This window comes from Pseudomonas sp. FSL R10-2964, assembly GCF_009600035.1.
GTDB classification, from domain to species: Bacteria; Pseudomonadota; Gammaproteobacteria; order Pseudomonadales; family Pseudomonadaceae; genus Aquipseudomonas; species Aquipseudomonas bubulae.
On sequence record NZ_WIWH01000036.1, the window covers coordinates 1 to 57,400 of the forward strand.

Sequence of the window (57,400 nt, forward strand, 5' to 3'; positions counted from 1 at the left end):
TGCTCCAGCTGCAGCCCCGGCGCCTGCGGCACCGGCAGCCGCCGGGGCTGCAGCTGGAGCAGCTTGACGCGTTTGGTGGCTAGGCGCTGCACCCGCGCTTTTGCCGCCACCGAAGCGCTTGGCGTTCGCGTCGATGCTCATCGTCAAGCCGATGCACAACGCCATGGCGATGCTAAGAAAACGTTTCATAAGGGGTTCCCATTTGTGGATATCACGCGCGCCATGTTGCACAGATGAGTTGTGACTGGCTAGCGGTGAAGTGTTTCGGGCTTTTGCTTATTTGTTTGTAGGGCTAGGATTTATTTTGCGTAGGAGGACATGTGGGAGCGAGCCTGCTCGCGAAAGCGGTGTATCAGCCAACAATAATATTGACTGATGCGCTCTCTTCGCGAGCAGGCTCGCTCCCACAGCGGTTTGCCTTACCTTATTCCCGCCAAGCTGTCGGGTTGCTGTCAGACCGCCTCAAGTTTGGCGTAGCCCATCATCAGCCATTTGCTGCCTTCGCTGAAGTTGACCTGTACCCGTGCCTGGGCACCTGCACCCTCGAAATTGAGGATGACGCCTTCGCCGAAGACCGCATGCTTGACCATCTGGCCGAGCTTGAATTCGGTTTCCGGGATTTCCGAACCACCAAACAGGGTGCTGGCGCTCTGCTTTTGACCGCCGCCGAAAGGGCGACTGACACTGTTGGATAGTCGGACTTCCTGGATCAGACCCTTTGGTACTTCGCGTACGAAGCGTGAAACCTTATTGTAGGTTTCGCTGCCGTACAGGCGTCGGGTTTCTGCGTAGGTCATCACCAGGTTTTGCATGGCGCGGGTAATGCCTACGTAGGCCAGGCGTCGTTCCTCTTCGAGGCGACCGGGCTCTTCCAGGCTCATTTTGTGCGGGAACAGGCCTTCTTCCATGCCTACCAGGAACACGTACGGGAACTCCAGGCCTTTGGCGCTGTGCAGCGTCATCAGCTGAATACCGTCTTCATGCTCTTCGGCCTGGGTATCGCCAGCCTCCAGTGAGGCATGCCCGAGGAAGGCGGCCAATGGCGACAGCTCTTCGTCTTCGTCATTGTTCTCAAAGTTGCGTGCTGCGCTGACCAGCTCCTCAAGGTTTTCTACCCGGGCCTGGCCTTTTTCGCCTTTTTCCGCCTGATGGTAGGCAATCAGCCCGCTTTGCTCGATCACGGTTTGCGTCATCAGATGCAGAGGCATGTCCATGACTTTTGCCGCGAGGTTTTCGATCAGTTCCATAAAGCCGGCAATGGCACCCGAAGCACGGCCCGGCAGGGCTTTATTGGCGATCAGCTGGCGCATTGCTTCCCACATCGACACGTCGCTGTGACGTGCGTGTTCGCGAATGGCTTCGACGGTTTTTTCGCCAATGCCGCGGGCAGGTACGTTAATCACCCGCTCCAGCGCCGCATCATTGCCGCGACCTTCGAGCAGGCGCATATAGGCCATGGCATTTTTGATTTCCGCGCGTTCGAAGAAGCGCTGGCCGCCATAGATGCGGTAAGGGATGCGCTCGCGCAGCAAGGCTTCTTCAAGCACTCGCGACTGGGCGTTGGAACGGTACAAGATGGCGATATCGCTATGGGCGATGCCGGTTTTCAGAGCGCTTTCGATGGTTTCGACCACGTAGCGCGCTTCGTCATGTTCGTTGAACGCGGCGTACAGATTGATGGCTTCGCCTTCGCCGCCGTCAGTCCACAGCTCTTTGCCCATGCGCCCGGTGTTGTTGGCAATCAGGGCATTGGCCGCTTTGAGGATGCCCGCCGTGGAGCGGTAATTTTGCTCCAGACGAATGGTCTCGGCATCCGGGAAGTCGGTTGAGTACTGATAGATGTTTTCGATTTTTGCGCCGCGCCAGCCGTAGATCGACTGGTCGTCATCACCGACCACCATCAGGCTGTCGCCGCCCTGGGCCAGCAACCGTAGCCAGGCATATTGCACGGCGTTGGTATCCTGGAATTCGTCTACCAGGATGTGCCGGAAGCGTTTCTGGTAATGCGCCAGCAAGCCCGGGTTGTCGCGCCACAAATCAAGGGCACGCAGCAGCAGCTCGGAAAAATCGATCACACCGGCGCGTTGGCACGCGACCTCATAGGCCTCGTAAATATTGCGCATGGTGGCCAGGAACAAGTCGCCGCTGGCCTGGATATGTTTGGGGCGAAGGCCTTCGTCTTTTTGACCGTTGATAAACCACTGGGCCTGACGTACGGGCCAGCGCTGTTCATCCAGCCCCAGCTCACGGATCACACGCTTGACCAGGCGTTGCTGGTCGTCGCTGTCGAGGATCTGGAATGTCTGGCTAAGGCCGGCTTCTTGCCAGTGAGCCCGCAGCAGACGGTGAGCCAGGCCGTGGAAGGTGCCGACCCACATGCCTGCCGGGTTGATACCCATCAACTGCTCGATGCGGTGGCGCATCTCGGCAGCGGCCTTGTTGGTGAACGTCACCGACAGCACAGAGTGCGGGGACGCGTTTTCGACCTGGATCAGCCAGGCGATACGGTGCACCAGCACACGGGTTTTGCCGGAACCAGCGCCGGCCAGGACCAACTGACGCCCGACACTGGCCGTGACGGCCTGACGTTGGGCATCGTTGAGAGAATTTAACAAGAGAGAGAGATCATCGCGCATCGGGGCATTTTAGGGGCTGTTGGTGTTTCATTGCTAGCTGCGTGGCCGCCTTGGGCCGAGCGGTCAAAAAGCCGGACAATAAATGTGCCTGGCTGATTTCATCCATTTAATAGCGCCTGTGCGTTTGGTCACGGGCATTGCTTGTGTATGCTCGGGCGACTTTTTGGCTCATCTACTGATAAGAATTTCGCCGATGGTTCAGAGTTTAAATTCGCCGGGTATTTTTTTCGGCATAGGCATCGGTTTTTTCCTGCTGGCGGGCGGTCTGGGATGGCAGGTCAAGCGGATCAGGCAACGGCGCATGGTGCGCCGCTTGCGGCATCAAGGTTTGCGCGAAGATTTGCAGCAAGCCAATGTCCGTAGTGAGCAACTCAATACCGAGCTTGCCTATGAGGTCGAGCAACGCCGTTTGAGCGAAGCGCGGGTGCGCCACCTGACCCGTTTTGATGAGCTGACCGGGCTGGCCAACCGCCTTCTGTTCAAGGAACGCCTGGAGGAGGCTAGCCAGCGTGTACGCCAGGGCTCGTGTAACCTGACGTTGCTGCACATCAATCTCGATCGTTTCAAATTGCTCAATGACAATTTCGGGCATGAGCTGGCGGACCATGTGCTGCAAAAAATGGCCGAACGCATCACCAAGGCCTTGCCTGAGGCCGACACCATTGCGCGCCTGTCGGGTGATGAATTTGCAGTGCTGTTTGATGCCTATAACAGCCTGACCAGCCTGGCGCGGGTCGCGACCCGGCTGCTGGACAAGCTCGGTCGGCCGCTGGTGGTGGATGGCCATGAGCTGGTCATCAGTGTGTCAATGGGCATCAGCATGTTGCCCGACAGCGCGCGCGATATTGCCAGCCTGGTCCATCAGGCCAACAAGGCCATGCAGCAGGCCAAGCACCTGGGCGGCGGCAGGTTTCAGTTCTACAGTGACAGCCTGCATGGCAGCTCCCTTGAACGGCTGCAGCTGGAAAACCAACTGCGCAAAGCCATTAGCGAACGCCAGCTCAACGTGTTCTATCAACCCAAGCTGTGCCTGGCCACAGGGCGTCTGCACGCCGCCGAAGCGTTGGTGCGCTGGGATCACCCGCAACTGGGTAATGTGCCGCCAGGCAACTTTATTGTCCTTGCCGAAGAGACCGGCCTGATCAGCGCCATCGGTGAATTTGTACTGCGCGAAGCCTGCCGGCAAGCGTGTGAATGGCAACGAGCAGGGCTGGCGCCAATACGGGTATCGGTGAACTTGTCGGGGCATCAGTTGCGCCAGGGCAAGCTGGTCAGCCTGGTGCGCCAGGTACTTGAAGAAACCGGGCTGGCGCCGCACTGCCTGGAACTGGAACTGACAGAAAGCCAGTTGCTCGACAATGTTGAATACGTCATCGCTACCTTCCAGCAATTGCATGAACTGGGGGTGAAGCTGGCAATCGATGATTTTGGCACCGGCTATTCATCGCTCAGTTACCTCAAGCGATTTGCGGTGGATTACGTAAAAATCGATAAAACGTTTATTCACGGCGTGGGCCGTTGCAGCGAAGACGAGGCCATCACCCTCGCAATTATCGCCATGGCCCACAGTCTGGGCCTTAAAGTGGTGGCAGAAGGCGTTGAAAACGAGGCGCAGCTGGCATTTCTCAAGACTCGCCAGTGCGACGAAGTGCAGGGCTATTTGATCAGTCGTCCGATAAACGCAGTGCAATTCAGCGATTTACTGCGTAACGGTGTAGTGGTCTTGTAGTGCCAAAAAGGCTACATGGCCCTCAAGCGGCTTGAATCAAGGGAGATAACTGGATAGTTGATGGCGTATTGGCTGGGCAGAAAACGAATTCTTGTAGTATAACTACAAGATTGCTACATCCCCGGCGCCCGCCGCTTACAGACCGAGTCCTGCCCTTTGAACCTGCTGCAACATATTGCCCAGTCACGCCACCTGTTACGTAAATCGGAACTCAAGGTCGCCGATCACGTGCTGCTTGATCCTGCGGCTGTAATGCACAGTTCCATGGCCGACCTTGCCCACAGTGTCGGAATCAGCGAGCCGACCATCGTGCGTTTTTGCCGGGCGATAGGCTGTTCCGGGTTTCAGGACCTGAAGCTCAAGCTGGCGCAAAGCCTGGCGGCCGGTGCCAGTTTTGGTCAGTTCGCGATCCATGAAGACGATTCGGTAGCGGACTACAGCCTGAAAATTTTCGACACCACGCTGCATACCTTGATGGACGTGCGCGAGAAGCTCGATCCGATAGCGCTGCAGCGTGCCGTGACAGCCATGTCGCAAGCGCAGCGTGTCGAGTTTTATGGGTTTGGTGCCTCGGGCGCGGTTGCGGCGGATGCCCAGCACAAGTTTTTCCGTCTGTTGCTGACCGCGGCGGCCTATTCCGACCCGCATATGCAAGCGATGTCGGCCGTGACCTTGAAGCCTACCGACGTGGCGATCTGCATTTCCCAGTCGGGCCGTTCCAAAGACTTGCTGATCACCGCCAACCTGGTGCGTGAAAGCGGCGCGACCCTGATTACCTTGTGCCCGAGCCAGACGCCGCTGGCGGAGCTGGCAACCGTCAATCTGGCGATCGATGTGCATGAAGACACCGAAATCTATACCCCGCTGACCTCGCGTATTGCCCACCTGGTAGTGATTGACGTGTTGGCAATGGGTGTTGCCATGGCCCGAGGCCCGAGCCTGGTCAACCACCTCAAGAGCGTCAAGCGCAGCCTGCGCAGCTTGCGCCTGTCGCCTAAATCACTGAAAAGCCACGAAGATTAAAAGCGCACAACATCTTCTGTGGGAGCGGGCTTGCTCGCGATAGGGAATGCCGCCGTGTGACAGACACACCGCAGCGCCTGAATCGCGAGCAAGCCCGCTCCCACGCAGAGCTCACATTCAGCGTTCATCCCCCTGTCATCCCACCTTCGCCAAGTCGTCATAAACAACGTGCATCGTAAAGCTCCCGTACACGCCTTGGGAGACTCGAAATGGCTCAGCCTTACGAAGAACGCAATAGCGCCGTCAAAACCCGCCGTCAGCAAGAAGACCAGCGCCGCATGGCCTTCCGTCGCGCGATTGAAGACCATACGAGCCAGCGCCAACTGCGTCTGGAAACCTCTGACTACCCTGACCTGGGGTCGATCAACTACTGGCAGTCTGCGTCGGCAAGTGACCGTCGAAGCGCTCAACCAACGCGCTGATTTGCAGGCGCTCACTGCGAATAAACCCCAGAAATGCATGCGCCACCGGTGACAGGCGCTTGGCCTTGGCCTGCACCACGCACCAGCTGCGATACAGCGGCAACTCCTCGACCGGCAGTTCGCACAGCAGGCCGGTCGCCAGCTCCAGGCTGACGGCGTGGCGGGTCAATAACGCCACGCCCAACCCGGCTACCGCGCACTCGCGCTGCGACTCGTTGGACGACACTTCCAGCGTCTGATTGAAGTGCACGCGCTTTTCCTTGAAATACTCCTCACACGCCATGCGCGTGCCCGAACCCTGCTCGCGCATCAGCAAGGTATAAGGCTCCAGATCCTGCAAATGCAGCGGACCCCGGTTACACAACGGATGATCAGCGGGAGCCACGGCCACAATCGGGTTGTTCAGAAACGGCAAGAATTCCAGGCCCATGTCCTGCGGCACCATCGACATGATCACCAGATCATCGCGGTTATCTGACAGCCGACGAACGGCCTGCGCCCGGTTGACCACCGTCAGTTGCAAATTGACTTCCGGATGCTGGCGCTTGAAGGCCGCAAACAGATGCGGCACAAAATATTTCGCGCTCGACTCTACGGCCAGTTTCAACTGGCCTTGCAATGACCCGAGCATGTCGGAAAGTTGCATGTCGAGGTTTTCCAGCCGGCCGAAAATATCCCGACTGGCCAACTGAAGCGCTTCAGCGGCTTCGGTCATGTACAGCTTTTTGCCGACGTACTCGAACAATGGTTGGCCAACCAGCTCTTCAAGCTGACGAATTTGTAGACTTACGGCGGGTTGCGTCAGCGACATTTCTTCTGCTGCGCGGCTGTAAGAACGCAAATCACAGACTTCGTTAAACACCTGTAATTGGCGAAAAGTGATACGCATCAATGACTTACGCATTTTTGTAAAATTATCCGAAGCGACAAGTGATCTGACTATAAGTTGTTACTTATGCACGACCCAAGAATTATTGATTTTTGTTTATCACTGCGTGGGTCTAGTGTGACGACACAACGGTTCAGACACATTTGGACACGTGCCGACCTGGTCTAGCAGGTCGTTTGTTCCATGGGCTTTAGGGAAAATCCAAGTGATAAAAAAGATCCTGATCGCCAACCGCGGAGAAATCGCCGTCCGCATCGTGCGTGCCTGCGCCGAGATGGGGATTCGCTCTGTAGCGGTCTATTCCGAAGCTGATCGGCATGCCTTGCACGTCAAGCGCGCCGACGAAGCACACAATATCGGCGAAGACCCGCTGGCCGGTTATTTGAATCCGCGCAAGCTGGTGAACCTGGCGGTTGAAACCGGTTGTGATGCTCTGCATCCCGGTTACGGTTTTTTGTCAGAAAACGCTGAGTTGGCTGATATCTGCGCCGAGCGCGGGATCAAGTTCATCGGTCCGGCCGCTGAAGTCATTCGCCGTATGGGCGACAAGACTGAAGCGCGTCGCAGCATGATCAAGGCCGGTGTGCCGGTCACGCCGGGCACTGAAGGCAACGTTGCCGACATCCACGAAGCCTTGATTGAAGGCGAACGCATTGGCTACCCGGTGATGCTCAAGGCCACCTCGGGTGGTGGCGGTCGCGGCATTCGTCGCTGCAACAGCCGTGAAGAACTCGAGCAAGCCTTCCCGCGGGTGATCTCGGAAGCGACCAAGGCCTTTGGTTCGGCCGAAGTGTTCCTCGAAAAATGCATCGTCAACCCCAAGCATATCGAAGCGCAAATTCTCGGCGACAGCTTTGGCAACGTGGTGCATCTGTTTGAGCGCGACTGCTCGATCCAGCGTCGCAACCAAAAGCTGATCGAAATCGCCCCGAGCCCCCAGCTGACCCCTGAACAGCGCGCCTATATCGGCGACCTGTCTGTGCGCGCAGCCAAGGCCGTGGGTTACGAGAACGCCGGTACCGTGGAGTTCCTGCTCGCCGAGGGCGAGGTGTACTTCATGGAGATGAACACTCGGGTGCAGGTGGAGCACACCATCACCGAAGAAATTACCGGCATCGACATTGTTCGTGAACAGATTCGTATCGCCTCTGGCCTGCCGCTCTCGATCAAGCAGGAAGATGTGCAGCATCGCGGCTTTGCCCTGCAGTTCCGGATCAACGCCGAAGACCCGAAAAACAACTTCCTGCCCAGTTTCGGCAAGATCACCCGTTACTACGCGCCCGGCGGCCCCGGTGTACGTACCGACACGGCGATCTACACCGGCTATACCATCCCGCCGTATTACGACTCTATGTGTCTGAAACTGGTGGTGTGGGCCCTGACCTGGGAAGAAGCGATGGACCGTGGTTTGCGCGCCCTCGACGACATGCGTCTGCAAGGGGTCAAAACCACCGCCGCGTATTACCAGGAAATCCTGCGTAACCCGGAATTCCGTAGTGGTCAGTTCAACACCAGCTTCGTAGAAAGCCACCCTGAGCTGACCAACTATTCGATCAAGCGCAAACCCGAAGAGTTGGCCCTGGCCATCGCTGCCGCCATCGCCGCCCACGCAGGCCTGTGAGGAAAAGAATAATGAGCAAGAAGATTTTCGTAACTGACACCATCCTGCGTGACGCCCACCAGTCGCTGCTGGCCACCCGCATGCGCACTGAAGACATGCTGCCGATCTGCGACAAGCTCGACAAAGTCGGCTACTGGTCGCTTGAAGTCTGGGGCGGCGCGACCTTTGATGCCTGCGTGCGTTTCCTCAAGGAAGATCCGTGGGAGCGTCTGCGCCAACTGCGTGCCGCCTTGCCCAACACGCGTCTGCAAATGTTGCTGCGCGGCCAGAACCTGCTGGGCTATCGCCATTACAGCGACGACGTGGTCAAAGCCTTCGTCGCCAAAGCAGCAGTCAACGGTATCGACGTGTTCCGCATCTTCGACGCCATGAACGACGTGCGTAACCTGCGTGTGGCCATCGAGGCGGTCAAAGCTGCCGGCAAGCATGCCCAGGGCACCATCGCCTATACCACCAGTCCGGTACATACCACCGAGGCGTTTGTGGCGCAGGCCAAGCAGATGGAAGCCATGGGCTGCGACTCGGTCGCCATCAAAGACATGGCTGGCCTGCTGACGCCGTACGCCACGGGCGAACTGGTCAAGGCGCTGAAAGCCGAAATCACTCTGCCGATCTTTATTCACTCCCATGACACCGCCGGTCTGGCTGCCATGTGCCAGCTCAAGGCTATCGAGAATGGCGCAGACCACATTGATACCGCGATCTCCAGCTTTGCGTGGGGCACCAGCCACCCGGGCACCGAGTCGATGGTTGCCGCGCTCAAAGGCAGTGAATACGACACCGGTCTCGATCTGTCGCTGCTGCAGGAAATTGGTATGTACTTCTACGCAGTGCGTAAGAAGTATCACCAGTTTGAAAGCGAATTCACCGCTGTTGATACCCGTGTTCAGGTTAACCAGGTGCCGGGCGGGATGATTTCCAACCTTGCCAACCAGCTCAAAGAGCAGGGTGCGCTGAACCGCATGAGCGAAGTGCTGGCCGAAATCCCGCGTGTGCGTGAAGACCTCGGTTACCCGCCGCTGGTAACGCCGACGTCGCAAATTGTGGGTACTCAGGCATTCTTCAACGTATTGGCGGGTGAGCGTTACAAAACCATCACCAACGAAGTGAAGCTGTACTTGCAAGGCGGCTACGGCAAGGCGCCGGGCGTGGTCAACGAGCAACTGCGTCGTCAGGCCATTGGCAACGAAGAGCTGATCGACGTACGCCCTGCGGACCTGCTAAAGCCCGAAATGGTCAAGCTGCGTGCTGAAATTGGTGCCCTGGCCCAGTCGGAAGAAGACGTACTGACCTTCGCCATGTTCCCGGATATCGGTCGCAAGTTCCTTGAGGAGCGCGCTGCAGGCACTCTGACCCCAGAAGTGCTGCTGCCTATCCCTGAGGCTGGCGGTGTCACCAAGGCGAGCGGTGAGGGCGTGCCGACCGAGTTCGTGATCGACGTTCACGGTGAGAGCTATCGCGTTGACATCACCGGTGTCGGCGTCAAGGCAGAGGGCAAGCGTCACTTCTACCTGTCCATCGACGGCATGCCGGAAGAGGTGGTGTTCGAACCCCTCAACGAATTTGTTGGTGGCACCTCAAGCAAGCGCAAGCAGGCCAGCGAGCCAGGCCATGTGAGCACGGCAATGCCAGGCAACATCGTTGATGTACTGGTCGCTGTAGGCGATGTGGTCAAGGCGGGTCAGTCGGTACTGATCACCGAAGCGATGAAAATGGAAACTGAAGTCCAGGCCGGCATCGCAGGCAAAATCGTCACCATCCATGTAATCAAGGGCGATCGCGTTAATCCGGGCGAAATTCTGATCGAAATCGAAGCCTGATACTGTCTTTGATGTAAACGCTTTAAACCTCGGGGGGGCATGTGCTCCCCTTTTTTTATGTCTGCATTTTAATGAAGATAATCAAAGGGGTTTACTCGTTTGTATGCATTTAAATGCAGTCAGAAAAAGAGGACTCCAGAAAAACTGCACTATAATGCATGCATATGATTATTTTTTGACGCCTATATGCATTAAAATGCAGGTGAAAGCATGTTTCAACTGACCCTTCAGCTCTACAGCGACGGCCAATGGCAGGACGCTATGATTTTGAAATTTCCAGAGCCTGAACAAAGCTTGAATGGGCCTTGTCGCTTTGCCTACACGCAGGGCTATCTGGTTGATCATCTTGAGGCTATCGACAACCCTTTTGCGTTGTCGGTTAGTGCCTGTGTGCCCCTTGAGTGGGATGCCCGACATCTGAAAAAAGCCCCGGCTTTCCTGCATGACATCGCGCCAGCGGGTGCTGCGAGGAAAATCCTGATCAAACAAATTGGCCGCGAAAAGCCCGAGCACTTGAGTGACGATTTGTTTTTACTTGGGCGAAGCACGCCCGGGCCCATCGGGCATTTGCGCATAAAAGAGTCGTATGAGCGGCTGGATAAGCGCCAGGCGTTGGGGTTTTCCCGCCAAGATGTGATCGTTCGCGACAACAGTTTTCTGGAGTACGCCCACGAACAGGGGGCGGCTATTGGTGGTGCAACAGGGGCCGGGGGAGAAGCTCCCAAGTTGTTGATGACAGAGGGGGTTGATGGCCTGCTTTACCCGGATGCAACTCTGGAAGATGCCCTCGTAAAACAACACTGGTTTATCAAGTTTGCACGCAACAAAGCGCTTGAGCGGGATCAGATAATCCTGCGCAGCGAGTTCCACTACTACAAAGCCCTGCAGGCGCTCGGGATTGAAACCGTACCGGTGCAGGGACTGGCGTTGGAGGAGGGCCGTAAACCAAGCCTCTGGATGCAGCGTTTTGATCGTAATGTCACCGCTCGCGGTGTTGAGCGCTACGCCGTAGAGTCGATTTACTCGCTTGCTCAAGTCACTGAACCGGGTAGCGCGATGACCCATCTTGAAGTGGTTCAATTGCTTGCAGGCCTTTGGGTGCGCGCGGGGCAGCAGGAGCAAATTGAGGATTTGGTCGCCGAATACCTGCGTCGCGATTTGATTAACAAGATTCTGGGCAATAGCGATAACCACGGTCGGAATACGGCGATTATTCGTGGGGCTGACTCGTTTCGGCTGGCGCCGATTTATGACCTTGCTCCGATGGTCATGGATGACGAAGGTATTACTCGAACCACTAAATGGCCGCTGGATATAGAGCGGGCAGGTGAGGTGAACTGGCGGGCGGCGTGTGAATCGTTAAGTGCAATTGCCAACCCTGACACTGTCTTTGAGCGCTTGCGCAGTAATGCTGAGCAGTTGAGGGCCCTGCCTGATTTACTTCGCGCTGCAGGTTTGCCGGAAATGACAATGAATCACCCACACATTGCGCTTAAAAATCTCGACCAGCGTTTGCGCGAGTGGGGTTTGAAATGACTCTGACTATTGATGCCCGCCAGCTCATCATCGAAAACATTGAGGCAGATTTGGCTCAGGGAAAAATCACCTTGGGCGAGGCGGTAAAGCGCTTTCGGGTTGATGTGACCGGATTGCAGCAAACCCAGTTTGCCCGCATGTGCAAAATCTCGGTGCGCACCTTGATTCAAATCGAGCACGACGAAGGCAACCCCACCCTTAAATCCTTGAATGCAGTTTTCAAACCCTTTGGTCTGCAAATGGGTGTAGTTCGCTTGCCGCGAAAATTTTGATCCCTTCTTGATACTAAAACGCCCGACAGTCCTTGTCGGGCGCATTGATTATTTTTTATACAGTTGATGCTCTGCATTCTTCCAGGGTCTTTATTTGGCCGCTTTCTGGTTGGTTATCCAGTGCCAGCCATTTTTCGAACCCTGCCGCTAGTGCAGGCCATTCCGTACTAATAATACTGTACCACGTGGTATCACGGTTTTTGCCTTTAACCACCATATGCTGGCGGAAAACGCCTTCGTATGTGTACCCCAATCGTACTGCAGTACGCTTTGATCTTGCGTTATCGTTGTTGCACTTCCATTCCAGACGCCGGTTGCCCAGGGCGAAGGCTTCCTTGGCGAGCAGGTAGACCGCCTCCGTGCTTTTCGGTGAGCGTTGCATGGGTGCGCCAAAGGCGACGTGGCCGATCTCGATACGCCCGTGCTCCGGGACGATGCACATCAGGCTAAGTAAGCCTTGTGCCTCACCGCTGGGCTTGTCGATAACGGCATAGAAATGTGGATCACGGCTATCGGCATGCTTTTGCAGCCAAGCGTCAAAGGTCGGACGCTCGTTAAATGGACCGTAGGGCAGGTAGTCCCACAGCTTGGGATCGGCCTGCGGCCCTTGTAAGGCTAGCCATAGTTCATCGCCATGACGTTCGGGGTCGAGCTTTTCCAGACGAATGAATCGCCCTTCGAGGGTGCGGGTATCCGGGGTTTTAGCCGCCAGCCAACGTTCTAGAGAGTCGGGCATTGCGCGTTCCTTATTTATGACAAGGTTTTGCGAAACTGAATAAAGCCGGGGCGCTCGCCAATGCGCTCATACAACTGAATAGCCGTGGCGTTGGTTTCCTGGGTGAGCCAATGCACTTTGCAGCAGTCCTTGGCGCGGGCGGCTGCGTATACATGCTCGATTAACTGACGACCCACCCCCTTGCCGCGCACATCGGGACTGACAAACAGGTCTTGAAGATAGCAGGCGTCTTTGATGCTCCAGTTGGTGCGGTGATAAACGCACTGCACCATGCCCACCGCTTTGTCGTCTTGCCAGGCCAGGGCCAGGGTGGTCGGTTCTGCCGGGTCGAGAAAACGCGCCCAGGTGGATTGGCTGATTTCGTCGGATAGCTCGGTTTTGTAGAAGCGCAAGTAAGCTTGCCAAAGTGGTAGCCACTGTTCGCGATCGGTGGCGGTGGCAGTTTTGATCTGGATTTGAGCCATTTTCAGTTATTCCTTAACCATTAAATGAGCGAGTGCGTGGTCTTGCGGGTTGGGGTTGGCCAGCAGGCCCTGGCGCACACCAGCCTGGTCGCGGGCGTCGCGGTTCTGGCTGAGTTTGCGTTTGCCTTGCAGGCGGGTGATAGGCAGGCGAAAGCCCACAATGGCCTTGAGCATGCTGTCGACATAGTCGGCGGGGGCGTCGCTGACAGCCCAGGGCGCGGGGCGATTGGCTTCATGCCTGTCGCTCAGGCGGCTGACCAGTGCCAGCAAACGTTCGGCATCATCGAACACCTCGGCCATGCCATAAGCGTGTACGGCCAGGTAATTCCAGGTGGGTACGGCTTTTCCGTGGTCGGCCTTGCCTGGGTAAAAGGTAGGGCTGATATAGGCCTGTTCGCCGGCAAAGATCACCAGTGCTTCCGTGCCTTGGGCCAGGTCCTGCCAGTGTGGATTGGCCCGGGCCAGGTGCCCGTACAATGTGCCGCACGGGCCTTCGTCGGGGTTCAACAGCATAGGCACATGACTGGCGAGCAGGCCCTGGCTGGCATGTGTGACCAGCACGGGCAGGGGGGAGGCCTGCATCTGCTGGTGCAGGATTTTAATGTCGTCTACGGCGAAGGCGCGGGGTACGTACATGGAAATTATCCTTGGCGATTGGCTTTATCCTAGGCAGGCTATTGGTTGGTTGTAAGAGCCATTAATGGTCAATTTCATAGGTCCAATCCATGAAGGATTCAGTTCTTTCCATCGCCTTCAACCCCGCCGGGATCGAGCTTGATCCCAAAAAGGGTCTGAGCCGCCAGCTGTATCTGGCATTGCGCCAACGTGTGCTGGATGGTCGTTTGAATGGCGGCTCGCGCTTGCCCGCCAGCCGTGACATGGCCGGTGCCTTGGGGATTTCCCGCAATAGTGTGATGCGGGCCTATGACCAGTTGTATGCCGAAGGATTTATTGAGGGGAGAGTTGGGGACGGTACTTATGTCGCCAAATTGCCAGAAAAAGCCCTGCCGCTAAAAAAGTTGTCCACCAACTTATCCACAGGCTTTTCAACAAGCTTATCCCCAGGGTTATCCACAAAACAGCCTGAAACACCTGTAATTACATCCAGTAAAGTTATCCACAGCACGGCTCTGAGCAGGGTTGCAACCCATGCATTGGACCTGCCACCCAGTGGTGTTCCCCGCGCATTTCGGGTGGGTGTTCCGGCGTTCGACTTATTCCCTTTCGAGGTATGGAGCAAGCTGCAGGCGGCTTTTTGGCGTAAGCCGGAGTTGCAGCACCTGTGCTACGGCGATCCTGCAGGTGATGAGCGTCTGCGTGCATTGATTGCGGCTTATTTGCGTACTTCACGAGGTTTATCGTGTACGGCTGAGCAAATTTTGATCACCAGTGGCGCGCAGCAAGGAATTAGCCTTTGTGCACAGCTGCTGGTGGAGCCGGGCGAAGGGGTGGCTGTGGAAAACCCCGGCTATCGCGCAGCTGCCTATGCCTTTGCGATTGCCGGGGCGAATGTGCAGGGCGTGGCGGTGGATCAGGACGGTATGGACTGTTCGGCGCTGGCGCATTTGAACAACTGTCGGCTGGCCTATGTGACCCCCTCCCATCAATACCCCAGCGGGGTCACCATGAGCCTGGCCCGGCGCCTGGAACTGCTGGCCTGGGCCGAGCGTACAGAGGGCTGGATTATCGAAGACGACTACGATGGCGAGTACCGCTATAGCGGTGCGCCGCTGGCCCCGCTGGCAGCACTGGACCGCAGCGGGCGGGTGATTTATGTCGGTACCTTCGGCAAGGTGGCGTTTCCGGCGTTGCGCCTGGGGTATCTGGTGCTGCCCAAGGGGCTGATCGAGCCGTTTGCCCGCCGGCGCTCGCTGGATATGCGCCATTCGGAGGTCGGCACTCAGGCGGTGATGGCCGAGTTTATGGCGGCGGGGCATTTTCAGCGGCATATACGGCGGATGCGTCGCGCGGCTTTGAGTCGCCGTGATGTATTGCTGGCCAACTGGCCACAGGGGTTGGCGGAGGTTGGGGCCATGCCGGGTATCGCGGCGGGCTTGCATGTGGCGGTGCCGGTGGCGAGTTTGGCTCGTGAGCAGCAACTGCTGGCGCAGGCCCGGGCAGTGGACGTGGAGATCAACGGGCTGAGCAGTTATTGGTTGCAGGATTCGAGTGAGCCTGTGGATAACCGCGCGGGATTGGTGTTGGGGTTTGCAGCGGTACCCGAAGTGGAGATCAAGGCGGCGCTGGAGCGGCTGGGCAAGGTGTGGAATGGCAGCCGTTGAACCTGTGGGAGCGGGCTTGCTCGCGAGGGGGCACCGCATTAATTCAGACAGACCGCACCGGCTGAATTGCGAGCAAGCCCGCTCCCACAGGAAGGGCTTGATCATTGCGCGCTTTCAAACCCCTCCAGCACATTCACCGCATTCACGCCGATTTCCTCTACGGCGTAACCACCTTCCATCACAAATAGTGTCGGTTTGCCCAGCCGCGCAATACGCTCACCCATGCGCAGGTAGTCCGGGCTGTCGAGTTTGAATTGGGAAATCGGGTCGTTCTTGAATGTATCCACACCCAGCGAAACCACGATTACGCCAGCGTCATAGCGCTCGATTTCAGCGCAGGCCAATTCCAGCGCCGCGCTCCAGCGATCCCATGCCGAACCCGCAGCCAGCGGGTAGTTGAAGTTGAAGCCTTCCCCGGGCCCTTCCCCCAGTTCGTCTTCGTAGCCCAGAAAGAACGGAAACTCGGCCTCAGGATGGCCGTGAATCGAGGTAAACAGCACGTCGTTACGTTCATAGAAAATCGACTGCGTACCATTACCGTGATGGTAATCAACGTCGAGGATAGCCACCTTGCTGTGGCCTTGATCGAGAAAGGCCTGGGCTGCTATGGCGGCGTTATTCAGGTAGCAGTAACCGCCCATCAAGTCGCTGGCGGCGTGATGCCCCGGTGGCCGGCAAAGTGCGAAAGCACTGTGGGCGCCGTTTTGAATTTCGGCTTGGGCAGTCAGGGCTACTTGCGCTGCACTGTAGGCCGCTTGCCATGTGCCCGCAGTAATCGGCGCTCCGCCGTCGAAGCTGTAATAGCCAAGTTGGCCATGCAGACTGGTGGGCAGAACGGCACGTAAAGTACGGGCAGGCCAGGTATAAGGCAGCAAGTCACCGTCGCGGCCATGTTGGGCCCAGCGGTCCCAGGCACCCTGGAAAAAGTCCAGGTAGGCCGCACTGTGAATCCGCTCGATAGGCCCGCGGCCGAAGTCTTGCGGGGCGCTCACTGGGCCGAGTTCACGGGTTTGTACACGTTGCAAAATATGGTCGGCCCGTGATGGCATTTCAAAGCAGGGCAACAGTTGCCCGTCCATCAACTCACAACGGCCATGATGCAGGTGGTGATCGTCCGAATAGATCGTCAGCATTGTCTTGTTCTCCCAGGGCATGAGCGGTTGGCTACAGTCTTGCGGCGCCGGGGGTTTGAGAGAACGGCAGGAGCGGCCAAAAGGAGATGTATGTGGCCAAAATGGTTGACCGTAATTGGCCCCTGCCTATCCCCTCTGAATCAGGCCCGGAACTGGCTGGGTGCAACCCCGCTCCAGCGCACGAAGGCATGGCGGAAGCTCGCGGTTTCACTGAAACCCAGGGTCTCGGCAATCTTGTAAATGGGCCATTCGGTTTCGTTGAGCAGCAGCTTGGCGCGCTCAAAACGCAGGTCATCGAGCAGCGTCTGGTAGCTGCAACCCATATCGTGCAAGTGGCGGCGCAGGGTGCGCGGCGAGCAGTTCATGTGCTCGGCCAGCCCTTCGAGGCCGGGGGCTGCATGCAGTTGTGCGGCCAGCAACTGGCGGATGCGTTCCAGCCAGGTTTGTCTCCCGGTGAACTCCAGATTCTGTTTGCGGCAACGCTCGGCCATCGCTTGATGGGTCACCGCATCGGCCAGTGGCAAAGGCTGGTCGAGCCATCGCTTGGCGAAGGCGAAAGCATTGCTGTCGGCATCGAACTGACGCGGGCAATCGAAGCTTTGCCCGTAGCTGGCGTGGTAGTCGGGTGCGCTGTGGATAAAGCGTGCACCCAATAGCGGCAGCGATTGGCCTAGCAAGTCTTCGCATATAACCTTGAGCGAAACCAGGCATAGCTCGGTATTGAACACCGCCATTTGCGGGCTCTCGGCATAGCCATTGGCACAGAACCGGACCTGTTCGCCATCGACCTCCAGGCTCAGCTCAAAAAGTGTTCCCAGCAGCGCCGGGTAGCGTAAAGCTAGACGCAATGCGTCACCTAAGGTGGCACTGGTGAGTAGGGCGTAACCGAGTATGCCGTAGGACGACACATGCATGCGTCGCCCTAGTTCAAGGCCGATTTCGCGGCGCAGAGCCACGGCATTGGCGCACACGCGCATTTCCTGATTAGTGGTGATGCGAGTGTCTGCACGGCTCAGGTCCGCCGCCCGAATGCCGCTGCCGGCCAGCAGCATCTCGCTGGGCAAGCCTTCTGCGTTGAAGGTGCTGAGCACCAGGGATACGGCGTTGAGCGTTGTGAGATGGGAGTGGAGCATGCTCGTTTCCTGCCTGGGAAGTGCAGGAAACGAGCAAGTTGCGTGCCGGGGGATGTACACCGAACCTGTAGCCGCTGCCGCAGGCTGCGATAAGAGCCGCAGGACCTTCAATCAAGGCGGGTCTGGTGCACAGTCCATCACAGCCTGCTACAGCGGCTACATAGGCCGGGTTATGGGCTTTTAGGCCAGCTCCCCGCACACATCCAGTTCGATCAGGCGGCGCACCTCGGCCAGCGGCAGGTCAGCGCCAAGCAAGGCATGCAGTTTGCCGAACACGGCCTCGCGGGTCATTCCGCCACCTGACAGCACACCCGCCTCACGCAAGCGGCTGCCAGCTTCGTACACGTCCAGTTCTACACCGCCTTCATGGCATTGGGTAATGGCCACGATCACAATGCCATTTTCCTGTGCCCGTTGCAGACTGGCGAGAAAGTCCGGGTTGTCGCCAGGGCCGGTGCCACTGCCGAAGCACTCCAGTACCAGGGCTTCGATCCCGCTGTTGAGCAAGGCATCGAGCTGGGCGGCGCCAATCCCTGGCACCAGTGGCAGCACGCCTACGCTGGCCTGGTGTTTGGGGTAGCTGTAGGCCAGTTCTGCCGGGAGGGTGCTGGCCCTGGTCCCGCCGCCGTTGCGTGTCAGCGTCACAAACGGGTTACGGCCAAAGCTGCGCACTTTGGCGCAGCGAGTTGGAGCCATCAGCTTGCCGTGGAAGTACAACTGCACGCCGTTAGGCTGGCCCTGGCCCAGCGCCTGCAAGGCACCGCTGATGTTTTCCCAGGCATCGCTGTCAGGTACGCCCGCTGGCAGCATGGAGCCGGTGAAGAGTACCGGTGCAGGCAAGCCCAGCAGTTGAAAGCACATCGCCGCAGCGCTGTAGGCCAGCGTGTCAGTGCCATGCAGGACCAGTACAGCATCGCAGCCATCCTGCTCGACGGCTTCGATGATCGCACTGCGCAGGCGTAGCCAGTAGGCAGGCGTCATGTTGGCGCTGTCGATCAGCGGGCTCATTTCGCGAAAGGCCCATTGCGGTACTTGCAGCTGCGGTTGGCTGGCCAGGTGCTCGCGCATGCGTGCCTCAAAACCCGAGGCTGGTGCCAGACCGCTGGCGCTGGCCTGCATGCCGATGGTGCCGCCGGTGTAGAGCACCATGACGTGTTGGCAGGTGTGATGAGTGGCTGCGGTCATTATTGAGTCTCCATAAGCAAAAACGCGGCGGTTCTGGAGAACCGCCGCGTCAAGTATCAGCGTTTTGTTTCGTCGACCTGGGCGGCCGGCTTTGGCGGCCAGGCCTTTAGATCGAGATCCAGATCCGGGAATTTACTGGAATCGAAGACAGGTGTCTTGATCCCCGCGCGGCGCTGGTCATCGTAGTCCTTGAGCACGCGCATGCAGATCTTGAACAGCATCGCCAGCGCAACCAGGTTAACGAAGGCGAGCATGGTCATGGCAATGTCGGCGAAAGCGAAAACCGTTTGCAGGTTTTCGATCGAACCCCAAAAGATCAGCACCAGTACCAGTGCGCGATAACCCATCAGTGCTTTGCGGCTCTCTCCAACCAAAAAGCGCAGGTTGTTCTCGCCCAGGTAGTAGTTGTAGAGCATCGAGGTGAATACGAACAGCGCCAGGGCCACGCTGATAAAGACACGACCCCATTCGCCGACCACGGCTGCCAGGGAGTTCTGGGTCAGGGCAATGCCGTCGCCTTCAAAACCTGGGGTGTAGAAGCCCGACAACAGAATCAGCAAAGCCGTACAGGTGCAGATCACAAAGGTGTCGAGGAATACGCTGAATGCCTGCACCACGCCTTGGGCGATCGGGTGCTCAACATCGGCCACGGCAGCCACGTTCGGGGCGCTGCCCAGACCGGCTTCGTTGGCGAAGACGCCACGTTTGACGCCCATCACGATTGCACTGCCGATCAGGCCACCGAACACAGGGTCCAGGCCGAAGGCGCTCTTGACGATATGGCCCAGCATGGCGGGTACGTGGTCGAACTGCAGTACGATCACATACAGGGTGACCGCAATATAGGCCAGGGTCTTGACCGGTACCAGCAGGTCGGCTACCGAAGCGATACGCTTGATCCCGCCGATAAACACCAAGCCCAGCAGGATGGCGATGGCCAGCCCCGAGTAGTTGACCTTGAAGCCGAAGGCGTCTTGCAGCGAGTGGGTCACGGCATGGGCTTGCAGGCCCATGAAGGCAAAACCGAAGGTGATCAGCAACAGCACGGCCATCAGTTTGCCCATCCACACTTTGCCCAGGCCGTACTTCATATAGAAGGACGGGCCGCCGCGCAGTTGGCCTTCCGAATCACGACGCTTGTACAGCTGGCCCAGGGAGCATTCGATCAGGCTGCTGGACATGCCGACCAGGGCGGTCACCCACATCCAGAACACGGCACCGGGGCCACCCAGGGTAACGGCAATACCGACGCCGGCAATGTTGCCCGCGCCGACACGGCCGGCCAGGCTCAGCATCAATGCCTGAAATGAGCTCAGCTCACCGGCGCTGCTGCGCAGGCTGTCTTTGAAAACCGAAAACATGTGCAGAAAGTAACGAAACTGAACGAAACGCGAGCGGATCGTGAAGTAGCCACCGAGCCCGACCATGAGCACGATTAGCACTTTCCCTGAGAGGAAGTCATTGATGACTTCAAGCATGGATTATTCCTCGCTGTTTTTATCTGATGGCAACACGGCCGGATCGAAATATCGCGTTACACCTGCTTGAGCAAGGTATAAACGTAGGCGATCAGTGTGACCCTGGCCATGTTGCTGCTTGGTTTACGATGCTGTTTCCGTGCTGACGATGGCCGCTGGTGCTGGGGCCGGGCACAGGAAGAGGGGCGGCACTATACCTAGGAGCGCAGGAAGCGTCTGCATAAGTGACTGAATTTTCATGTGTGAGTTGTCCGATATGGCTTTGTTTATTGTCAAATTGCCCTCACCCCAGCCCTCTCCCTGAGGGTCAAAGGGCTCGATTTGTGGCGTTAATCTGATCTGCTTTTGCCTTTAGTCTTCTCTCCCTCTGGGAGAGGGGGGAGGGGTTTCAAAATCCCAGGGCCAAAAAAAAGGGCCTGCAGACGTATCTGCAAGCCCTCAAAAGGTGAGAGGTGTCTAGTCCCTCGACCTGGTGAGCGTTGAGCGTGTTACAGCATCAGGCCTTGAGTGGCACCAGACGCGGAGCAATCATGTTTTCCGGGCGCAGGATGTCGTCGAGCATGGCGTCGTCGAGCAAGCCTTCTTCGCGCACCAGTTCCAGTACGCCGCGGCCGCTTTCAAGAGCGATACGGGCGATACGGGTGGCGTTTTCATAACCGATGTACGGGTTAAGTGCAGTCACCAGACCAATCGAGTGCTCGACCAGTTCACGGCAGCGCGCTTCGTTGGCCGTGATGCCGGTGATGCAGTGTTCGCGCAGCATGTCCATGGCGCGTTGCAGCAGACGAATCGAGTCGAAGATCTTGAACGCGATCAGCGGCTCCATAACGTTCAGTTGCAGCTGGCCACCTTCGGCAGCGATGGTCAGGGCCAGGTCGTTACCGATGATCTGGAATGCCACCTGGTTCACGGCTTCCGGGATAACCGGGTTGACCTTGCCTGGCATGATCGAACTGCCTGGCTGACGTGCTGGCAGGTTGATTTCGTTGATGCCGGTACGTGGGCCGCTGGACAGCAGGCGCAAGTCGTTGCAGATCTTCGACAGCTTGACCGCGGTACGCTTGAGCATGCCGGAGAACAGTACGAAGGCGCCCATGTCGGAGGTGGCTTCGATCAGGTCGGCCGCCGGTACCAGCGGGTGACCGCTGATGGTGGCCAGGCGGTTCACGGCCAGCATCTGGTAACGCGGGTCGGCGTTGATGCCGGTACCGATGGCGGTGCCACCCAGGTTCACTTCAGTCAGCAGCTCTGGTGCCAGGGTTTTCAGGCGAGCCAGGTCTTCACTCAATGTAGTGGCGAAAGCGCGGAACTCTTGACCCAGGGTCATTGGCACGGCGTCTTGCAGCTGGGTACGGCCCATTTTCAGGACGTGGCTGAACTCGGCGCCTTTGGCTGCAAACGACTGGATCAGGCTGTCGAGGCTGGCCAGCAGCGCGTCGTGACCCAACAACAAGCCCAGACGAATGGCCGTCGGGTAGGCGTCGTTGGTCGACTGCGCCATGTTGACGTCGTTGTTCGGGTGCAGGTATTGGTATTCGCCTTTCTGATGGCCCATGGCCTCCAGCGCGATGTTGGCGATCACTTCGTTGGCATTCATGTTGGTTGAAGTGCCAGCGCCGCCTTGAATCATGTCCACCACGAACTCTTCGTGGAAATCGCCGCGGATCAGGCGTGCACACGCTTCGCTGATGGCAGCGTGCTTGGCGTCGCTCAGATGACCCAACTCGCGGTTGGCGTCAGCAGCGGCCTGTTTAACCATGGCCAGGCCCACAACCAGCTTCGGGTAATGCGAGATCGGAACGCCGGAGAGACGGAAGTTGTTCACCGCTCGCAGGGTCTGGATGCCGTAATACGCTTGAGCGGGTACTTCGAGTACGCCAAGCAGGTCTTTTTCGGTACGGAAAGATGCAGCGGAGGACATGATAGAAATCATCTCGATATGAACCCGGTCTGGGCCGGAACGCTGCGAATCCTAGGCCTGCAGACTATTTTGGGCCAATGCCTTTAAACACTAACCTATGCATAAACGGCATAATAGCGACGTGACGCGGCAGGTGCGTCGAGCGTGTGACCCATTTTGGTGCGCGTCCGGGAGGACTCGATGAATCTCGAAAGTAAATGGTTAGAGGACTTCAGTGCCCTGGCTGCTACCCGCAGTTTTTCCCAGGCAGCAGAGCGCCGTTTCGTCACTCAGCCGGCCTTTAGTCGGCGAATTCGCAGCCTTGAAGCGGCGCTTGGGCTGACCTTGGTGAATCGTTCCCGCACCCCGGTGGAGTTGACTGCGGCCGGTCAGCTGTTTTTGGTTACCGCACGTACGGTCGTCGAACAGTTGGGTGAGGTGCTGCGTCACCTTCATCACCTCGAAGGCGGGCAGGGTGAGGTCATGCAAGTGGCTGCCGCTCACTCCCTGGCCCTGGGTTTTTTCCCGCGCTGGATCGCCCAGTTGCGCAATGAAGGGCTGAACATCGCGACACGACTGGTTGCGACTAACGTCGGAGACGCGGTGCATGCTTTGCGCGAAGGTGGCTGCGATTTGATGCTGGCTTTTTACGATCCGGATGCGGCCTTGCAGATGGATCCTGAAATTTTCCCGTCCTTGCACCTGGGTAATACCGAAATGCTCCCGGTATGTGCTGCCGATGCCGACGGCAAGCCGCTTTTCGATCTGGAAGGCGATGTCAGCGTGCCATTGCTGGCCTATAGCGCTGGCGCATTTTTGGGCCGCTCGGTGAATTTGCTGCTACGCCAGCGCAGCCTGCGCTTTACCACTATTTATGAGACCGCGATGGCCGACAGCCTTAAAAGCATGGCGCTCGAAGGGTTGGGCATCGCCTGGGTGCCGCATTTGAGCGTGCGTGCCGAGCTGGCGCGGGGCGAGTTGGTGGTGTGCGGTGGCCCGCAATGGCATGTGCCGCTGGAGATTCGCCTGTACCGCTGTGCCCTGGTACGCAAGGCCAACGTACGGTTGTTGTGGCGCAAGCTGGAAAGTGGAACTCAACCGGAGTGAATGGGTTTTTTGTTATGGGTTTTAAGGGGCTTTTTTTAGGTGCTGCTTTATGTTGGCGTAATTTTCACTGCTAAAGCTGAAGATAGAGCAAGCACCCTCCTCGCGGCCCGTTGCCATAAAGGTTGCACAGTGAGAAGGATCATTACGTTCGGGCTCACGATACAAGGCAACATCCTCATGGGTAGCGCCGAGGCAGTGCCCTATTTCATGGGCCACCACCGTTCGTCCAAGTGTCGTGGCGATAGCGATGTTGGCCTCTGGAATAGCCAGGCCCTCCACCCCCATTGAGGGCATGAGGAGTCCATCAATCAGGATCAGGTATAAATCGGCAGGTTTTCCGGCCCGCCGATGCTCAGCCATGTATGCAGCAAAGACGGCTTTAATGGCTGTGCTCAGTGCTTCAATAACCGGCTCAATATCCAGACGGTTATCTGAGAAGCACAGGTAGTCAAAATTTGTGATGTCGGCAATATTCCGCAGAAATACAACGTTAACCGAACGGCCAGTCATCTTTGATAGCTGGGGCGTAAAAATATCGAAAAATAAATATTTTAGGTGGCGATCGTTTTTCTGAAGAACAGTGTCATGAACAAATGTATATATATTGATCGGTCGCATTTTTAGCCCTTCATTCAGGTGATGACTGACAAGTCTGTTAGAGACTCCGGTCTTAGGGGGCATCACTTAAGAACGCTCTTATGTTAGCTCTGTTTTCCGGCGTGAAACGGTAACAATTACTTCGAAAAGTTGAAGCGTTGGGAAACATGAACGTTTCACATACGCTGCCCCATGGATTGTGGCCGAGTGCTGCATTGTTGTGGGATGCATTGAAACTGTGGCCTACTTCATGGGCGATCACTTGATAGTGTTTAAGGCTGGCAATGACGGCGGGTTGTCCGGGGTAAGCGCAGCCCAGGGTGGTTTCGTTGAGCGGGGAGTGCGTAACCAGAATGTAGCGTTCGGTTTTACCCCACTTTAGCCCGTGTTGGTTTTTGTATCGGATGGCCGCCAATTCCCATCGATGAAGAACATCGTCTATGGACTGACTTTTATAGTTGAAGTCAGTCATGCCCTGCACGTTACGTATGTCCTTGAATATAAAAGATCGTTTTGTAATTGCCGTGATTTCGTCGGTAAACTCTTTGAAGTATGCACGCCCCAATGTGTTGATGGCGCGGTACGGGACATCGTTGTGGATAAAAATATAAAGTGTGATCGGTTGCATGGGAAATATCCTTTTAATAAGGAGCCTGCAATCCTTGCAGGACTGTTTACGTTTTTGCTGTTACCGGTTTGAATTTAAGTGAAGACGTTAATTCCAGGTTTCGCCGTGGCTGGAATTCGTCGAGTTATGTCGTTTCTATCTCTGTGCGATGTAGGCGTGGCACCCGATGATCAGAGGCCGTAGCCGAGGAGGAGTGCGTTGACCTGCAGGTCAATAAAACCGGGGTATTCAGGATTATCCGATGTGCATGACAGATGGTCGTCAAAGGTGCTTTCAAGGCACATGTTTGGGGTATACTGCGCGGCCTTCGGCTGGCTTGACCGGCCTTAATTCCTATAACAAGCCACGTCGGATCCTCCACGTGGCTTGTTGTTTTTTGACGCGCCTGCGGGCGCCCAAGAGAAGAGGCGCGACGATGAGTGCACTGGTAGGCGTGATCATGGGCTCCAAGTCCGATTGGTCCACCCTCAGCCACACCGCCGATATGCTGGAAAAACTCGGCATTCCTTACGAAGTGAAAGTGGTCTCTGCCCACCGCACTCCGGATCTGCTGTTCCAGTATGCCGAAGAGGCCGAAGGCCGCGGGATCGAGGTCATCATCGCGGGTGCCGGTGGCGCAGCCCACCTGCCAGGCATGTGTGCAGCCAAAACCCATTTGCCAGTGCTCGGTGTACCGGTGCAGTCGGCCATGCTGTCGGGCGTAGACTCGCTGCTGTCGATCGTGCAAATGCCGGCGGGCATCCCGGTTGCAACCCTGGCCATCGGCAAAGCGGGCGCGATCAACGCTGCCCTGTTGTCGGCGAGCATCCTGGGCGCCAAGCATCCGCAGTTCCATACCGTTTTGAAAGCATTCCGTGCTGAACAGACAGACAGCGTGCTGGACAATCCAGACCCGCGCGTAGCCTGAGGTTTCTGACGATGAAAATCGGTGTAATCGGTGGCGGTCAATTGGGCCGCATGCTGGCTCTGGCGGGCACTCCGCTGGGGATGAACTTCGCTTTCCTGGATCCGGCTCCTGATGCCTGTGCCGCCTCGCTGGGTGAACACCTGCGTGCGGACTACAGCGACCCGGACCATTTGCGCCAGTTGGCTGACGAAGTCGACCTGGTGACGTTCGAGTTCGAAAGCGTTCCCGCTGAAACCGTGGCTTTCCTGTCGCAATTCGTCCCGGTATACCCGAGCGCCGAAGCGTTGCGCATTGCCCGCGATCGCTGGTTCGAAAAGAGCATGTTCAAGGATCTGGGCATTCCGACGCCGGCTTTTGCCGACATCCAGTCCCAGGCTGATCTGGACGCAGCAGTGGCCACCATTGGCCTGCCTGCCGTGCTCAAGACCCGCACCCTGGGTTATGACGGCAAGGGCCAGAAAGTGCTGCGCACCCCTGCCGATGTCGTGGATACGTTTGCTGAACTGGGCAGTGTGGCGTGCCTGCTGGAAGGGTTTGTGCCGTTCACCGGCGAAGTGTCGCTGATTGCCGTACGCGGCCGTGATGGCGAAACGAAGTTCTACCCATTGGTACACAACACTCACGACAGCGGCATTCTCAAGCTGTCGGTTGCCAGTACCGATCACCCGTTGCAAGCCCTGGCTGAAGACTACTCCAGCCGTGTGCTCAAGCAGCTGGATTACGTTGGGGTGATGGCATTCGAATTCTTTGAAGTCGACGGTGGCCTCAAGGCCAACGAAATCGCCCCGCGTGTCCATAACTCCGGGCATTGGACCACCGAAGGTGCCGAGTGCAGCCAGTTCGAAAACCACTTGCGCGCCATCGCCGGCCTGCCGTTGGGTTCGACAGCCAAAGTGGGCGAAAGCGCCATGCTCAACTTCATCGGCAGCGTGCCGCCGGTTGAGAAGGTGATTGCGATTGCTGATTGCCATCTGCATCACTATGGCAAGGCGTTCAAGGTCGGCCGCAAGGTCGGTCACGCCAACCTGCGCTGCGCTGATATGGCGACGTTGCAAGCGCAAATCCTCAAGGTTGAAGCCCTGATCGACGAAGCGTAAATCGCTTTGTACGGAACCATTGGGTTGTCGCTGCTCTCTGATGGCGTGATGCCAAAGTGCTGACTAGGCTTTGGTTGTAACGCCATTTAACTTTGAGGGAGCGTCCATGGGCATCATCGGAACCATTTTTATCGGCTTGATCGTTGGCCTGCTGGCTCGTTTCCTGAAACCGGGTGACGACAGCATGGGCTGGATCATGACCATCCTGCTGGGTATCGGCGGCTCGCTGGCGGCTACCTATGGTGGTCAGGCGATTGGTATCTACAAGGCAGGCGAGGGTGCCGGCTTTATAGGTGCCGTGGTGGGTGCCGTGATCTTGCTGGTGATCTACGGCCTGGTGTCGAAAAAGTCCTGATTAAACGCTTTGGCTCTCTCTGCGCCAGCCGCAGAGAGGGTTAAACTGCGCGCGTTCAATCCTTCTTTTATCGAGCCTTGCATGCGCCGTCTTCTACTGACTTTTCTTTTGCTGGGTTCAGGCCTGGCACATGCGGCAGAGTTGCCCGAAACCGACTGGCTTGAACTGATGCCCAAGTCGGATCAAATAGCCCTTGAGCAAATGCCCGAAATTGACCATGACTCGCCCGAGGCCAATGGTACGTTTACCGACAAGGGTGGTTTGAAGCAGAGCAAGGGCCTGCCCGCGGTGATGTACTCCAGCAAGACAGTGGCCAGCATGAACGGCAAAAATATCCGTTTGGGTGGCTACCCCGTGCCTCTGGAAACAGACGCCAAGGGTCGCAGCACGCTGTTTTTCCTGGTGCCGTACCCGGGTGCCTGCATCCATGTGCCGCCTCCGCCGCCCAATCAGTTGGTGTTGGTGCGCTATCCAAAAGGCTTGAAGCTGGATGATATCTACACGCCGCTGTGGGTGATGGGCACGCTGAAGGTCGAGAAGGTCAGCAATGACCTGGCCGATGCGGCCTATGCGCTGGATGCGAGCAAGGTGCGGGTAGTGGTTGAGGAAGACTTGTAGGGATCAGACCAATTGTGGGAGCGAGCCTGCTCGCGAAAACACACTTCGCGAGCAGGCTCGCTCCCACAGGTTTTGTTTGTATCAGGTTTTCAGGCGCTTGCTGGCAATACTCACACCCAACGTATGGCTGGCGCCCGGCGCCAATGTGATGATGTCATCCATCACATTGGCGGTTTCGATGCACAGCATGCGTTGCCAGCCGTCTGCAGCCATATCGGCGAGCGTGGCGGTCTTGTCGATCCATGGATTCCAGATCACCGCCGAGCGTGAGCCGCGGCTGGTCAGCTCGAGCGTGCGCGACCAGTCCGGGTCGACGATGCTCAACTGCTGCGGCGTATCGAGGTAGATACGGTCGGTTTCGCCGCTGAAGGTCAAATCCCCCGTTTGCTCAACACGATTCCAGTCTTCGAGGGTGTCGATGTAGGTCAGTCCGTCGACCCCTTTGACCTCAACCTTGCGCACGTCGCTAACCGCGAAATAGCTGTGCAGGGCCTGGCTGATACTGACCGGGATATCACTGCGGTTATGGCTGGTGAGGCTGATATGCAGCTGGGTGTCCAGGCGGATGCTCAGAGTCAACGCCACGTCGTGGGGCCAGCCGGGAAGGCCGCCTTTGATGTGGGGCAAGCCCAGCTCAATATGCAGCGCTTCACCGGCGTCATCGATCTCCAGTACTTCCCATTCGCGTGTACGCACCAGCCCGTGGGCCGTGGCGGGTTCATCGCTGTGGCGCATGGCCTGCACGCTTTGCGGGTTGAGTGCCAGGTTGCCAAACCAGGGCCAGCACACCGGCACGCCCGTGCGGATGCCATGGCCTTGCTTGAATTGGGCTTTTTCGTTGAGCCAGATGATCGGCGGCTCATCACCTACCTGATAACTGAGAACCTGCGCGCCCTGTTTGGCGACCAGCAGTTGGGCCTGGCCATGCTGGAAGTGCCAGCACTCCAGTTCATCCAGGGTGACTGACTCAATGTGGTGCATGGCAGGTTCTCTATTTATAGGTTTAACGACGTGGCGGAACGGAGCGGGTGCGGCCGCTGCCATCGATGGCGACAAAGACAAAGACCGCTTCGGTCACTTTACGCCATTCGCTGGACAACGGGTCGTCACTCCACACTTCAACCATCATCTGGATCGAGCTGCGGCCGATCTCCAGTGCCTGGGTGTAGAACGACAATTGTGCGCCCACGGCCACGGGTACCAGAAATGCCATACGATCAATAGCGACAGTGGCTACACGGCCACCGGCAACCTTGCTGGCCATTGCGGTACCGGCCAGGTCCATTTGGGAGACCAGCCAGCCGCCAAAAATATCGCCGAAACCATTGGTCTCGCGCGGCAGGGCGGTGATTTGCAAGGCCAGATCGCCTTGCGGAATTGGATCTTCTTGTTCGAGCTCTAGCATGCCTAAGGGCCTCTGACCCGTGATTCATCATAAGTACTGCGGGTGAAAAAGCGTCTTTAGAAAAACGATTCAGCCCGAACATACTACGTTCGTCACGTTCTTCATAAGCCGCACCAAGGGGAAACTCTGCGAAATCGGCTGAAGTGGCCAGCGGACGTTTTCGCACAGCAACCTCAGAAGTTACCAAGTGTTTCTTACAGCATGAGTATATCGGGGGACAGCCTGGCCGACGACCTCCTGATTCTGCTTTTTGGGTGCGCTGCACGTCTAGCTCTGTGCTTTTGTAAACAATTTGTTATCTTTCAAAACCTGCCCAGCCCCTGCCGGCGAAGTTGCAGCTTTTTGCCGTGCCTAATAAGAGAAGCAATACCCCATGATCACAGAGCCTTCCAGTGCTGCACCGCCTTCGCGGCCGTTAACCCGTAATGACTATAAAACCTTGTCGCTGTCTGCCTTGGGTGGTGCGCTGGAGTTTTACGATTTCATTATTTTTGTATTTTTTGCCACCGTGGTCGGGAAACTGTTCTTTCCGGCGGACATGCCCGAGTGGCTACGTCTGATGCAAACCTTCGGTATTTTCGCTGCGGGTTATCTGGCGCGTCCTTTGGGCGGCATTGTCATGGCGCACTTTGGTGATTTGCTGGGGCGCAAAAAGATGTTCACGTTGAGCATCTTCATGATGGCCGTACCGACTTTGATCATGGGCTTGCTGCCGACCTATGCGCAGATTGGCATGTGGGCACCGATTCTGTTGCTGCTGATGCGCGTGATCCAGGGCGCGGCCATTGGTGGTGAAGTGCCCGGGGCCTGGGTGTTCGTGGCCGAGCATGTGCCGCCACGGCATGTGGGCTACGCCTGCGGCACCCTGACCTGCGGGTTGACCGCGGGCATCTTGCTGGGTTCCCTGATGGCCACGGCGATCAATACGATCTATACGCCGGCTGAAGTGTCTGACTTTGCCTGGCGGATTCCATTCCTGATGGGCGGCGTGTTCGGCCTGTTCTCGGTGTACCTGCGTCGCTGGTTGCACGAGACACCGGTATTTGCCGAGTTGCAGCTGCGCAAGGCGCTGGCTGCGGAAGTCCCGCTCAAGACCGTGCTGCGCGACCATCGCGGGGCGATTGTGGTCTCGATGCTGCTGACCTGGTTGCTGTCTGCCGGGATCATCGTGGTCATTCTGATGACGCCCACGGTGCTGCAAACCATTTATGGTTTTTCAGCGACCACCTCGTTGCAAGCCAATAGCCTGGCGATCGTCTTTTTGAGTTTGGGTTGCATCGCTTCGGGCGCCCTGGCTGACCGCTTTGGTGCGGGCAAGGTGTTTGTGGTGGGTTGCGCCGGGTTGCTGATCACGTCGTGGACCTTCTATCACAGCCTGCTGCAGCATCCGGACTGGCTGTTCCCGCTGTATTCCCTGAGCGGTCTGTTTGTCGGCACCATCGGTGCCGTCCCTTATGTGATGGTTAAAGCTTTTCCGCCAGTGGTGCGTTTCAGTGGCCTGTCGTTTTCCTACAACCTGGCCTACGCCATCTTTGGCGGTCTGACCCCAATGGCCGTGACCCTGTTGCTCAAGGAAAGCCCGATGGGGCCGGCGTATTACGTGGCCATTATCTGCACGATGGGCCTGGTGGTCGGTGCTTATTTGTGGAAAAAGGGCCGCTGAGACATCGCTCAGTGGCCATGACACTTCGCTAGCCTCTCCCCGAAGGCCATCATTTGTAACGAATGATGGCCTTTCATCTAATTGTCACAATCGGTTCATAGAGTAGTCACATGGCCTGCAGATACTGGCCCCCGATTCATCTAACCCCGTTTGCTAGGAGTAAGGCATGAAACTGAAGCGTGTGATGGCGGCCCTGACTTTTGTCGCCGCAGGCGTTGCAACTGCCAATGCGGTTGCCGCTGGTGTTGACCCGGCTATTCAGCCCTACGTGAAGACCACTGGTGTGTCGGGCAACCTGTCCAGCGTTGGTTCCGACACCCTGGCGAACTTGATGACCTTGTGGGCTGAGGCGTACAAAAAAGAATACCCGAACGTAAACATCCAGATTCAAGCTGCCGGTTCTTCGACCGCGCCGCCTGCGATTACTGAAGGCACCGCTAACCTGGGCCCGATGAGCCGCAAAATGAAAGACAACGAACTGGCTGCCTTCGAGCAGAAGTACGGCTACAAGCCTACCGCCATCCCGGTGGCAGTGGATGCCCTGGCCGTGTTCGTGCACAAGGACAACCCGATCAAGCACCTGACCATGGAACAGGTTGATGCGATCTTCTCTTCGACCCGCCTGTGCGGCGCCAAAGCCGACGTTAAAACCTGGGGCGACCTGGGTGTGACCGGCGACCTGGCCAACAAGCCGGTTCAACTGTTCGGTCGTAACTCGGTATCCGGCACTTACGGCTACTTCAAGGAAGAAGCCCTGTGCAAAGGCGATTACAAGCCTAACGTGAACGAACAGCCGGGCTCGGCTTCGGTTGTGCAGTCGATCAGCAGCTCGCTGAACGGCGTCGGTTACTCGGGCATCGGTTACAAAACCGCCAGCGTGAAGACCGTGCCTTTGGCTAAAAAAGGCAGCACCGAGTTTGTCGAAGACACCGAAGAAAACGCACTGAACGGCAAATACCCGCTGTCGCGTTTCCTCTACGTGTACGTGAACAAGGCGCCGAACAAGCCGCTGAACCCGCTGGAAGCCGAGTTCATCAAGCTGGTCCTGTCCAAGCAAGGTCAGGAAGTGGTCGTGAAGGATGGCTATATCCCTCTGCCAGCCAAAGTCGCTGCCAAAGCATTGGCTGACCTGGGCCTGAAAGAAGGCGCATAAGCAGACGCCATGTGGGAGCGGGCTTGCTCGCGATGCAGGCAACTTGGTACATCAGACCTATTGAGTTGACGCCATCGCGAGCGAGCCCGCTCCTGCAGGTCTGCCTCGCAACCGCTTCACCAAATTTTCCATTCCGCTGCCAGCACCGTTGGGCGGCGGATTTTTTGCGTCACTGCTTTGTCATCTTTCTGTCATACAGGACCGCTAGGGTGTGCGCATGAATGATCTGGCCAATTCCCCAATGACTACGACATCCGCTCCCAAGCGCATTGATTTCAATACGCCTGAACTGCAACGCAAGCGCCGTATCCGCGCGTTTAAAGATCACCTGACCCGCTGGTATGTATTTATCGGCGGTCTTGCCGTGCTTGGCGCAATCACTCTGATCTTCTTCTTCCTGGGCTATGTGGTTTATCCACTGTTCCAGGGTGCCGACCTGAACGCCAAACAGGCGATTACGCCGGTGTGGATGCAGGACGCCGGCAAGCCGCTGATGATCTCCATCGAAGAGCAGAATCAGGTCGGTATGCGGGTGTCCGACAAGGGCATGGTGTTGTTCTTCAATGCGAAGAACGGCGAAGAGCTGTCGCGGGTCAACCTGCCGTTGCCGGCCGGCACTCAAGTGACTTCTCTGGGTGAAGACCAGCCGGGTAATCCGGTGGCGGTGCTGGGCCTGTCCAACGGTCAGGCGCTGGTGTTCCGGCACAGCTATAAAGTCAGCTACCCGGATGGCAAGAAGACCATCACCCCGGCAATCGAATACCCGTATGGCGAAACGCCAATCGTCCTCGACCCGCAGGGTGGTGCACTGGATCACGTCAACCTCAGCGTCAACGATTCAACGCTGGTGCTGGCCGGTTCCTCGGGCGCGCAACTGAACGTGCTGTCACTGGCCCGCGAAGAAAACATGATGACCGACGAGGTCACCAACACCGAGACCCGTATCGACCTGCCGCAGATGACCGCGAAGGTCAAAGCGCTGTATATCGACCCGCGTCAGCAGTGGTTGTATGTGATCAATGATCGCGCCCAGGCCGATGTCTTCAGCCTGCGCGACAAAAGCCTCAACGGTCGCTACAAGCTGGTGGATGACGCAACCACCGAGATCACCGCCAGCACACAACTGGTGGGCGGTATTTCGCTGATTTTTGGTGATTCCAAGGGCGGCCTGAGCCAGTGGTTCATGGCTCGCGACCCGGATGGCGAGCAGCGCTTCAAACATATCCGCAGCTTCCAGATGGGCACGTCGCCGATTGTTGAAATCACTGCCGAGCAACGCCGCAAGGGCTTCCTGGCTCTGGACGCGGCCGGCGAGATCGGTGTGTTCCACAGCACCGCGCATCGCACCCTGCTGGTCGAGAAAGTGGCAGAAGGTCCGGGCGTCATGGCGTTGTCGCCGCGTGCCAACCGCATCATCGTGGAAGAGGGCGGCAAGCTGCTGCCACTGACCCTGAAGAACCCGCACCCGGAAGTGTCCTGGAGCGCGCTGTGGAGCAAGGTCTGGTACGAGAACTACGACGAGCCTAAATACGTCTGGCAATCGACAGCCGCCAACACTGACTTCGAACCGAAAATGAGCCTGGCGCCATTGACCTTCGGTACCTTGAAAGCAGCGTTCTACGCGATGTTGCTGGCGGCACCTCTGGCCGTTGCCGCAGCCATCTACACCGCTTACTTCATGGCACCAAGCCTGCGCCGCAAGGTCAAGCCGGTGATCGAGCTGATGGAAGCGATGCCGACGGTGATTCTGGGTTTCTTCGCCGGTCTGTTCCTGGCGCCGTATGTGGAAGGCCACTTGCCGGGGATTTTCAGCCTGCTGGTGCTGATGCCGATCGGCATTCTGGTGGCGGGCTTCACCTGGAGCCGCCTGCCCGAGTCGATCCGCCTGCGTGTGCCTGACGGTTGGGAAAGCCTGATCCTGATCCCGGTGATTCTGTTTGTATGCGGCCTGTCGCTGTATATGAGCCCGTTCATGGAAGCCTGGTTCTTCGGTGGCGATATGCGCCTGTGGATCTCCCACGACCTGGGCATTACTTACGACCAGCGCAATGCTCTGGTTGTGGGTCTGGCAATGGGCTTCGCGGTGATCCCCAACATCTACTCGATTGCTGAAGATGCCGTGTTCAGTGTGCCTCGCGGTCTTACCCTGGGTTCGCTGGCGCTGGGTGCCACACCGTGGCAAACCATGACCCGCGTGGTCATCCTGACGGCCAGCCCGGGGATCTTCTCGGCACTGATGATCGGTATGGGCCGTGCGGTCGGCGAGACGATGATTGTGTTGATGGCCACCGGTAACACCCCGGTCATGGAAATGAACCTGTTCGAAGGCCTGCGTACCCTGGCGGCGAACGTGGCGGTGGAAATGCCGGAGTCGGAAGTGGGCGGTAGCCATTACCGCGTGCTGTTCCTCTCGGCGCTGGTGCTGCTGTTGTTCACCTTCATCATGAACACTCTTGCCGAACTGATTCGTCAGCGTCTGCGCAAGAAATATTCGTCGCTTTAAGGAAGGTAGAAGTCTGTGAAACAGAACTCCCTCAAAGGCTGGTTCAAGAGCGGCGCTCCAGGCGTCTGGATCAGCGGTGGCGCAGTGTCCATCGCCGTCATCATGACCATCGGCCTGCTCTCGGTGATTGCCGTGCGTGGCCTGGGCCACTTCTGGCCGGCCGACCTGATCCACGCTGAATACAACGTGCCGGGTGATGCCAATCACCTGGTGATCGGCGAAGTGGTGCAAAAGGAAGAAGTGCCCCGCGAGCGCCTGAAAAGTGCGGGCCTGCCGGTGCCGGAACAAGGCCCGGAGTTCATGACCCGGGAGCTGATCAAGGTCGGCAACCGTGACCTGAACGGCAATGATTTTACCTGGGTGGTCGGCGAGTGGTTGACGAACCAGAGCACGCCGCCCGAGTTGATGGCCATCGAGCGTCGCGAGTGGGGCAACTTCTACGGCTACCTGGTTAACGTCAAGGAAAACGGCAAGGTGGTGGCAGAAGGTGCCGCGGCCTGGCCGGAGCTGCAAGCGCGGGTCAAGCGGGTCAATGACCTGGCCGCGCAACTGAGCCAGCTTGAGAAGAAAGATATCGGCGCGATCAACTACGGTCTGGAGCGTATCCGCCTGCACGGTCGCAAGCTGGAGCTGGAAGGCAAGCTGACCCCGCAGGCACAGGCTGACATGGAAACCGAGCGCGCCGAGCTGAATGCCCGCTACAAGGCCATCGAGGACCGCTTGGGCGAGTTGCATGCACAGTTCAACCGCGACAGCCTCACGGCCCGGGATGCCAACGGCAAAGAGCTGGAAATCGGTATCGGCAAGGTGGTCAAGGTGTACCAGCCGAACGCGATGAACAGCTGGCAGAAACTGGCCATGTACTTCAGCAATATCTGGGAATTCCTGAGCCAGGATCCACGTGAAGCCAACACCGAGGGCGGGATCTTCCCGGCCATTTTCGGCACGGTAATGATGACCCTGATCATGGCGGTGATTGTGACGCCGTTTGGCGTACTGGCGGCGGTTTACCTGCGTGAATATGCCAAGCAAAACACCCTGACCCGGATCATCCGTATCGCGGTGAACAACCTGGCAGGCGTACCGGCCATCGTTTACGGCGTATTCGGCCTGGGCTTCTTTGTGTACGTGCTGGGCGGCTCGGTTGACCGCCTGTTCTTCGCAGAAGCATTGCCTGCGCCGACCTTTGGTACACCTGGCCTGATGTGGGCTTCGCTGACCCTGGCGCTGCTGGCCGTGCCGGTAGTGATCGTGGCCACCGAAGAAGGGCTGGCGCGGATTCCGCGTACAGTGCGCGAAGGTTCGCTGGCGCTGGGTGCAACCAAATCGGAAACCCTGTGGAAAATCGTGCTGCCGATGGCCAGCCCGGCCATGATGACCGGCATGATCCTCGCCGTGGCCCGTGCCGCCGGTGAAGTGGCACCGCTGATGCTGGTGGGCGTGGTCAAACTGGCGCCGTCGCTGCCGCTGGACGGCAACTACCCGTACCTGCACCTTGACCAGAAGATCATGCACTTGGGCTTCCATATTTATGACGTCGGCTTCCAGAGCCCGAACGTCGAAGCCGCCCGACCGCTGGTATACGCCACGGCGCTGCTGCTGGTGCTGGTGATCGCGACCCTGAACCTGTCCGCCGTGTGGATTCGTAACCACCTGCGCGAGAAGTACAAGGCGCTGGATAGCTGATAGACACATGACCTGTGGGAGCGGGCTTGCCCGCGATGGTATCGGTAAGGTTTCAGCGTGAAACCGAGGTGCCTGAATCGCGAGCAAGCCCGCTCTCCCAGAAGAAACCCGGTTACTGAAAAACCGAAACGAATTTTTAGCGTATGGAGCAACCCATGCAGCATGAATCCTCAACCCACGGCATCAACATGTCCGCCTTGGGTCGCACCAAACAAAGCTTGAACCTGGCAAACGAAGAAGTCGCCATTGAAGTCCCGGGCCTGAATCTTTACTACGGTGAAAAACAGGCCCTGTACGACGTCAGCCTGAATATCCCGAAACAACGGGTCACGGCGTTTATCGGTCCGTCCGGCTGTGGCAAGTCGACGCTGCTGCGTACCTTCAATCGCATGAACGACCTGGTGGACGGCTGCCGCGTAGAAGGTGAGATCAACCTGTACGGCAACAACATCTACCGCAAGGGCGAGGATGTAGCCGAACTGCGTCGCCGCGTCGGCATGGTATTTCAGAAGCCCAATCCGTTCCCCAAAACCATTTACGAGAACGTGGTTTACGGCCTGCGCATCCAGGGCATCAATAAAAAGCGTGTGCTCGATGAAGCCGTCGAATGGGCCCTCAAGGGCGCGGCGTTGTGGGACGAAGTCAAAGACCGCCTGCACGACTCGGCACTGGGTTTGTCCGGTGGCCAGCAACAGCGTCTGGTGATTGCCCGTACCATCGCGGTAGAGCCCGAAGTGTTGCTGCTCGATGAGCCATGCTCGGCACTCGACCCGATCTCGACGTTGAAAGTCGAAGAACTGATCTACGAGCTCAAGTCCAAGTTCACCATCGTGATCGTAACCCACAACATGCAACAGGCAGCCCGTGTCTCGGATTACACAGCGTTCATGTACATGGGCAAGATGGTTGAATATGGTGACACTGACACGCTGTTCACCAACCCGGCCAAAAAGCAGACCGAAGACTACATTACCGGGCGCTATGGCTAGTTTGAGCGGCATTGCCCGTTCTATGTCACGATAATTCGGCTGGCCGCTAACCGCGTGCAGCTCACAGCTTTTGCGGAGCAGAACCATGATTTCAAAGGATGGCCTCACCCATCACATTTCCGCGCAGTTCAACGCGGAACTCGAAGACGTGCGCAGCCACCTGCTGGCGATGGGCGGCCTGGTCGAGAAGCAGGTCAACGATGCGGTGACCGCACTGATCGAGGCCGACTCGGGCCTGGCGCAACAGGTGCGTGAGATCGATGAACAGATCAACCAGATGGAGCGCAATATCGACGAGGAGTGCCTGCGCATTCTGGCCCGTCGTCAGCCTGCGGCGTCTGACTTGCGATTGATCATCAGCATTTCCAAGTCGGTGATCGACCTGGAACGCATTGGTGACGAAGCGACCAAGATCGCCCGTCGGGCCATTCAGTTGTGCGAAGAAGGTGAGGCGCCGCGCGGATACGTTGAAGTGCGCCATATCGGTGACCAGGTGCGCAATATGGTGCGTGATGCACTGGATGCGTTTGCCCGCTTTGACGCCGATCTTGCCCTGTCTGTGGCGCAGTACGACAAAATCATCGACCGTGAGTACAAGACCGCGCTACGTGAGCTGGCCACTTACATGATGGAAGATCCGCGTTCGATCACGCGTGTGTTGAGCATCATCTGGGTGCTGCGCTCACTGGAACGTATCGGCGACCACGCCCGCAATATCTCGGAGCTGGTGATTTATCTGGTACGCGGTACAGACGTGCGGCACATGGGTCTCAAGCGCATGCGCGAAGAAGTTCAGGGCACGGGTGCCGATAACGCTAATGTTGCGTCGTCGCCTGACGATAAATAAGGCAGCCCGATCTAAAAAACGCCCGGCTCAATGCCGGGCGTTTTGGTTTTCGGGCGTTCATATCCAAGGAGCAGTCGATGAGCAAGGTTAGTGTGCTGGTGGTAGATGACGCGTCGTTTATTCGTGATCTGGTTAAAAATTGCCTGCGTAACTACTTCCCGGGCATCAGGATCGAAGACGCGGTCAACGGCCGCAAAGCCCAGGCCTTGCTGTCCCGTGAAGCCTTCGATCTGGTGCTGTGCGACTGGGAAATGCCGGAGATGTCCGGCCTTGAGCTGTTGACCTGGTGCCGCGAGCAAGACCGTCTGAAAACGCTGCCCTTTATCATGGTCACCAGCCGTGGTGACAAAGAGAACGTGATCCAGGCCATTCAGGCCGGAGTTTCGGATTTCGTCAGCAAACCCTTCACCAATGAGCAGCTACTGTCGAAGGTGAAGAAGGCGTTCACCAAGGCGGGATTGCTGAGCGCCGTGATGGCCAGCACCCCGACGCGGGTTAATTCGGCCTTTGGCAATGACTCGCTGAATGCATTGACCGGTGGCAAGGCGCAGGTCGTGACCCCGACGTCGGTGACATCTGCCCCGGTTGCCCCGGCACCACGGCCGGCACCTGTCGCGGCACCGGCGCTGACCAGCCGTGGTCAGGGGCAACTGCGTTTGCCCAGCGGTACCCAAACCTGCGTGATCAAGGCGTTGAGCCTCAAGGAGGCGCTGCTGGTGGTGCGTCGTGGCGAAGTGCTGCCTCAGGTACTGGACAGTGCCGTACTCGACCTTGAGCAGGGCGAGAACGCCGAGGTGGCGCGTTTGAACGGTTATCTGCATGCCATCGTGGCATTCGAGCCAAAACCGGACAGTGCGTGGTTGCAACTGACCTTTCGCTTTGTCGATCAGGACGCCGACAAAATGAACTATCTCTCGCGGCTGATCGCCCACGGCACGGCGCAGAAGCATTTTGTGCCGGGTGCGTGATGACAGGAGCCTGTGTAGCCGCTGCCTGGTTTCTTCAGCAGCGGCTACAGGGCGAATGCAACCCGCCAGCTATCGATCCAGAAATGCCAGCTGATAGGTCTCGCGATCAATCATCACCAGCTGCACATTGTTGATTCGGGTGTTGGCCGGCTTGCCGTTGACGGCCACTGATGTTTCGATCCGGTAGATACCCTGCGGCGCACGCTCATCGAGGGTGATGGTGAAGGTGTTCTCGTAACCGCCACTGCCGCCTTTGGTGTTCGCGATCTTGCTGCCTTCTTTCAACGGCTTGGCCTCGTTGGGCGCAAACAGGCGGATCTCTTCCTTGATTTCGCTGATCGGCTGGGTCGCGCCGTTGATCGCAACAATATTGGAAACCACGGTAATCGGTTGACCCCGTTTGATGGTCATACCGGGCTGGATACTGGTGTCGTAGCTAACCAGTTCTGGCTGGGCCGGTTGTTTCTTGCCCGAGGTTTTATATTGTTGTTCAACTTCTTGAGCGGTTTTGGTCTGTACCGACTTGGCATTGATCGCGAAACAGGCGGCCATGCCGGCAACCCCGCCAATCAATACGCCTGCGCCTTTATCGTTGGCACCGCTCACAGCAGCACCCGCTGCCGCACCTGCTGCAATTGCCAGCCCGCACTTCATCCAGTCGCTGCCACTCCAGTTGGTCGGGTTGATGCTGGCAGAGTCGATATTGGCGCAGCCTTGCAGACCCAGTAGCGAAGCCAGGCCCAAGGCCAGCAAGCGTTTATCCAAAGAGTTGGAGGGCAATTTCATCAGTAACTTCCAAGTAAGAGAGGGGAAAACTCATACACCCTGATTATTCGATCCGGGTTCGATTCAGTGCTTCTTTGAGTTGTTGTTCAGCCTGACGGATGATGTTGCGCGCCCGACTATTGTTTGGATCCATACCCAGCACGACCCTGGCCACGGCAATTGCAGACTGGTACTCCCCGGCATTGAGCGCGTTTTGCGCTTGTTGCAGGGAGGCATTAACAGCTTTGGCAGCCTGTTGCTGCTGTTGGTCACGCACCTGGCGATCGGCCGCTTCCTGGCGCTGGCGCTCAAGAGCTTGCTGTTCGCGCAAGGCATCGGCTTGTCGCGCCGCCTCGGCAGACTGGGCTTTGAGCAACTGCTGTTTTTGCGCCGCATCCTGCAATTGTTGCTGGCGCACCTGGGCGGCCTGCGCACGCTGCAGCAGACTCAAGGCCCGAGGGTCATTGCTGTCCTGTTGCAAGGCAAGCCCGGCATTGTCCAGCGCGCAAGCAAAGTCCCTGGTGTCAAAACAGCTCTGACCGGTTTGCAAAAAGCCATCGAGCTTTTGCTGGCTTTGCCCGGCCATCATCTTGATTGCAACGTAGCCGCCCACCACCACTGCCAGAGTTACAACTGCCATTATCAGGGCCGGTTTTCTGTTGGTGGGCGCTGGTGTTGCGGCAGGCGGCGCAGGTGGGGGAGCCGCCGGACCTGGTACAGGTGTTGGCGCTGCAGCAGGTATGTCCCGGGCTGGTGGAGCACTGGCAGGTGTGACGGTTGCTTTGGGGGCAGGGGTGGCTGGCCGAGCCTTGGGTTCAGCTGCAGGTACCGGGGTAACCGCTGCGGGCGCCTGCTGTAGCGAGACGCCGCAAAACGGGCAGTATTTAACTGGGCCGCAGAGCCCCTGACCGCAGGCGCTGTTGGCGCATGAGGTCGGGAATGCAGAGGCTTTGGCTGACGATGCGGACATGGTCTTCTCGTGTGCGCTCAAGGTGCTGGCGGTGGAGCCGGGGCTGTCAGAGGAGGGCCGCCCACGGCTGGCGCAAACAGGTGCGCAAGCTCCATGATTTGCCCGGCCGTCTGCCAGGCAGGCATGCCTTCACGCCACAGCAGGCTGTCGCGGGTGATTTGCCCGGACTGCACATATTGCTGCAATTGCTGGGTGTTGTAAGGGCCGTAATTGGTCCCGCTGACACTCAGGTGGTAGCTGTGCTGTGGTGCGGCGAACGGTGGTGGTGCGCCGTTACCTGCTGCTGGCGGTGGTGGAGCCATACCTGCTGGCGGGGCTGCACTGGCCTGGTTGAACAGATTTTCCAGCCAGCCTTCGTTAAAGAACTCTTTAACCACGGTGAGTTTTTCGCTGTGGAGGGCATCCACTTCTTCTTTGTACACATCAGCCAGGGAGCCTTCGATATGACGGCCCCATTGCCCTTTGTATTGCTCGGCAAGCGTACGCAGCTTTTTCGCGTCAGCTGGAGCCTGACGGTTCAGTCGAGCCAGATATTCGTTCTTCAACAACTCGGCGATCTTGAACGGAAATGCTTCAAAATTGCTGGATACACCTTTCTCGTTCGTGCGTTTCTGCGCTTTGTAGGCGCTGGTACTTAAATCTTCGAACACTTCTACCAGCGCCGCCACTTGAGCGTTATCCAGGCGCAAGGACTTCTCCTTGACCTGCGCAGTAATGTCGGTGCGATGAATACTGTGGAAGCCGCTTTGACGAATGGAGAACTCATCACCAATGGTGAAGTTGTCCTTGGCGATGAGGAACTCGTACAAGCCATTGTTCAGACGCTCCAGGATGCCCAGTGCAATAGCGTGCAGAAAGAGTTTGAAGTCTTCGGCAAACTGGCGGTATTGCTCCTGGTTGAACTGGATGGGCTGCACGAACTGGCTGATGCGTTTGTGCACATGCAACGGGATGATTGCACTTTCTTTGCGATAGCTGGCCAGGTAAGTCGACAGCTGGGTCAACGCCGGGATCGGGAAACCGCTTAATTCGGTGTAGCAAATCAGTTTGCCGGGCATACCGGACTCCACAAACTGAATTTGCCCGGCGGTCATCCCCGTGCCTTGCGGCAGACACTGGGCCAGTTGGGCGCCATAAGTGCGGCTGAACTCACTGGCGTTTTGTACGCCAATCAGACAGGTGTAAAGGTCTTTGTGAATATCAAAGTCGCCATTGAGGTTCAGTGGCACCCAGGGCATGGCCCGCTGCAGCAGCAGGCGGAATTTCTCGCGCTGTTCATCCGGGGTCAGCGCAGCCAGGGCCGTCATCAGCGGGTCGACGCCCGGCAGATTCTTCGGCAACTGCTGTACGGCCTTGTTGCGTAGCTTGAGCAGCAACTCTTCCTGGCCTTCTTGAGTCTGCAGTTTGCCAAACAAGGTTTTCGAGCCGCCGAAGTCCTTGAATGCATCCTTGGCCCACTCACGTACTTGCTGGCTGTCGACGGGTTGTTCGTCGTCGTTTTTCACCAGTTGCAGCGGGATCAGCGTGGCGTGTTGGGTGTGGATGCTCGCCTTGATTTTGGCGATATTGGCATCGATACCTTTGAGCAAGTTATCGACTGCGTTGCGGCCATCCTGCAGGCGGCCGACAAAGCCACTCCAGAGTGGGCGGCCGTTGTTGTCGACCGATTCCTTGCGCCCCAACCATTCGGAAATGTCGCGCAGCAATTGTGCAGCCTCGCGGGCAGCGACCGAGCGCACATAGAACAGCAGGCTGTCGCGCAGTGTGTCTTTGACTTGGCTGATCACGGTGTCGGCTTGTTTTTCTTTACCGCTCAGGCGGGCCAGCAGGCCTTTGCCCGTGGTTTCTTTCAGACGCTCGAATTCCCGGGCAAGCTCTGACGACTCGAGCTTTTCAGACAGTTCCTTGAAACGCCCGGCGTTTTTTTCCAGTGCGGGAATGATGCCGTTATCGTTTTCAAGACGGTCCTTGATCATTTCGACCAGCGCCAGGGTGTAATCCAGCCCACCGCGCTCGTCGTCGTCGAGACGACGGAACAGCTGCTCGGGCAAGCTGTCTTCACGTGTCCATTGAGCGAAACGCTTGAGCCGGTTTTCCTTGATGCGCACTTCATGGTTGCGCTCGGCGCTGTCGATGGAACTGCCTTTGGTATCACGTTCCAGTTGCTGCTGAATTTCGCGTACCAGTGTCAGCCATTGATCCTTATCGGCGCCGCCGTTCTGCAGGCGCTCGAACAAGACCTCGACCTTTTGTTCGATCTGGGCAATGACGCTGTTGTCACCCTCGACCTGGAGCAGGTCATCGGCAATCTGGTAGTGAGTGAACTCACCCGTAGCCTGGGTCAGCTCTACGCGAGACAGAAACTCGGGTAGATCTGTGAACGTGCGCGCAGTGATTGTCAGCTGTTCCTTGAGGAACTCGTCGCGCTCTTTATCGGTCGGGCGATTGCCCGTGACTTCCGCGTTGGCCACACCAAAGAATGCCTTGAGCATGTGTTGCACTTGCTGGTTAAGGCGTACGTTCTGGCGGGCATCGATCTGGGTGTCGAGCACCGCCTGCCCTACGGAGGAGTAAGCGCGCGGGAAGCGCAGCTTGGTGTCGCTGCCGTAATCTTGCGGCAGGCTGACGTCAAAGCTACGGATCTTGAACTGGTTCTGGTTGACGGCCACCGAGCGCTTTTTGTTCGCGAAGTCTTGCGAGGTGAAGTCGGTGAACAACACATCGGAGACCATCTCGTAGATGTCTTCCTGGTTTTCGGTTCTGGCTTGCGCGACATTGCCGTTGTCGAGGATGAACACATCATCGTAGGGACGTGATTCGATAAACAGGTTGTCGGTGGCGTCCCAGTGCTTGAGCAACGGGTTGCCGCGCATGCAGGTTTCCAGTTCCATCAAGGCGGCGTAGCCGTTTGCCTGTACCCGCTCGGTATTGAAGGCATTGAAGCCGCCTGGCAAAACAAAAAACAGGTCGACCTTGCCGGAGATATTGTTTTCTTTAAGGATTGCCTTGGCCAGGTAGCCCATGTCCAGAAATGACCCTGAACCTGTGCCGCCCGCTGCAGACCCGGTGATGACGATGCGGATTTTGCCGGGGTCAATTTCCAGGCCGAGTTTTTTCAGCTTGTCAGCCTGAGTGCCGATGTTGTTGAGCAAGCGCCCGACCTTGTCGCGCAATTTGTCGCGAATGGTGGGGTATTTGTCGAAAAAATACAGGCGGGACAACGCGCGAATCTGTCCGGCCCCTTTGGAAGGGTCAATCCCCAGGGATTTGATCTTGTCCGGTGTCAACGGGAACCACTCGGCCACCTCACGGTGACGATTGAGCTCATCAATGGAGTGGGTGTACTTGCTCAGGTGCAGAGGTTCAATGACTTTTTCTTCGGAGGTGAAGGCCACCTGCTCGGCAAGTACGTCAGTTTTGACCGACTTTCCATCCTGGGTCACTTCGCCGGAGTCGAGGTCGAAGTTGATGAACTGCACCAGCGGAAAATCCGAAATGTGCTGTACCTGATTGTTTCCTCCCCAAATGGCATTGAGGATGCGCCGGCGCAGGCGGATGTTGACCTTCATGCCGGTGCCGCCCAGGGCGATAAACAAGGTGGGGTGAATCTTTTCACTGACCGGAGGGGTTGCCGGGCCGGAAGGTTGTGCACTCTTGTCCATCTAAAACTCCATGAGCCCTTGGGGCTAACCGATGATCTCGGCGTGTTGATCCACAAATCAGGTAAAGCGGGCCAGGGGCGGGTGGTTCCCCCCGGCGTTAGGGTTTAGCGTTTGGCCGAAAACGTCATCAGCCATGCCACCAGCGAGATGGCAGCTACGCCACCCAACGGTGCGATGTAGAGCGGCGCAAGGAACTGCCCCGAGTTGAGTACGGCGAGCACGGCCATGATGGCGATCATCAACAGGCCCAGAAACAGGAACCAGCCCGAGGCGTTTGCCCGGCTCGGTGCGACACGCTCACGCACGCGCCAGTTGGCATAGGCGTTTTTGATCACGAAAAACAGGATGGCCAGTACCACCAGCACGGCGACGCCAATCAGGGCATCGCGGCTGTCGACTTTCTTCGCCCCGAGGTCAAGGCCCAGCGGTTGCGGCGCGGCAAGAGTGGTGGTCGTGGGCGACGGCGCAGGTGCAGGGCTTTCGCTTTCGATAGGTGCTGGCAATGTGCTGGTCTGTGCCATGTATAAAACTTCCTTGCTATGCGTGTGGGGTTACTTGAGTCGTACGGCGGTATCGGGCTGGATATTTTCCAGGCGGGCACCAAACAGGCCGCGCTTGAGGGTCGCGACCCTGTTCTGGTTTGAATCGTATACGCCGGCACTGCTGAAGGGCTTGAGCGGATAAGACTGGGGCACACCTTCGACGATCACGGTCAGGGTCTTTTTGCCTGCAATCAGCAAGGCAGCCAGCAGGGCGCCAATCAAGAGCAGAACAAACAGCCCCAGCAGCATGAGTACCGGACCGAGCGGGTAGCTGATTTTCAGCACAACCGGCAGACGGGTCTCGGAAGTAGTGGCTTCACCGGAGGGGATAAATACGTCAGGCAGGGCGTCACCGGGGAACAGTTCATTCATGCGCGCAATGAACCCCTGGGAGATACGCAGTTGTTGCTCGCTGAGGTTGATGCTGATGCTGCCGGCGCGTTGGTAACCGCTGGAAAAGATCACATCGCTGGACCATTGCGATGGCAGGGGTGGCAGTTGCAGGCTGATCTTCAGCTCGTCGGAGCGGGCGCCGGGCTCGAGGTCTGTCAGGCGGTCCAGCGATATATTCGAGTTCAGGGCTTCGCCCGGCATGTCCAGGGTCATGCCTATTTTCGCGTCATGAATCTGGTAAGGATTGAACTGGTTTTCGAATTTGCCCAGCAGCACTGCCGTTTTCGGCGAGCTGTCGACGTTGATATTGAGGATGACCGTTTGCTGGTCGGGGGCCAGTTCGGCACTCACGTCCTGAGTGTCTTCAACACCGGTAGGAATAAAGCGCACGGCAGCCTGGGTCAACGGCTTTAACCGTACCCGGTCATCTTTAAGCAAGCTGGCGAGGGCAGGCTGATTGAGCACCTGCTCCAGTGCCACGCCGGCTTTTTGACCATAGGCCAGAGCGTAGATCATCAACCCGTTGGCTTCGTAGTTGGGGCCTTTGACCGGCATTTTCTGCGGGAAGGCGGCAATCCGGGTGATAGCTGCTTCGCTATGCAACAGGTCGTAGAATTCGCGGTTTTTGGCCTGGGTTTCGCTGCTGTTGTTCGGGCTGTTTTTATTGTTGGTGATGATCCAGACAATACCCTCGCGACCTTCCAGCCCGGTAGTGATTGAGGCCAGCAAAGCCTCTTTGAAGTCCGTGTCGGCATAGGCACCGCTGGCTTTGCGCTCCAGCTTCAAGCCATTGACGTAGTTGGGCAGTGCAGCGTGGTTGGCCGGGCCGCGATAGATCCACTCGGGCGAAGGGTGCTGACTGTCAGCCTGGTTGAACCCGCCAATGACGACTTCTGCGCTGCCGGCAGCAGTGCCCACCAGTTTGGTGACCATCGACTTGAACGGCGATGACGGATCGCTGTAGAACGGCTCCATCCAGCCTGAATTTTGTACCAGGAATACCTGGCGCAGAGGCTCTGCGCTGGCCACGCTGCTGGCAAGTACGAGGGAGAGCAACAGGCAGCGGCGCAGCCAGAAGGTCAAGCATTCCATCGGTAAAGCGCTCCGCATGAGTCGATATACAGCCACATTGCGTTATCAAAAAAGAACCACTGGGCATTCCAGGGTTCGCTGGCGCGGGCACTGATCGAAAAGCGCTGATCACCAATCTGCTCGAAGCAATAATCAACGTCCATTGGCTGGCGGCTGTCGAAAAAGGTTTCCAGCGTACTGGACTGCTGGGCCCGCATTGAGAGAAGTCGCTTTTGCGTGGCGAATTCGATGAAGGGCTGCACCACTTCACGGGTGGTGGGCTCGATGTTTTCGTCGTGTTCGCCCCAGGGCAACTCAAGCCGGATGTTGTATTTAAAGCTCAAATGACCGGTGCTCAGGCGATACCCCTTGATGGGCATCGGCAGGTCGGTAGCACCCGGATCCAGTTGCAGGTAATGCTGACCGTCGGCATCGAAGATCAGCTGCCACAGGCCCCTGCCGTCCAGAAACGGTGGCCCTTGCTCGGGATGGGCGGTGGCGTTGTTGGGCCACGGATGCCATTGGGCCTTGAGTTCGCTGCCTTGGGTCAGGCTGAGGTAGCCGTGTTCACCGATCCACAACAGGCGACGGGAGGCTGCGTCGAGAATCGGCGCCGAGAGCCGGGTCATGCGCTCATGGTCAGCGCCTTCAACCAGGCAACGGTCCCACCCGTAGAGGCTGGCAGGGTTGACGATGCAAACGTGGCCGCTCTTGAGCTGAGGCAAATAAGACTGGCCTTCCAGCGTGCCAGGGCCGGCCAGCGGGCTGCCGTCGTCGCGCAAGGTTTGGTAACGCAGTGTGAGTGGGTCGACACTGACTAACGTCGCTCCGCTATCGCTGGAGAGCAACAGGTGCTGCTGGTTTTCGTCCACGTGAAGGGCGACTGACCAGGCCCAGCTTTCCAGGCGAGAGCGACCGATGGGTTCGCTCTTTGGCAGTAACTCAAGCCACTTGCCCGAGCCTCTTTGCCACAGGAACAAGCTGCCTTCGCGGCTTAGTGCGTACAGGGCTTCGCGATGCCCGCCGAGGTTGGCGGCGAGGAAGTTGAGGCCGTTCTTGCGAGGCAACTCAATAATCAGCTTGCGACTGTTCAGGTCACCCTGGCGGGTATCGAGCAACTGGCTGTACAAGCGCGAGCTGATCTCCTCGGCCGAGGACAGTTTGCAGCGCTCATTGATCACGCGAGAGCCACTGCCATCGCCATAAGGCGGTAGCCAGCGGGTAGTTGTCTGGTAGGCGACCTTCGGCAGTTCTTTGCCTGTGCTGGGGCAAAACGCGAATGTAGCAGGCAGGTAGTTGCCGGGAGAGGTATCAGGCGCGGGTGTTGCCCCGACCAGATAATCCAGATCAACCAGCTCGGCCGGGAGCTTGGTACCAGCGACCTGGTGCAGAGAGAATGTACCGTCATCTGCTTGCAGCCACTCCTGGTCGCCTAGCGTCCAGACAGAGGTGCGGTCGTTTCTGGCTATCTCCATATAATCCTGCCGATACCTGTAAACGGTGCATGCCAGTCCCTGCCGGGGTTATGGCAAGCACTTCACAAATGAGAGGGTATGACTCAAACGATGGTGTGGCCAACGGCATTGATCAGTGCCGAATAATGGCGCGGTGCCACTTTCCATCGCGGAATAGTGGCAGAATGATAGGGCTTGTCAACCGAACTTTAGTTCGGTCAGGGCAGCTGCAAACCGCCGGATGCCTTGTGGATTGTCCGTAGATGTTCGCCGATCAGTTTGACGTTGGCTTCGGTGGCTGCAATTTCGGCTGCACGGGCAGGCTCCAGCAGGCTGCGCACCTCCTTGTCCAGATCAGTGGTCAGACGCAGTAGCTGCTGCTGGCGCTGGCTGCTTTCTGATTCGAGCTTTTCCCACTCCCTGGTTTGCGGCAAGCCGTAGCCGTCGCTGCCGAGCAACTCTGCCGGGCGACTGAGAAAACCGCTGCTGGCAAGAATTTCCTGCAGGGTCTTGTTGGCTTTGTCCATACCGCCATCCTTGAGCTGGCGTGCGCCCAGGTACTTTTGCTTGACCTCATCCTGTGCCAACAGCAGTTGCCGACGAAAGCTGGCTTGTTCCAGCAGCAACAATGCCGCACTGGCGCGCAGATCGGCTTGCTCAAGCCATGGGCGGCGTTCTGCTGCATCAAGGGCCAGCCAGTCTTCGACTGTGGTTTGCTTGATCGGCAAGCGGGTTTTGAGAACATCAAACATCGCCTGGTAGCGATCACGGTAGGAGTCAAAGCGATAACCCAGGCGCAACGCCTCTTTGGGATCCTCCAGCACGCTGGTATCGGCCAGACCGCGAGCCTTGAGCACTTCGAGCAAACCATTGGGCACAATGCTGTCCAGGCCTTTGAGCCGGGCATTGTCGCTGCCGCTGCGCAGCAGTTTGAGGGTTTCAACCGCACAGTTATTGGAGATGAAGTAGTAGTCGCCGTCATAGCTCCAGTGCATCTCGGCGGCGTGTTCAACCACTTCTTCGATTTCAGGGCGGCTCAGTTTGAGCGGCACGGAAGCCAGGCTGCGCAGTTCGGTTTTAGTGTATTCGTCAATTACCTGGACCAGCGGCAATACGAAAAGGCGCGATGGGTAAGCGCCTGTCAGGCCGTCCCAGCTTGAGAGCTGTACGTCATTGACGAATGCCCGGTAGGACAACACCAAGTGTTCTTGCAGGTCGAGTCGGCAGTCCGGCCCGCGTGGGCGGCCCGGGGCACAGATCACCAGGCGCAACATGCTATGGCCCCAGCGGCTGGCCCATTCCTGATTGGCCTCAGCCAGCAGGTAGTCGACGGCGTAGACCCGCTCGGGATCGACGGTACCCAGTGGCTGTTTGGCGAAATCGTTGCCGGCATTGAGGAAGGCAAAACCCTTCGGGCATTCGTCTCTGGCGGCAGGCGCCCAGCCGAAATGCTGCTGGTAGTAGCGATACAGTGCCGGGCGGCGGCAGGCGTAAGCCGGGTCGAGGAGGAAATACTCCATGTTGACTGCGACAAATTCCTTGGGGCTGCTGACTTCGTACAGGTCCGGGCTGCGCACCACCTGATGATTGTCTTGCTCGCGCTCGCCCCGGCGCCCCACGTATTGCTGCCAGCCGGCCAGATCAAGCAGACGCGGGTCATCGCTGAGGGTGAAGCGGCGTCCGGCTTGCCCGCGGCATTGGTCGGGCAGGCCAATCAGCCCCGTGTTGCTGTTTTGGCGGGTGCAGCGGCGTATCAGCGTGCGCTCGTCCGCGGGCCAGAGACGGGCACGGTCATATAGGTGTGTCAGCTCGTGCAAGACGGTAGCGAGCATCTCCCGGCGCACAGTGCCGTGGGGGCGGTTGGTCTGCAGGCGGGCAGCGGAACCATCGGTCAGCCCGGCCAGCAGCTTGCGATTAAGGTCCAGCTCGGAGGTCAGCGAAGCCTGGCCGTAAGCGTTGGCGGGCATGTCATCGGTCCACCCCACCAGGACTTGCCGGTCCAGTTGTTCGATAAAACGCGGTGGCAGTCTCTGCATGGCTTCATCAAGCAGGGCTTGGCTGGCCTGTTGCTCGGCCGGGCTCAGGCCCTCGGTCTTGAGTTGCAGATGCAGCGCGGCCTGGGCGCTGCTGGCAATCAGCAGCAGGCCACAGGCGGCGAACCAGCGCGTTAACGGCCTCACAGTGCGAGTATGGCTTCGGCGAGGTCTTGATCGCTGGCGTTACGGGCTTCAGGCACGCGGTCGCGCAAGGTGCTGAAGGCCGCTTCCAGTTGTACGCCGCGAATATCGCCTTGGCTGGCAACGAAAGTGGCGGCGTCGTCGTGGGCTTCGCGCACTACTTTAGAGTCACGGATGGAGGTAGTTGTATCGGACGTAAAATCGATGGTGCGGCCAAAAGCACGCACGATGATGTTACTGGTCTGCACCACGGTCTGTGCCTGTGCCACATCGGCAAGCAGCAAAAGGCCAAGAGTGGCGACAATCAAAGGGCTACGCATGAATTTTCTCCAGAAAAAGCGGGTATTTATTGGACGAGAATTGTCTGTGCCAGTTCAAGGTCGCTGGCACTCAATTTTGGCTGGTTCTGGCGCAGATAACGCAGGGCAGACTCCAGCTGTGCGCCTCGCGTCTGGCCATCACTGGCAATAAAGACGGCGGCATCATCCTGGGCGGCACGTATCAGTTTGTGATCAAAAGGCGCGGACGTCACTTTACTGGTGACATAACCACTGAGCACCACATTTTGCGTGGTCAGGTCGAAGGCGTTGGCTGATTGAGTCCAGCAGAGTGCAAGCAGAGCTAATAAGGAAAAACGCATGGGTCTCGAGGCTGTTTGAATGAGCGCCAAGGCTAGCGTAATGGCCGGGGCAGGGCCAGCGTGGGGGCGTTGTTGAAATTTTTTTCATGCCTGCACGGTATATGTGGGAGCGGGCTTGCTCGCGATTGTATCGGCGCGGTTTACCTGAGAAATCAGGGCGCCTGAATCGCGAGCAAGCCCGCTCTCACAGAGTGCTGACCCCGATCAGATCGTCAGGATCGCCTGGGCCAGCTGTGCATCGGTGGCCTGCAGCTGTGGTGCTTGCTGGCGGATGGCATCGAAGGCGCTTTCCAGTTTCACGCCACGGATGGCGCCTTCGCTGGCCACAAAGCTGGCAGCGTCGTCACGGGCTGCGCGCACGATCTTGTTGTCACGAAACGAGCCGGTAGCATCCGATGTCAGGTCGGTGGTGGCTTTGAGCGTACCCACGATGCCATCGGTGGTGGCGATGAAGCTCGTGGCGTTGGCGCTTGCAGCAACAGCCAGCAGAACTGCGGCACTAAGTAGGCGAAGAGTGGGCATGGTAATACTCCTGAACATGAACTAATGAAAATAGACGGTTATGGGCCGAATAGTAGGCTCAGGGTTGCTTCAGGCAAAGGTTGTTTTGTCCGAAGCGCGTATCAGGGTGCTCTGAATCAGGTATCAGGCAAACTGTACCTGTGGTATTTCAATTAATTTAAAACTGTACTTGTCACTTTGCAAGTGGGCAAAACTCGGCCCTAAAACGACAAAACCCGTCAGCGGTAATCCGCGACGGGCTTTGTTTTTTCAATTCAGGTTGCTGGCGGTGGACCGGTGGTCAGGGCCAGCGAGCGCTAATCAGCGCCAGAACGGCTTGCTCAGCTCTTCGTAACGCTGTGCTTCGCTAATCCCGGCATCAGCCAGAAGACGCGAGTCCAGGCGAGCCAGTTGATGGCGGCTGGAGATGCGGCGCTGCCACAACATCAGGTTGGCAAGTACGCGCAAAGGCATGGAAGCCTGGGAGTTTACAGTGCTGCTTTCGCTGAACAGTTCGGAACTGAGTGTACGTTCCATGGTGACATCCTTCCGCTTGTGGCGGCATTGGCTAGTGGTTTAACTGATGCCAATGATCCTCCTCTTTGTCCAGGGTCTCTAGATACAGTTCGGCTGTATTGCGATGGGCCAGTTAACTGTTTATGCACGCTGTACGGGCACAAATAGACTCAACTGTACCTGTCCGCACCTAAGTGGTGCGAAATTGGCCCGAAGGTGAGTCAAAGTGAGTGTTACGGGTGGGAAATGACCAGTACAGCAGTACAGTTTTTGAAATATAAGGCATAAAAAAGCCGCTGACGTAACAGTATTTACGTCAGCGGCTGTCTAGCTCGCGGGTTACGGCAGCATTTTCCCGGTTTCTTCCAGGTTGATATGCCAGCTCAGGGCTTCGCGCAGGATGTGCGGGGTGTGGCCGCCAATCGCACAGGCCTTGGCGAAGTAGTCATTGAGAGCTTCACGGAAGTCCGGGTGCACACAGTTGTCGATAATGACCCGTGCGCGCTCACGCGGGGCCAGGCCACGCAGGTCGGCCAGACCCTGTTCGGTAACCAGGATGTCGACGTCATGTTCGGTGTGGTCAACGTGGCTGACCATTGGCACCACGCTGGAGATCGCACCCGCCTTGGCAATGGATTTGGTCACGAAGATCGCCAGGTGCGCGTTGCGGGCAAAGTCACCCGAACCGCCAATGCCGTTCATCATCCGCGTGCCGCACACGTGAGTGGAGTTGACGTTGCCGTAGATGTCGAACTCCAGGGCGGTGTTGATGCCGATGATACCCAGGCGACGAACCACTTCAGGGTGGTTGGAAATCTCCTGCGGGCGCAGGACCAATTTGTCCTTGTAGCGCTCCAGATTGCCAAATACGTCCGAGTTGCGACGCTCCGACAGGGTGATGGAGCTGCCCGAAGCGAAGCTCATCTTGCCCGCGTCGATCAGGTCGAAGGTCGAATCCTGCAGTACTTCGGAGTACATGGTCAGGTCTTCGAACGGCGAGTCGATCAGGCCGCACATCACCGCGTTGGCGATGTTGCCGATACCGGCTTGCAGCGGGCCGAGCTTGTTGGTCATGCGCCCGGCTTCAACTTCGGCTTTAAGGAAGTTGATCAGATGAAAGGCGATACCGTCGGTTTCGCTGTCCGGCTCGGACACGGTGGATGGCGAGTCCGGCTTGTTGGTGATCACGATGGCGACGATTTTTTCCGCCGGGATCGGGATTGCGGTGCTGCCGATACGATCGTCGACCTTCACCAGCGGGATCGGTGTACGCGTCGGACGGTAGGTCGGAATATAGATGTCGTGCAGACCTTCCAGGTTCGGGTTATGCGCCAGGTTGATCTCGACGATCACTTGCTTGGCGAAAATCGCGAAGCTGGCGGAGTTGCCCACGGATGTGGTCGGAACAATATGACCTTGTTCGGTAATGGCCACTGCTTCAATAACTGCAATGTCCGGCAGCTTGAGCTGATTGTTGCGCAACTGCTCAACGGTTTCGGACAAATGCTGGTCGATAAACATCACTTCACCGGCGTTGATCGCCTTGCGCAGAGTGCTGTCTACCTGGAACGGCATGCGACGGGCCAATACGCCGGCTTCCGTCAGTTGCTTGTCGAGGTCGTTGCCCAGGCTGGCGCCGGTCATCAGGGTGATTTTCAGCGGCGACTTCTTGGCCCGCTCGGCCAGGGCCTGGGGGACGGCTTTGGCTTCGCCGGCACGGGTAAAACCGCTCATGCCGACAGTCATGCCGTCTTGGATAAGGGCGGCGGCTTCTTCGGCGCTCATGACCTTATCGTGCAGGGAGTTCAGGCGAATACGTTCACGGTACATGGATTGTTATCTCGGGCAACGGAAGCAAGAGGCGCAGTCTATTCATTTTCAGAGCCTTGCGTCCCGCTACCATGGTCGAATGCCAGCGGCCGATTTAGAGCCTTTGGTCGGGTTCCTTGGAAAAAGAAAAACCCCGGCCAATAGAGCGCCGGGGTTCTCGATGTTGCGTTGGTGCGCGATGTTACTCGACAGCTTTAACCATATCTTCAATAACTTTCTTGGCGTCACCGAAGACCATCATGGTTTTATCCAGGTAAAACAACTCGTTATCCAGGCCGGCATAGCCGCTGGCCATTGAGCGCTTGTTCACGATGACAGTCTTGGCTTTATAGGCTTCGAGGATCGGCATGCCGGCAATCGGCGATTTTGGATCGTTCTTGGCCGCCGGGTTGACCACGTCGTTGGCGCCCAGTACGAGCACCACGTCGGCCTGGCCGAACTCGGAGTTGATATCTTCCATCTCGAACACCTGGTCATAAGGCACTTCGGCCTCGGCCAGCAGTACGTTCATATGGCCAGGCATGCGGCCCGCAACCGGGTGAATCGCGTACTTCACGGTCACGCCGCGGTGAGTCAGCTTTTCCGTCAGCTCTTTAAGTGCGTGTTGTGCCCGTGCCACGGCCAGGCCGTAACCCGGGACGATGATTACGGTGTCGGCGTTGGTCAACAGGAAGGTGGCGTCGTCCGCCGAGCCGGATTTCACCGGGCGGGCCTCTTGCGCACCGGCCGGGCCACCGACGTCGGTTGCACCGCCAAAGCCGCCGAGGATCACGTTGAAGAACGAACGGTTCATCGCCTTGCACATGATGTACGACAGGATCGCGCCCGAAGAACCTACCAGCGAACCGGCAATGATCAGCATCGAGTTGTTCAGCGAGAAACCGATACCGGCAGCCGCCCACCCCGAGTAGCTATTAAGCATCGACACCACCACAGGCATGTCGGCGCCGCCAATCGGGATAATGATCAGCACACCCAGCACGAACGCCAGAGCCAGCATCAGCGCGAAAGCATTGAGGTTGCCGTTCAGCATAAACGTGATGCCCAGGCCCAGCGTGGCCAGGCCCAGTACCAGATTGAGCTTGTGCTGGCCGCCGAATTGTACCGGTGCACCCTGGAACAGGCGGAACTTGTACTTGCCCGAGAGTTTGCCGAAAGCGATCACCGAACCGGAGAAGGTGATTGCACCAATGGCCGCGCCCAGGAACAGCTCCAGACGGTTGCCCGCCGGGATGGCGTCGCCCAGGTGTTTGACGATGCCCAGCGATTGCGGTTCGACCACGGCTGCAATGGCAATAAATACCGCCGCGAGGCCGATCATGCTGTGCATGAAGGCAACCAGCTCAGGCATTTTGGTCATCTCGACCCGCTTGGCCATGATCGAGCCTGCTGTACCGCCGACCAACAGGCCAACAATGACGTAGCCGATACCAGCGGTGGCAATCTCGGCGCCCAGCTTGTAGATCAGGCCAACCGTGGTAATGATCGCCAGACCCATGCCGAGCATGCCGAACAGGTTCCCGCGACGAGAGGTGGTGGGGTGCGACAGGCCTTTGAGGGCCTGAATGAAGCAGATCGACGCAACCAGATACAGAACAGTAACCAGGTTCATGCTCATGGCTTGCGCACCTCTTCTTTGGCTTTAGGTGCTTTCTTCTTGAACATTTCCAGCATGCGCCGGGTGACCAAAAATCCACCGAATACGTTTACGGCAGCCAGCGCGACTGCCAGGGTGCCCATGGTTTTACCCAGGGGGGTAACGGTCAGCGCGGCGGCGAGCATGGCGCCTACAATCACGATCGCCGAGATGGCGTTGGTAACGGCCATCAGCGGGGTGTGCAGCGCAGGTGTAACGTTCCAGACCACGTGATAGCCCACATAGATGGCCAGCACGAAGATGATCAGGTTGTAGATACCGGGGGAGATGAGCTCTTCCATTATTATTGTCCTCAGCCGTTTTTGCGCACGACTTGACCGTCGCGGCACATCAGGCACGCGGCGACGATGTCGTCTTCAAGGTTGATCTGGAACTGCCCTTCGGAGGTGAAGACCAGCTTGAGGAAGTCCAGCAGGTTGCGGGCGTAGAGTGCCGAGGCGTCCGCAGCAACCATGGCGGGCAGGTTGGTGTGGCCGACGATGGTTACGCCGTGTTCAACCACGACCTGATCGGCGACGGTCAGCGGGCAGTTACCGCCCTGGGCTGCAGCCAGATCGATGACCACTGAGCCCGGCTTCATCTGGGCTACGGTTTCTGCGCTTAGCAGCACCGGGGCTTTACGGCCCGGGATCAGGGCTGTGGTGATCACGATGTCAGCCTGCTTGGCGCGCTCATGCACGGCCAGTGCCTGGCGCTGCATCCAGCTGGCAGGCATCGGGCGGGCGTAGCCGCCTACGCCAACGGCGCACTCGCGTTCTTCGTCGGTCTCATAAGGCACGTCGACAAACTTGGCTCCAAGCGATTCGATCTGCTCTTTAACCGCAGGTCGCACATCGCTGGCTTCGATTACGGCACCCAGGCGCTTGGCGGTGGCAATGGCCTGCAAACCTGCAACACCGGCACCCAAAATAAGCACGCGAGCGGCTTTGACGGTACCGGCGGCGGTCATCAGCATCGGCATAAACCGCGGATAGTGGTGAGCGGCGATCAGGACGGCTTTATAGCCGGCGATATTGGCTTGGGATGACAGCACATCAAGACTTTGCGCACGAGAGGTTCGTGGAGCAGCTTCGAGAGAGAAGGCGGTGATCCCGCGCTCGGCCAGTTTGGCAATGGTTTCATTGCTGAACGGGTTAAGCATGCCAATCAGCACGGTGCCGGTTTTGATCAGGGCCAGTTCGCTGTCGCTGGGGGCGACAACCTTGAGAATCAGCTCTGCGCCGAAAGCATCTGTAGCGTTGCCAATAGTTGCGCCGGCGGCTTCATAAGCACTGTCGATAACGCTGGCATTAACGCCGGCGCCGCTTTGAACAGTCACTTTATGGCCTTGGCCGATCAGCTTCTTGATGGTTTCCGGGGTTGCAGCAACCCGCGTTTCACCCGTATGGGTTTCGAGAGGAACACCAATGTGCACGTCATATCTCCTGCGTGATCTTTTATAAGAAAGCCAGCGCACTACGGATGGTGCGACTGGGGCGGCCGATCAGCACGATCCCACCAAAAGTATGGGTGGGGCGGGGCATTCTGCTGGCAATTTTTTTGCCCTTCAAGGACTTATGGAGGATGACGAGATACAAACTACAAGTCATGCAGTGACCGAATGTCGCAATGGTCGGCTGCATGCCTTTAAATACGTGGCTTACAGAAGATTTGACGTTTTTTTGAGTTTTTTTCAGATTTCTTTTGGTTATCGCTGCATAACTTTGAGAAATACCCTGTAGGCCGCGTGGTTACTGGCCTGCAGGTTTGTCCAGTTAGACCAAAGTCCCGAGTGTCAAAACGCGACATTTACTTATATATGTAGTGACTTTTTATGCTGCGCTACATAGTTGGTGCGGACGATGCGATCCTTTAAATCAGGCTGTAGCCCTCGGCCTGCTTGATCAGCCAGTCTCGAAAGGCCTGCAATGAAGCCGACTCAATTTTGCGTTCGGGGATCATCAGGTAGTAAGCCCTGGTGCTGGGCAGACTGCTGTCATTGGCAATCACCAGGCGTTTTTCGGCCAATTCGCGCTGAATCAAAAAGGGCGGAATCAGGGCGACCCCCATTTCATGCATGGCGGCCTGAGCCAGCATTGAAAAAAGCTCATAACGTGGGCCGCTCATATCGCGTGGCACATTCATGTCCTGGGCGTTGAACCATTGGCGCCAGGCGTAGGGGCGGGTGGTTTGCTGCAGTAGGGGGAGTTCGGCGAGGGTGTGCGGGGAGAGGCTCTTATGCGGGCCCAGCAGGTTAGGACTACACACGGGTACCGGGTTTTCTCCCATCAGGCGGTAGGACGAAGTGCCGGACCAGTCAGCATCACCGAAGTAGATGGCAGCATCGAAGTCGGTATCTGCGAACAGAAAAGGGCGTGTGCGGTTGGTCAGGTTGACCGTGACATCCGGGTGCTGTTGCTGGAAGTCCTTGAGCCGGGGCAGCAGCCATTGCGTGCCGAAG

At 57.7% G+C, this 57,400-nt stretch carries 50 protein-coding genes and 1 pseudogene (1 of these 51 cut by a window edge); 20 read left to right on the forward strand and 31 right to left on the reverse strand.

From position 1 onward, the window contains the following. Both GHN92_RS18625 and uvrD read right to left on the reverse strand, forming a co-directional pair. Window positions 1-189, reverse strand: a pseudogene (locus GHN92_RS18625) (hypothetical protein); the annotation flags it as partial. 263 nt (window positions 190-452) lie between these two features. After that, a complete protein-coding gene (gene uvrD / locus GHN92_RS18630; protein WP_094999547.1) occupies window positions 453-2,636 on the reverse strand; it encodes a DNA helicase II in 2,184 nt (727 codons plus the stop codon). A gap of 193 nt (window positions 2,637-2,829) precedes the next feature. Between uvrD and GHN92_RS18635 the strand changes: the two genes are divergently transcribed. The 3 genes from GHN92_RS18635 (at window position 2,830) to GHN92_RS18645 (ending at window position 5,810) form a co-directional block, all read left to right on the forward strand. Then, window positions 2,830-4,365 (forward strand): bifunctional diguanylate cyclase/phosphodiesterase, encoded by a 1,536-nt coding sequence (locus GHN92_RS18635; protein WP_095024793.1) that lies wholly within the window; start codon window positions 2,830-2,832, stop codon window positions 4,363-4,365. A 156-nt stretch (window positions 4,366-4,521) separates the two neighbouring features. Beyond that, complete coding sequence (hexR, locus tag GHN92_RS18640) at window positions 4,522-5,388, forward strand: transcriptional regulator HexR (RefSeq protein ID WP_094999545.1); 867 nt, start codon at window positions 4,522-4,524, stop codon at window positions 5,386-5,388. A gap of 209 nt (window positions 5,389-5,597) precedes the next feature. Next, window positions 5,598-5,810: a PA3496 family putative envelope integrity protein gene (locus GHN92_RS18645; RefSeq protein ID WP_094999544.1), complete on the forward strand. Its 213-nt coding sequence runs from the start codon at window positions 5,598-5,600 to the stop codon at window positions 5,808-5,810. Here the strand turns inward: GHN92_RS18645 and GHN92_RS18650 are convergent. Then, complete coding sequence (locus tag GHN92_RS18650; protein WP_094999543.1) at window positions 5,752-6,714, reverse strand: LysR family transcriptional regulator; 963 nt, start codon at window positions 6,712-6,714, stop codon at window positions 5,752-5,754. The two genes, GHN92_RS18645 and GHN92_RS18650, sit on opposite strands and share 59 nt — an antisense overlap. Before the next feature lie 190 nt (window positions 6,715-6,904). On the opposite strand from GHN92_RS18650, the gene GHN92_RS18655 reads away from it, so the two are divergent. From GHN92_RS18655 to GHN92_RS18670, 4 genes are all read left to right on the forward strand, one after another. Next, entirely contained in the window at window positions 6,905-8,320 is a 1,416-nt protein-coding gene (locus tag GHN92_RS18655) for an acetyl-CoA carboxylase biotin carboxylase subunit (RefSeq protein ID WP_016782925.1), read from the forward strand. 11 nt (window positions 8,321-8,331) lie between these two features. After that, window positions 8,332-10,140 (forward strand): sodium-extruding oxaloacetate decarboxylase subunit alpha, encoded by a 1,809-nt coding sequence (gene oadA / locus GHN92_RS18660; protein ID WP_094999542.1) that lies wholly within the window; start codon window positions 8,332-8,334, stop codon window positions 10,138-10,140. Between the two features lie 210 nt (window positions 10,141-10,350). Further along, window positions 10,351-11,676, forward strand: coding sequence for a type II toxin-antitoxin system HipA family toxin (locus GHN92_RS18665; RefSeq protein ID WP_095026794.1), 1,326 nt, complete (start codon window positions 10,351-10,353; stop codon window positions 11,674-11,676). Further along, entirely contained in the window at window positions 11,673-11,948 is a 276-nt protein-coding gene (locus tag GHN92_RS18670) for a helix-turn-helix domain-containing protein (RefSeq protein ID WP_095026795.1), read from the forward strand. The genes GHN92_RS18665 and GHN92_RS18670 overlap by 4 nt, the downstream gene beginning before the upstream one ends. Before the next feature lie 55 nt (window positions 11,949-12,003). Here the strand turns inward: GHN92_RS18670 and GHN92_RS18675 are convergent, their stop codons facing one another. The 3 genes from GHN92_RS18675 to GHN92_RS18685 are packed head-to-tail and all read right to left on the reverse strand — an operon-like array spanning window position 12,004 to window position 13,784. Next, window positions 12,004-12,684 (reverse strand): GNAT family N-acetyltransferase, encoded by a 681-nt coding sequence (locus GHN92_RS18675; RefSeq protein WP_153380774.1) that lies wholly within the window; start codon window positions 12,682-12,684, stop codon window positions 12,004-12,006. A gap of 14 nt (window positions 12,685-12,698) precedes the next feature. Next, a complete protein-coding gene (locus tag GHN92_RS18680; protein WP_094999540.1) occupies window positions 12,699-13,148 on the reverse strand; it encodes a GNAT family N-acetyltransferase in 450 nt (149 codons plus the stop codon). A 6-nt stretch (window positions 13,149-13,154) separates the two neighbouring features. After that, window positions 13,155-13,784 carry an FMN-binding negative transcriptional regulator gene (locus tag GHN92_RS18685; RefSeq protein ID WP_095017943.1) on the reverse strand — a complete coding sequence of 210 codons (630 nt, stop codon included), beginning with the start codon at window positions 13,782-13,784 and terminating at the stop codon, window positions 13,155-13,157. An 89-nt stretch (window positions 13,785-13,873) separates the two neighbouring features. Here GHN92_RS18685 and GHN92_RS18690 point away from each other — a divergent pair, with 89 nt between their 5' ends. Then, window positions 13,874-15,430 carry a PLP-dependent aminotransferase family protein gene (locus GHN92_RS18690; protein WP_153380776.1) on the forward strand — a complete coding sequence of 519 codons (1,557 nt, stop codon included), beginning with the start codon at window positions 13,874-13,876 and terminating at the stop codon, window positions 15,428-15,430. Between the two features lie 101 nt (window positions 15,431-15,531). Here GHN92_RS18690 and GHN92_RS18695 read toward each other — a convergent pair whose 3' ends face one another. The 5 genes from GHN92_RS18695 to aspA all read right to left on the reverse strand — a co-directional run bounded on the left by GHN92_RS18695 (window position 15,532) and on the right by aspA (window position 22,280). Then, window positions 15,532-16,563: a histone deacetylase family protein gene (locus GHN92_RS18695; protein ID WP_095020581.1), complete on the reverse strand. Its 1,032-nt coding sequence runs from the start codon at window positions 16,561-16,563 to the stop codon at window positions 15,532-15,534. Between the two features lie 140 nt (window positions 16,564-16,703). Next, on the reverse strand, window positions 16,704-17,696 hold the full coding sequence (locus GHN92_RS18700) for an AraC family transcriptional regulator (RefSeq protein WP_153380778.1): 993 nt from the start codon (window positions 17,694-17,696) through the stop codon (window positions 16,704-16,706). Between the two features lie 180 nt (window positions 17,697-17,876). Continuing rightward, window positions 17,877-18,881, reverse strand: a complete 1,005-nt coding sequence (locus GHN92_RS18705; RefSeq protein WP_094999535.1) for an asparaginase — start codon at window positions 18,879-18,881, stop codon at window positions 17,877-17,879. A 56-nt stretch (window positions 18,882-18,937) separates the two neighbouring features. After that, complete coding sequence (locus tag GHN92_RS18710) at window positions 18,938-20,359, reverse strand: sodium:alanine symporter family protein (RefSeq protein ID WP_094999534.1); 1,422 nt, start codon at window positions 20,357-20,359, stop codon at window positions 18,938-18,940. Window positions 20,360-20,855: 496 nt separating this feature from the next. Next, window positions 20,856-22,280, reverse strand: coding sequence for an aspartate ammonia-lyase (gene aspA / locus GHN92_RS18715; protein ID WP_094999533.1), 1,425 nt, complete (start codon window positions 22,278-22,280; stop codon window positions 20,856-20,858). A gap of 180 nt (window positions 22,281-22,460) precedes the next feature. On the opposite strand from aspA, the gene GHN92_RS18720 reads away from it, so the two are divergent. Then, window positions 22,461-23,366, forward strand: coding sequence for a LysR substrate-binding domain-containing protein (locus GHN92_RS18720; protein WP_095017945.1), 906 nt, complete (start codon window positions 22,461-22,463; stop codon window positions 23,364-23,366). A gap of 21 nt (window positions 23,367-23,387) precedes the next feature. Here the strand turns inward: GHN92_RS18720 and GHN92_RS18725 are convergent, their stop codons facing one another. Then, entirely contained in the window at window positions 23,388-23,984 is a 597-nt protein-coding gene (locus GHN92_RS18725) for a hypothetical protein (RefSeq protein ID WP_153380780.1), read from the reverse strand. Between the two features lie 52 nt (window positions 23,985-24,036). Then, entirely contained in the window at window positions 24,037-24,591 is a 555-nt protein-coding gene (locus GHN92_RS18730) for a hypothetical protein (RefSeq protein WP_153380782.1), read from the reverse strand. Window positions 24,592-25,006: 415 nt separating this feature from the next. Between GHN92_RS18730 and purE the strand changes: the two genes are divergently transcribed. From purE to GHN92_RS18750, 4 genes are all read left to right on the forward strand, one after another. After that, the gene (purE, locus tag GHN92_RS18735) at window positions 25,007-25,498 is read left to right on the forward strand and encodes a 5-(carboxyamino)imidazole ribonucleotide mutase (protein WP_016782937.1); all 492 of its coding nucleotides are present in this window, start codon (window positions 25,007-25,009) and stop codon (window positions 25,496-25,498) included. Between the two features lie 11 nt (window positions 25,499-25,509). Further along, window positions 25,510-26,595: a 5-(carboxyamino)imidazole ribonucleotide synthase gene (locus tag GHN92_RS18740; RefSeq protein WP_094999530.1), complete on the forward strand. Its 1,086-nt coding sequence runs from the start codon at window positions 25,510-25,512 to the stop codon at window positions 26,593-26,595. A gap of 106 nt (window positions 26,596-26,701) precedes the next feature. After that, the gene (locus GHN92_RS18745) at window positions 26,702-26,950 is read left to right on the forward strand and encodes a GlsB/YeaQ/YmgE family stress response membrane protein (protein ID WP_016782939.1); all 249 of its coding nucleotides are present in this window, start codon (window positions 26,702-26,704) and stop codon (window positions 26,948-26,950) included. 81 nt (window positions 26,951-27,031) lie between these two features. After that, window positions 27,032-27,568 carry a DUF3299 domain-containing protein gene (locus GHN92_RS18750; protein ID WP_095036292.1) on the forward strand — a complete coding sequence of 179 codons (537 nt, stop codon included), beginning with the start codon at window positions 27,032-27,034 and terminating at the stop codon, window positions 27,566-27,568. A gap of 81 nt (window positions 27,569-27,649) precedes the next feature. Here the strand turns inward: GHN92_RS18750 and GHN92_RS18755 are convergent, their stop codons facing one another. Further along, entirely contained in the window at window positions 27,650-28,549 is a 900-nt protein-coding gene (locus GHN92_RS18755; protein WP_153380785.1) for a D-hexose-6-phosphate mutarotase, read from the reverse strand. A gap of 22 nt (window positions 28,550-28,571) precedes the next feature. After that, window positions 28,572-28,973 (reverse strand): acyl-CoA thioesterase, encoded by a 402-nt coding sequence (locus tag GHN92_RS18760; RefSeq protein ID WP_003438129.1) that lies wholly within the window; start codon window positions 28,971-28,973, stop codon window positions 28,572-28,574. Between the two features lie 373 nt (window positions 28,974-29,346). On the opposite strand from GHN92_RS18760, the gene GHN92_RS18765 reads away from it, so the two are divergent. The 7 genes from GHN92_RS18765 (at window position 29,347) to GHN92_RS18795 (ending at window position 38,782) form a co-directional block, all read left to right on the forward strand. Continuing rightward, window positions 29,347-30,636, forward strand: coding sequence for an MFS transporter (locus tag GHN92_RS18765; protein ID WP_094999527.1), 1,290 nt, complete (start codon window positions 29,347-29,349; stop codon window positions 30,634-30,636). Between the two features lie 166 nt (window positions 30,637-30,802). Beyond that, the gene (locus tag GHN92_RS18770) at window positions 30,803-31,789 is read left to right on the forward strand and encodes a phosphate ABC transporter substrate-binding protein PstS (protein WP_094999526.1); all 987 of its coding nucleotides are present in this window, start codon (window positions 30,803-30,805) and stop codon (window positions 31,787-31,789) included. A 217-nt stretch (window positions 31,790-32,006) separates the two neighbouring features. Then, a complete protein-coding gene (locus GHN92_RS18775; RefSeq protein WP_094999525.1) occupies window positions 32,007-34,292 on the forward strand; it encodes an ABC transporter permease subunit in 2,286 nt (761 codons plus the stop codon). 15 nt (window positions 34,293-34,307) lie between these two features. Next, window positions 34,308-35,978: a phosphate ABC transporter permease PstA gene (pstA, locus tag GHN92_RS18780; RefSeq protein WP_095017950.1), complete on the forward strand. Its 1,671-nt coding sequence runs from the start codon at window positions 34,308-34,310 to the stop codon at window positions 35,976-35,978. Window positions 35,979-36,133: 155 nt separating this feature from the next. After that, a complete protein-coding gene (gene pstB, locus GHN92_RS18785; protein ID WP_094999523.1) occupies window positions 36,134-36,967 on the forward strand; it encodes a phosphate ABC transporter ATP-binding protein PstB in 834 nt (277 codons plus the stop codon). An 85-nt stretch (window positions 36,968-37,052) separates the two neighbouring features. Next, window positions 37,053-37,814, forward strand: a complete 762-nt coding sequence (gene phoU / locus GHN92_RS18790; RefSeq protein ID WP_094999522.1) for a phosphate signaling complex protein PhoU — start codon at window positions 37,053-37,055, stop codon at window positions 37,812-37,814. A gap of 77 nt (window positions 37,815-37,891) precedes the next feature. Next, window positions 37,892-38,782, forward strand: coding sequence for a response regulator (locus GHN92_RS18795; RefSeq protein WP_094999521.1), 891 nt, complete (start codon window positions 37,892-37,894; stop codon window positions 38,780-38,782). Window positions 38,783-38,851: 69 nt separating this feature from the next. Here GHN92_RS18795 and GHN92_RS18800 read toward each other — a convergent pair whose 3' ends face one another. The 16 genes from GHN92_RS18800 to GHN92_RS18875 form a co-directional block, all read right to left on the reverse strand. Further along, a complete protein-coding gene (locus GHN92_RS18800; protein ID WP_095017952.1) occupies window positions 38,852-39,568 on the reverse strand; it encodes a hypothetical protein in 717 nt (238 codons plus the stop codon). Window positions 39,569-39,611: 43 nt separating this feature from the next. Then, window positions 39,612-40,187, reverse strand: a complete 576-nt coding sequence (locus GHN92_RS23895; RefSeq protein ID WP_150629144.1) for a hypothetical protein — start codon at window positions 40,185-40,187, stop codon at window positions 39,612-39,614. A 347-nt stretch (window positions 40,188-40,534) separates the two neighbouring features. After that, window positions 40,535-44,179, reverse strand: a complete 3,645-nt coding sequence (locus GHN92_RS18810) for a tubulin-like doman-containing protein (protein ID WP_153380789.1) — start codon at window positions 44,177-44,179, stop codon at window positions 40,535-40,537. A gap of 104 nt (window positions 44,180-44,283) precedes the next feature. Continuing rightward, a complete protein-coding gene (locus GHN92_RS18815) occupies window positions 44,284-44,700 on the reverse strand; it encodes a hypothetical protein (protein WP_094999517.1) in 417 nt (138 codons plus the stop codon). Between the two features lie 30 nt (window positions 44,701-44,730). Then, on the reverse strand, window positions 44,731-46,206 hold the full coding sequence (locus GHN92_RS18820; protein ID WP_153380791.1) for a hypothetical protein: 1,476 nt from the start codon (window positions 46,204-46,206) through the stop codon (window positions 44,731-44,733). Then, window positions 46,194-47,660, reverse strand: a complete 1,467-nt coding sequence (locus GHN92_RS18825; protein WP_153380793.1) for a hypothetical protein — start codon at window positions 47,658-47,660, stop codon at window positions 46,194-46,196. Before GHN92_RS18825 ends, GHN92_RS18820 begins: the two co-directional genes overlap by 13 nt. 197 nt (window positions 47,661-47,857) lie before the next feature. Further along, a complete protein-coding gene (locus GHN92_RS18830) occupies window positions 47,858-49,819 on the reverse strand; it encodes a DUF4105 domain-containing protein (protein WP_178102645.1) in 1,962 nt (653 codons plus the stop codon). Next, a complete protein-coding gene (locus GHN92_RS18835; protein ID WP_019826982.1) occupies window positions 49,816-50,136 on the reverse strand; it encodes a DUF2388 domain-containing protein in 321 nt (106 codons plus the stop codon). Before GHN92_RS18835 ends, GHN92_RS18830 begins: the two co-directional genes overlap by 4 nt. Window positions 50,137-50,162: 26 nt before the next feature. Further along, window positions 50,163-50,456, reverse strand: coding sequence for a DUF2388 domain-containing protein (locus GHN92_RS18840; protein ID WP_094999513.1), 294 nt, complete (start codon window positions 50,454-50,456; stop codon window positions 50,163-50,165). Window positions 50,457-50,660: 204 nt separating this feature from the next. Further along, entirely contained in the window at window positions 50,661-50,978 is a 318-nt protein-coding gene (locus tag GHN92_RS18845) for a DUF2388 domain-containing protein (protein WP_094999512.1), read from the reverse strand. A gap of 300 nt (window positions 50,979-51,278) precedes the next feature. Further along, window positions 51,279-51,494: a DUF1127 domain-containing protein gene (locus GHN92_RS18850; RefSeq protein ID WP_094999511.1), complete on the reverse strand. Its 216-nt coding sequence runs from the start codon at window positions 51,492-51,494 to the stop codon at window positions 51,279-51,281. 318 nt (window positions 51,495-51,812) lie between these two features. Next, complete coding sequence (locus GHN92_RS18855) at window positions 51,813-53,303, reverse strand: acetyl-CoA hydrolase/transferase family protein (protein ID WP_094999510.1); 1,491 nt, start codon at window positions 53,301-53,303, stop codon at window positions 51,813-51,815. Window positions 53,304-53,484: 181 nt separating this feature from the next. After that, the gene (locus GHN92_RS18860; RefSeq protein WP_153380795.1) at window positions 53,485-54,921 is read right to left on the reverse strand and encodes an NAD(P)(+) transhydrogenase (Re/Si-specific) subunit beta; all 1,437 of its coding nucleotides are present in this window, start codon (window positions 54,919-54,921) and stop codon (window positions 53,485-53,487) included. Further along, the gene (locus GHN92_RS18865) at window positions 54,918-55,241 is read right to left on the reverse strand and encodes an NAD(P) transhydrogenase subunit alpha (protein ID WP_003438157.1); all 324 of its coding nucleotides are present in this window, start codon (window positions 55,239-55,241) and stop codon (window positions 54,918-54,920) included. Before GHN92_RS18865 ends, GHN92_RS18860 begins: the two co-directional genes overlap by 4 nt. An 11-nt stretch (window positions 55,242-55,252) precedes the next feature. Then, window positions 55,253-56,374, reverse strand: a complete 1,122-nt coding sequence (locus GHN92_RS18870; protein ID WP_094999508.1) for a Re/Si-specific NAD(P)(+) transhydrogenase subunit alpha — start codon at window positions 56,372-56,374, stop codon at window positions 55,253-55,255. A 437-nt stretch (window positions 56,375-56,811) separates the two neighbouring features. Beyond that, on the reverse strand, window positions 56,812-57,400 hold the 3' portion of the coding sequence (locus GHN92_RS18875) for a LysR family transcriptional regulator (protein WP_094999507.1). The gene runs 308 nt beyond the window's last position; the window shows 589 of its 897 coding nt (coding positions 309-897); its start codon lies beyond the right edge, outside the window; its stop codon occupies window positions 56,812-56,814.

Bases quoted from the DNA above. Each gene is read 5' to 3' on its own strand.
- uvrD (WP_094999547.1), bottom strand. From the start codon at position 2,636: ATGCGCGATGATCTCTCTCTCTTGTTAAATTCTCTCAACGATGCCCAA.
- GHN92_RS18635 (WP_095024793.1), top strand. From the start codon at position 2,830: ATGGTTCAGAGTTTAAATTCGCCGGGTATTTTTTTCGGCATAGGCATC.
- GHN92_RS18645 (WP_094999544.1), top strand. From the start codon at position 5,598: ATGGCTCAGCCTTACGAAGAACGCAATAGCGCCGTCAAAACCCGCCGT.
- GHN92_RS18650 (WP_094999543.1), bottom strand. From the start codon at position 6,714: ATGCGTAAGTCATTGATGCGTATCACTTTTCGCCAATTACAGGTGTTT.
- oadA (WP_094999542.1), top strand. From the start codon at position 8,332: ATGAGCAAGAAGATTTTCGTAACTGACACCATCCTGCGTGACGCCCAC.
- GHN92_RS18665 (WP_095026794.1), top strand. From the start codon at position 10,351: ATGTTTCAACTGACCCTTCAGCTCTACAGCGACGGCCAATGGCAGGAC.
- GHN92_RS18670 (WP_095026795.1), top strand. From the start codon at position 11,673: ATGACTCTGACTATTGATGCCCGCCAGCTCATCATCGAAAACATTGAG.
- GHN92_RS18675 (WP_153380774.1), bottom strand. From the start codon at position 12,684: ATGCCCGACTCTCTAGAACGTTGGCTGGCGGCTAAAACCCCGGATACC.
- GHN92_RS18680 (WP_094999540.1), bottom strand. From the start codon at position 13,148: ATGGCTCAAATCCAGATCAAAACTGCCACCGCCACCGATCGCGAACAG.
- GHN92_RS18685 (WP_095017943.1), bottom strand. From the start codon at position 13,784: ATGTACGTACCCCGCGCCTTCGCCGTAGACGACATTAAAATCCTGCAC.
- GHN92_RS18690 (WP_153380776.1), top strand. From the start codon at position 13,874: ATGAAGGATTCAGTTCTTTCCATCGCCTTCAACCCCGCCGGGATCGAG.
- GHN92_RS18695 (WP_095020581.1), bottom strand. From the start codon at position 16,563: ATGCTGACGATCTATTCGGACGATCACCACCTGCATCATGGCCGTTGT.
- GHN92_RS18700 (WP_153380778.1), bottom strand. From the start codon at position 17,696: ATGCTCCACTCCCATCTCACAACGCTCAACGCCGTATCCCTGGTGCTC.
- GHN92_RS18705 (WP_094999535.1), bottom strand. From the start codon at position 18,881: ATGACCGCAGCCACTCATCACACCTGCCAACACGTCATGGTGCTCTAC.
- GHN92_RS18710 (WP_094999534.1), bottom strand. From the start codon at position 20,359: ATGCTTGAAGTCATCAATGACTTCCTCTCAGGGAAAGTGCTAATCGTG.
- aspA (WP_094999533.1), bottom strand. From the start codon at position 22,280: ATGTCCTCCGCTGCATCTTTCCGTACCGAAAAAGACCTGCTTGGCGTA.
- GHN92_RS18720 (WP_095017945.1), top strand. From the start codon at position 22,461: ATGAATCTCGAAAGTAAATGGTTAGAGGACTTCAGTGCCCTGGCTGCT.
- GHN92_RS18725 (WP_153380780.1), bottom strand. From the start codon at position 23,984: ATGCGACCGATCAATATATATACATTTGTTCATGACACTGTTCTTCAG.
- GHN92_RS18730 (WP_153380782.1), bottom strand. From the start codon at position 24,591: ATGCAACCGATCACACTTTATATTTTTATCCACAACGATGTCCCGTAC.
- purE (WP_016782937.1), top strand. From the start codon at position 25,007: ATGAGTGCACTGGTAGGCGTGATCATGGGCTCCAAGTCCGATTGGTCC.
- GHN92_RS18740 (WP_094999530.1), top strand. From the start codon at position 25,510: ATGAAAATCGGTGTAATCGGTGGCGGTCAATTGGGCCGCATGCTGGCT.
- GHN92_RS18745 (WP_016782939.1), top strand. From the start codon at position 26,702: ATGGGCATCATCGGAACCATTTTTATCGGCTTGATCGTTGGCCTGCTG.
- GHN92_RS18750 (WP_095036292.1), top strand. From the start codon at position 27,032: ATGCGCCGTCTTCTACTGACTTTTCTTTTGCTGGGTTCAGGCCTGGCA.
- GHN92_RS18755 (WP_153380785.1), bottom strand. From the start codon at position 28,549: ATGCACCACATTGAGTCAGTCACCCTGGATGAACTGGAGTGCTGGCAC.
- GHN92_RS18760 (WP_003438129.1), bottom strand. From the start codon at position 28,973: ATGCTAGAGCTCGAACAAGAAGATCCAATTCCGCAAGGCGATCTGGCC.
- GHN92_RS18765 (WP_094999527.1), top strand. From the start codon at position 29,347: ATGATCACAGAGCCTTCCAGTGCTGCACCGCCTTCGCGGCCGTTAACC.
- GHN92_RS18770 (WP_094999526.1), top strand. From the start codon at position 30,803: ATGAAACTGAAGCGTGTGATGGCGGCCCTGACTTTTGTCGCCGCAGGC.
- GHN92_RS18775 (WP_094999525.1), top strand. From the start codon at position 32,007: ATGAATGATCTGGCCAATTCCCCAATGACTACGACATCCGCTCCCAAG.
- pstB (WP_094999523.1), top strand. From the start codon at position 36,134: ATGCAGCATGAATCCTCAACCCACGGCATCAACATGTCCGCCTTGGGT.
- phoU (WP_094999522.1), top strand. From the start codon at position 37,053: ATGATTTCAAAGGATGGCCTCACCCATCACATTTCCGCGCAGTTCAAC.
- GHN92_RS18795 (WP_094999521.1), top strand. From the start codon at position 37,892: ATGAGCAAGGTTAGTGTGCTGGTGGTAGATGACGCGTCGTTTATTCGT.
- GHN92_RS18800 (WP_095017952.1), bottom strand. From the start codon at position 39,568: ATGAAATTGCCCTCCAACTCTTTGGATAAACGCTTGCTGGCCTTGGGC.
- GHN92_RS23895 (WP_150629144.1), bottom strand. From the start codon at position 40,187: ATGGCAGTTGTAACTCTGGCAGTGGTGGTGGGCGGCTACGTTGCAATC.
- GHN92_RS18810 (WP_153380789.1), bottom strand. From the start codon at position 44,179: ATGGACAAGAGTGCACAACCTTCCGGCCCGGCAACCCCTCCGGTCAGT.
- GHN92_RS18815 (WP_094999517.1), bottom strand. From the start codon at position 44,700: ATGGCACAGACCAGCACATTGCCAGCACCTATCGAAAGCGAAAGCCCT.
- GHN92_RS18820 (WP_153380791.1), bottom strand. From the start codon at position 46,206: ATGGAATGCTTGACCTTCTGGCTGCGCCGCTGCCTGTTGCTCTCCCTC.
- GHN92_RS18825 (WP_153380793.1), bottom strand. From the start codon at position 47,660: ATGGAGATAGCCAGAAACGACCGCACCTCTGTCTGGACGCTAGGCGAC.
- GHN92_RS18835 (WP_019826982.1), bottom strand. From the start codon at position 50,136: ATGCGTAGCCCTTTGATTGTCGCCACTCTTGGCCTTTTGCTGCTTGCC.
- GHN92_RS18840 (WP_094999513.1), bottom strand. From the start codon at position 50,456: ATGCGTTTTTCCTTATTAGCTCTGCTTGCACTCTGCTGGACTCAATCA.
- GHN92_RS18845 (WP_094999512.1), bottom strand. From the start codon at position 50,978: ATGCCCACTCTTCGCCTACTTAGTGCCGCAGTTCTGCTGGCTGTTGCT.
- GHN92_RS18850 (WP_094999511.1), bottom strand. From the start codon at position 51,494: ATGGAACGTACACTCAGTTCCGAACTGTTCAGCGAAAGCAGCACTGTA.
- GHN92_RS18855 (WP_094999510.1), bottom strand. From the start codon at position 53,303: ATGTACCGTGAACGTATTCGCCTGAACTCCCTGCACGATAAGGTCATG.
- GHN92_RS18860 (WP_153380795.1), bottom strand. From the start codon at position 54,921: ATGAGCATGAACCTGGTTACTGTTCTGTATCTGGTTGCGTCGATCTGC.
- GHN92_RS18865 (WP_003438157.1), bottom strand. From the start codon at position 55,241: ATGGAAGAGCTCATCTCCCCCGGTATCTACAACCTGATCATCTTCGTG.